Raw genomic sequence first — 57,069 nt, forward strand, 5'->3', positions numbered from 1 at the left:
GACCAGCCACATACGACATCCACATCGACAACGAATGGAACCCCAGCTTAGGCATAAGAAAAGGCTGGGCCGGACGCCCCTAAATCCACACGAAATGTCCCTTAGTGCGACACGCCGCAAATCCACACGAAATGTCCCTTAAGCCTTGAGCCCTACGTCTGGGCGTGAAAACAAAAATTCCCCCAGCCGCATGGGCTGAGGGATTTTGCGGAGGATGTGGGATTTGAACCCACGAGGGTCGTGAAACCCGCACGCGTTCCAGGCGTGTGACATAGGCCGCTAGTCGAATCCTCCAAGCGACTACCTGCTTGCGCAGTGTCGAGCTATCACTTTAGCGGATGGGCCGGAGGGGACAAAATTGGTGGTTGGGGTGGGCGTCGATAAGCGAAAAGGGTGATTTTTGAAGACGGTGAGAGGAACTACTACACTCGGGCGCAGGATCTCACGCGGTGCTTATCTTGTGAACTCCCCCAGGGCGGGAACGCAGCAAGGGTCAACGAGCTCTGGCAGGTGCGTGGGGTCCCCTTATTTTGCCCACAGGGGGTAGGGGTGTGGGCGTGGCGCATGTACTCTGGGCGGAGTAAATGAATCCACTCCAAAAGGAAGTGATCCCATGTCCTTGCTTGATTTGGATACCGCTGCGCGCGAAGAGCTCACCACGAAGGTACGGGAAGAGTATGAGGCGCTGAAGGCCCGCAACCTCAACCTTGATTTGACGCGCGGTAAGCCGTCGACGGAGCAGCTGGATCTGAGCGATGATCTGCTGGAACTGCCCGGTAAGGACACGTATGTGGACGCCACGGGCACAGACGTGCGTAATTACGGCAACCTGCAGGGCATTAAGGACATCCGTGAGATCTGGGGTGAGCTCATTGGTGTGCCGGCGGAGAACCTGTATGCGGGTGATGCTTCCTCGCTGAATATCATGTTTGACCTGATCAGCTGGTCTTACGCTTTTGGCAACAATGACTCGCAGCGCCCGTGGAGCGCAGAGGAGACCGTGAAGTGGATCTGCCCAGTGCCGGGGTATGACCGCCACTTTGCCATCACCGAGAAGTTCGGGTTTGAGATGATCACGGTGCCCATGCTCGAGGACGGCCCGGATGCGGATGCCGTCGCGGAGCTAGTCAAGGACCCGGCAGTCAAGGGCATGTGGGTTGTGCCGATGTTTGCTAATCCGACGGGTGCCACCGTGTCCGAGGAGGTTGTGCGCAAGCTCGCCTCGATGGAGACAGCAGCGCCAGACTTCCGCATCGTGTGGGATAACGCGTATGCCGTGCACACCTTCACAGAGGATTTCCCGCCGATTATCGACGTCCTTTCGGCCTCCGCCGATGCCGGCAACCCGAACCGCTTCTGGGTGATGAGCTCCACATCCAAGATCACCCACGCTGGTGCCGGTGTGGCTTTCTTCGCCGCCTCCAAGGAGGACCTGGACTGGTACGCCTCCGTCGCGGGTATTCGCGGCATTGGTCCGAACAAGATCAACCAGCTGGCACACGCGAAGTTCTTTGGCAGTGCGGATGGTGTGCGCGCTCTCATGCAGAAGCATGCGCAGATCCTTGCCCCCAAGTTTGAGGCAGTGCTCGAGATCCTCGAACGTCGCCTGGGCGAGTACAACGTCGCGCGATGGACCACCCCGACTGGCGGCTACTTCATCTCCCTCGACGTCATTGACGGCACCGCCACCCGCGTGTGGGAACTCGCCCGCGAAGCCGGCATCACGCTGACCAAGGCCGGCTCCGCCTTCCCGAAGGGGGAGGACCCGAATGATCGCAACATTCGCCTTGCGCCCTCGCTTCCGCCTATCGACGAAGTCCGCACCGCCATGGACGGCGTAGCCACCTGCGTCCTGCTCGCCGCACTGGAGAAGCTCGAAGCCTAATGGCACCCGAAGAAAGACTCGAGTGGCTCACCAGTGTGCTGGGCCCACTCGACGTGGCAGATGCCGGCGGTGGTTTCCTCATCGGCGTGTCTACCGATGTCCCCGCTGCCGTAAGCGTGGGCTTTAGCGATGTGGACAGTGGCCTGATAGTGGACGGGCCGGATGCTGATTCTGAGCACCCGACGGACGTGCGCTGCGAGATCATTTGTGCCGCGTCCGGCGCCAGCCCTGAACAGCGCGCCATCGCGGTAGCAAGAGCATGGCACGCACTAGTGGATACCAACACACCCGCCCAGCCGGAGACATTCCTGCCGGGGCTAGTAGATGACCCGGCACTGGCCATCCACCACGGCCTGTTGCGTGAACCGCAGATCTTCGACCGCGGCACGCCGATGGTGACTGAGCCCGGTCGTATGACGCTGCTCTTGGAACTGGTGCTGCTCACCGATGGGGAGTACTCCATCGCCGCTGAACAGGGCCTTGACGTGCTAGAGCGCCGCTTACGCCGCCGCAGCACGGACCTGGGGGACTGGAACCGCGATTAGGCCATCGACGCTACTAGCTGATCCCTCGTTCAGACAGGTACATGAGGATCGCGCGGACGCGGCGGTTCTCCTCATCCGGTGTGAGACCGAGTTTGGCGAAAATACTGGACACATGCTTGGCCACCGCGGCGCCAGAGAAATAGAGCTTCCCGGCGATCTCGGCATTGGACAGGCCTTCGGCCATGAGCTCGAGGACCTCGCGCTCGCGTGGGGTGAGCGTGGTCAGCCAACGTGAGCTGGCGGCCATGAGCTCACTGGCGACATCGGGGTCGATGACCACGCCACCGCTGGCGACGGTCTCGCATGCCTGGACGAAGTCTTTCACCTCGGCAACGCGGTCTTTGAGCAGGTAGCCGGTCCCGCCGTCGCCACCGGAGAACAATTCGCGCGCATAAGCAGGCGCGACATATTGGGATAAGACGAGCACATTGACAGGGCCCTGCTCGCGCAGCGCGAGGGCTGCTTGGAGCCCATCGTCGCGCATGGTGGGTGGCATGCGGACATCAGTGATGACCAAATCGGGGGAGTGCGCCGCCACGGCGTCCGGTAGAGCCGCGGCATCCCCAACCTGCTCAACGACCTCGTGGGCGCGCCGAGTCAGCAGACCCGCGACACCTTCGCGTAGCAGAGCGGAATCATCAGCGATCACGATCTTCATGGTGCAAGTCCACTTTCTCCTCGGTACAGCAGCAACGGTATCCGTGCGGTGATGGTGGTAGGTCCACCGTGGGGTGAATTCACCTCTACGGACCCGCCGAATGCAGCGATGCGTTCTCTCATGCCGTCGAGTCCGCCACCATGGACAATGCGAGCGCCACCGTCGCCGGAGTCAGTGACTGCCACATTCAACGTGTGATCGCAGGTGATCAGCACGCTGACGGACGCGCCAGGGGCATGCTTTGCGGCATTGGTCAGGGCCTCGGAAGTGAAGAAATAGGCGGCGGCGAGGACGGAGTCGTCGATAAGCGGAAGAGGGTGCGGAGCACGGACGGTGACGTGCGGGCCGTATTTGGCAGCGGCGGTTTCGACGGCTTCGATAAGTCCGCGGTCGGTGAGCTCGCGCGGGTGGATGCCGTGCACGGTGCGGCGCAGGGCATCGAGGCCGTTTTTGAGGTCGCGGGCGGCGGCGTCGAGAAGCGGGGAGTCGGTCTCAAGCTGTGCTTCGCCGAGCTTCATGGCAGCGGCCACGAAATATTGCTGCGCGCCATCGTGCAGGTCGCGCTCAATGCGCAGGCGCTCGATCTCGTACGCTTCCGCAATTTTGCGCCGGGACGCCGTGAGCTGGTGAATTGCTCGCGCCGCCTCGCGCTCGTGGTTCTTCTTCCGCCACATGCACACGAGGGTAGCGGGGTAGTGCTAGCACTACCCGTATTTGGGAGCCTGCGCCATGGTGGCGACGCGCAGCAGGCGGTGAAATGGAACCATGCTTGAACTGAACGACATCACTAAATCATTCACCCAGCAACGGGTCCTCCAAGGCATCAGCCTGAACATCGCGCCCGGCGAATCTGTCGCCATCATGGGCCCGTCCGGCTCCGGCAAGTCGACGCTGTTGCACTGCATGTCGGGGGTGCTCGTGCCCGACCACGGTGAGGTCCGCTTCACTGGACGCGATATCGCACAGCTTAACGACGCAGACCGGTCCCAACTCCGCCTCGACCACTTCGGCTTCATCTTCCAGGACGGGCAGCTCATGCCTGAGCTGACTGCGAAAGAGAATGTGGCGCTGCCGCAGATCATGCGTGGTGAATCCCGCGCGAAGGCTCACGCGGAGGCTACAGACATGCTCACCCGCCTGGGCTTGGGGGACTATGTGAATCGCTTCCCAGGCCAGCTCTCCGGCGGGCAGAGCCAGCGCGTCGCCATTGCGCGTGCCCTGGCTGGTCCGCCATCCGTGGTCTTTGCCGATGAGCCCACCGCCGCACTCGACCAGGCCACCGGCCACGAGGTGATGCAGCAGATCACCGCCGTTGCCCAGAAATTCGGAGTGACGCTCGTGCTGGTCACCCACGACCCGAAGATCGCCCAATGGTGCGACCGCCGGATCGAAATCCGCGATGGCCTCATCCACTCCGAAGGCGCCACAAAGGCGGTGCAGGCATGAGCGCAATGACACTGATGACCGCTGCGCAGTCCTCCTCCAGTGAGGGTCGCGCGCAACGCCAGACCGGTGAACGCTGGGTCCGCGCCTTGGCGCTCGTCGCATTTTCGGTGTCCACCTGGATCCTGTGTACCCTAGCTGCCGGAACATGGATGTTCGCGCAACGCATGTGGCACCCGCATGAAGCGGTGAAAGCCATCGAAGCAGACCTCGGCGGTCCAATTACATTGAGCTACGTCTTCCTCGCTCTCTTCGCATCACTACTGGTGGTACCAACCTTGCTCGGCCTGCTTACTCAGGCTGCGCGTGCGAATCTCGGCGGCCGCGAAGGGCAGTTGGCGATCCTGCGCCTGATCGGTGCGACCTCCGGCCAAGTGCGCGGAATGATGATTCTCGATGCGTTGCGCCAGGCACTCGTCGGCCTCGGCATTGGCACTGTGCTGTACCTGGTCAGCGTTCCGGCGTGGTCGCTGCTGACGTTCCAAGAAAAGCGCATCGGCACATGGGAGATGTTCACCTGGTGGGTTGTGCCTGTCGCCTGGATCGTCGTACTTGTGCTCGCCGCGGCTTCCGTGTGGCTCGCCCTGCGTCGCGTGGCTGTTACCCCCCTGGGTGTGACCAGGAAGATCCCGCCAAAGGGACAAAGCGTGATCACCCTCGTCATCTCTGTCGTGGCCATGATTGTCTTGTACCGTTACTTGAGCGCACTAACGCTCGCCCCGGGGGCCGATGCCGCCGAATTCATAATGGTGCTCGTCGTCGTTGCCGGCGTGTTGACGGTCAACGCTCTCATTGCCGTCGGTGTGATCCAGTTGATCGCCCGCTTCAGCTACCTGCTTCCTGGCTCCGCCAACTACGTGGCCACCCGGCGCGTCGGACGTGGTGCAAAGACGACGTGGAAACGTGTCGCGGCGCTGTACTTCCTTGCATTCACCGCTGGCTTTTGTAGCTGGATTTCTGCCCTTCCAGAAGTGGATGAGGATCCGGCCCTAAAGATGATTACAACCGATATTCCCGTAGGTGTGGCCCTCACTGCGATCTTCGGTGCCATTCTTCTCGCCGCCTCTACACTGCTTACTCAGGCGTTGGCAGTGGTGGAGCAGAAACATTTGACCAAGTCCCTGTACTTCATCGGTGCGCCCGCGAAGTACCACACCTCCGTGGCTATCCGGGAGATCGGCGTACCGATGGCCCTGGTCACCCTATTGGGTTTCGGCATGGGCAACCTGCTGGGCTCCGTCATGGTCGCCGTTTCCGTCGACGTGTTACCCCAGCTCACCCTCTTCGCAGCGCTGATCTTGCTTGTGCTCGCAGGCTGCATTGCCGCCGTCGCCGCCACGGGCAAGCTCCGCGAGCGGGTGCTGGCCGAGACCGGTCGCCTCAACGACTAGTGCCTCGCTGCTGTGTATGAACTGATCTGCATGAACTAGACCGCATGAACTGAGCGAATCTAGAGTGCTTTGGCCTTGAGCCAAGAGTCGGGCGAGTATTCCTATTCGAGGAGACGTGAATATTGTGGACGGGCTTTCATAGAGTGGATGAGCAGCTCGTCCCCGTCTTCTGCGACTACAACGACCGTCTCAAGGAGCCTGGCATGTGTGTCAAAGCCGAGTCTCAGTTCCCTCCATTGGGTCGTTTCATCGTCGAGTGGCTCGACCCATATGGGGTTCGAGGCCGCCTGAATGCCATCAGATTCTGTGATGCCATGTTTGGTGGCGGACTTCGCACATCTCATGCTGCGGTGAAAGCTTCGATTGCTTGGCGGATGAGCTCGGACCGGGTCAGGTTCTTCTTGGTGGCGAGATCATCGAGTGCTTTCAGCTCATCGTCAGTAAGGCGAACAGCAACGACCTGTGCTGGGGTCATTCCCCGTCCCGGGCGTCCGCGGCCGCGCTTCTTTAGAAGCTCTGGGTCGTAACCGATTTCGGCCTCCGCAACCCAAGCGTCGATTTGTTCTTGGCTGGCGTTCACAGGCATAGGAATACTGTATAACGAAAATATCTGCGTAGGCAATGCCCGTTTACGGACAGGACCACGTTGCGTGTCCTAGGTGCCTAGTAGGGTGAAACCGTGGCTTTGTACCGGAAGTATCGCCCAGCCTCGTTCGCCGAGATGATTGGGCAGGAGCAGGTGACCCGCCCGCTGTCCACAGCGCTGGACAATGGGCGCGTCAATCACGCTTATTTGTTCTCGGGGCCGAGGGGGACGGGTAAGACGTCGTCGGCACGCATTTTGGCGCGTTCATTGAACTGCGCGGAAGGGCCGACGTCAACGCCGTGCGGGGTGTGCCCTTCGTGCGTGTCGCTCGCGCCGGGTGGGCCGGGCAACCTTGATGTGACGGAGATGGACGCCGCCTCGAACGGTGGCGTGGATGAAATGCGTGAGCTGCGCGAACGCGCTTATTTCGCCCCGGCAGAGTCGCGCTACCGCGTGTTCATCATCGATGAGGCCCACATGATCACCGGCGCGGGCGCGAACGCCCTGCTCAAGATCGTGGAGGAGCCGCCAGAGCACCTCGTGTTCATTTTTGCGACGACGGAGCCGGAGAAAATCATCGGCACCATCCGTTCGCGCACCCACCATTACCCGTTCCGCCTGCTCACGCCGCAAGCGATGCGCCAACTCGTGGAGCGCACGGTCGCCGCGGAAGGCGTCACCGTCGACGAAAATGTCTACCCGCTGGTCATCCGCGCCGGTGGCGGGTCGCCGCGTGACACGCTGTCCATCCTCGACCAACTCCTCGCCGGAGCGGGCCCCGAGGGGCTCACGTATGAGCTCGCCTTACCGCTCCTTGGGGTCACTGACCTCTCGCTTATCGACGCCACCGTGGACGCCCTCGCCTCCCACAACGCCGCCGCCCTCTTCCAGACCGTCGACGATGTCATTGAGGCCGGCCACGAACCCCGCCGCTTCGCCATCGATCTGCTGGATCGCCTGCGTGACCTGATGATCATTCACGCCGTCCCGGACGCCTTTGGTCAGGGCCTCGTGGATGCACCCACCGACCGCGCCCAGATCCTCGCCGCCGAAGCCGACAAATTCCCCGGCAACCAGCTCGCCGCCCTGGCCACCGAGGTCAACGAGCGCATCACCTCCCTCCGCGGCGCCACCTCCCCGCGCCTGCTCCTAGAGATCATGATGGCGCACCTCCTCGGCGTCGCCGTCGGTACGCAAGCCCCAGCAGCAATCACCGGCCTGGAGGAAATCCGCGACGCCTCCGCCGCCGCCACCGGTGTGGGCGACCAGCCCCGCGGTGCCGCCGCTGCCTTGGCCGCCGCAGCCGCCGTCCAAGCCACCGTAAAGCCGGCATCCCAGTCCACCCCCGCCCCGCGCGAGGCGCCCAAACCGGCACCTGCGCGGACGCCTGAACCTGAGCCCGCGCCATCGCCTGAACCTGCGCCTGCGCCGTCGCCTGAGCCTGCACCTCAGTCGGCGCCCGTCTCCGCTCCAACTCCGGAGCCGACACCCGAGCCCACATCTGCACCCCAGGCAGAACCGTCCCAGCCTGAGGCCGATCCAGGTGAGGACTTGATGCAGCGCATCCACAAGGAATGGATCACCCTGCGACAGTTTGTGGGTGAGCGGAACAAGGTCGCTGAGATCATGCTTGCCGAAGCCAAGCCCTTAGGTCTGGACGGCACCACCTTGGTGGTGGGCCACAACACCGGCGCGTTGGCAGAACGCATTAACTCCGAGCACAACAACAAGGACATCGTCGCTGCGCTGAGCGAGAAGCTCGGCACCACTATCGCTGTGCGTTGTGTGGTGGGTACGGACCCAAAAGCAGAGGGCTTCAGTCCGGCAAAGGATGAGCCGGCGGCATGGAATCCGTTGGCTTCCCCGGCTGAAGCAGAAGTAGCGGAATCGCCTCAGAAGCAGGAGCCGGCACCCAGCCCAGTACCCGCTGAAACGGCTGCCGCGGCCGCCGCTGTGGCTGCAGCTGATGCCGCCAAATCCACACCGGCCGATCGATGGTCCCGCCCACCGCGCCCGATTGGTGGGGACGAGCTGACGCCAGCCCATTTCAGCGATGGTGCGCCGCTGCCCCCAGAGCCCACGGACCCGGATGAGCCGAGCGAGGCGCCGGAACCCGAGTACACCCGGGAAGACGAAGAGCGCGACATGGTGGACCAGTCGATGGAAGCCGGGGAGCTTGACCGGCGCAACCCGACCGAGGTTGCTATGGACTTGCTGGCGGAGGAACTCGGCGCGCGGCCACTGTAAAACAGCCGGTACACTAGTGCGCAGATCAAATAAAAGTTGCGAAGAAAGGTACACACTATGACGCAGCCAGAGCAGTCCGGAATGCCCGACATGCAGGAACTCATCCGCCAGGCGGCTGAGGTTCAGGCACAGATCCAGCGCGCACAGGAGGAGATCCTTGCTGCTGTGGTCCAGGGCACCGCGGGCGGCGGCCTTGTCAGTGTCACCATGACCGGTGGCGCCGAGATCACGGACCTGACCATTAGCCCGGAGGCAGTGGATCCCAACGATGTGGAGACCCTGCAGGACCTCATCCTCGCTGCTTACCGCGATGCACACACCAAGGCTGGCCAGCTCGCACAGGAGAAGATTGGTCCGCTGACCCAGCCACAGACCGATGGTGGCAATGACTTTGCCAAGATGTTCGGTGGCAACTAGTCCCAGTTAAAAGCTAGGGTGACGGGGCCTTAGGGCCCCGTTTTTCTGTGAGGAGGAACCATGTTTGAAGGCCCGCTCCAGGACCTTATCGACGAGTTTTCCCGCCTACCCGGCGTCGGCCCCAAAAGCGCACAGCGTATTGCGTTCCACCTCCTGAAGACAGATCCGGATGACATCGATAGATTGCGAGCAGCCCTGGCCGCCGTCCGTGACGGTGTTGCCTTCTGCCGGATCTGCAACAACGTCTCCCGCGAAGAGATCTGCCGCGTGTGTGCCGACAGTGGCCGAGATGCCGGCCTGATCTGCGTGGTGGAAGACGCAAAAGACATCCAAGTCATTGAGCGGACGGGGGAGTACACCGGCCGCTACCACGTGCTCGGTGGGGCACTGGACCCCTTGGCCAACGTGGGGCCGAAGGACCTGGCCATCTCCACCTTGCTACAGCGCATTGGTGGTGTCCTGCCGGACCGTGACGGTGTTGCCCCCGAGGATAACCCGGTGATCCATGAGGTCATCCTGGCTACCGACCCAGACACCGAGGGGGAGGCCACAGCCTCCTACCTGGCACGATTACTGAAGGACTTCCCCGACCTCACCGTCTCCCGCCTGGCCTCAGGTATGCCTTTGGGCGGGGATTTGGAGTTCGTGGACGAGCTCACCCTGTCGCGCGCCCTCACCGGTCGTCTGAAGCTGTAGCACCCGCGCGACCGGTAGCCCCCGCCCCCGCGCCCGCCCGGCTGCGCCAGCTTGCCCGCCCGCGCCTTCCCGCCCGCACCAGCTTGCCCGTACCCGCGGCACCAGTAGCGCGTTCCCAGCGCGAAGTTAGTCCCGTCCGCGAATCAAGTCTCTCCAGCCACATGGGCAACATCTGACCTGGGGTTTCAGGAAGCTGTTTCGGACGGGACTGACTTCCCCGAAGAATGGAGCGAAAAGGGGCGGGAAAGGGAAAGGGCAGTGGGGAAGGCTTAGTGCATGCGCTCGGCGCGGAGGCGGTCCACCTCGGGAAGCTCGAGGGGTTCGAGATCGGCGAGGGGGATGCCGAGGGCGCGGGCGAGGATCAGGTCAGCCAGCTCTGGGTTACGGGCCAAAGCGGGACCGTGCATGTAGGTAGCGATGACGCTGCCCTGCACGGCGCCTTCACCATTGGTGCCGCCGGCGGCATTGCCGTTACCAGTGCGGACGGCACCCAGGGGCTGGGCGTTGGGGCCGAGGACGGTGCCGCCGAGGTGGTTTTCAAAGCCGGTGAGGGGCTGCGACAACTCTTTGGTGATTCCGGCGTGGGTGGGGGTGGATACGACTTCGCCGATGGAGCGGGAGGGGAGGGGGGAGGTGGTGGCGTCGATAAGCGAGAGGCCGTCGACGAGCTGGCCGTGCGCACGGAAGGAAACGCCGAGAATCTGCAGGCCAGCGCACACGGCGAAGATGGGGCGCTGGTTGGCCGCGGCGCGGGCGAGGCCACCATCGGCGATGAGGTGCGAGGCCGCGAGGACCTGGGCGGAGTCTTCGCCGCCGCCGAGGGTGTAGGCGGAGAGGTCGTCGGGGACGGGCTCGCCGAGTTTGATGGGGATGATTTCGGCGTTGATGTCGCGCATACGGGCGCGGCCGCGGAGGACGAGGGCGTTGCCGTCATCGCCATAGGTGCCCAGGATGTCGGGCAGGATGAGGCCGATAGTCAGTTTCTCAGCCATGGGAAACCTCCTTGAGCAGCGCATTCTTCAGATTGAGTAGCGCGGTGTAGTTGGCCAGGACCTCGATCTTGCCCGGTGGGCAGGCTTGGATGGCCTTTAGTGGGTCGTGGATGAGTTCGTGTGCAATGCCGGCGTAGAGCAGGCGCACTGCGAGGTCAGTGCCGCGTTCACCGGAGGCTTTCACGGCGATGTCGTCGAATTCTTCGAACTTGACGTCCCAAAGCCAGGAGAGATCCTCACCATCGCCTTGCTGGCCGTTGACGGCGATGACTAGGCCGTCGGCATCCCGGTTCACCATGGACAGAGCCTCCTGCCAGCCGGCTGGGTTCTTGGCTAAGAGGAGGTGGATGTCGCGGCCGCCCCAGGTGATGGTGGTGTAGCGGCCGGCGACGTCGTCGACCCGCTCCGTTGCTGCGATTGCGGCGGCGGTGTCCACGCCGTGCACATCCACGGCGGCGGCCACGGCTTGGGCGGCGTTGCCACGGTTGGCGCGACCTGGTAGGGCCAGGTTGAGCGGGTGGTTGGTGCCGTCGGGGGAGGTCAGGCCCTCATCGGTCACGGTCCACTGCGGGGTGGGGCGGCGGAACTCACGGCCGTCCTTGAGGGGGGCGGTGGCGTACCAGTCCTCTTCCGTGCGCACGATGTGTCCGCTGCCACGGGGGTTGGATACGGAATCCCCCAACCAGCCGGCGCCGGCGGAGACCCAGACAACGCGTGGGGCGTCGTAGGCCACGGAGGTCATCAGCACATCATCGCAGTTGGCCACCACGGTCATGTTCGGGTGGAGCTCCACGGTTTTACGCAGGGCGCGTTCGATGGAGTTGATCTCCCCCACGCGGTCAAGCTGGTCGCGCGTGAGGTTGAGCAACACGAGGGCTTCCGGTTTGAGGCGGTGTGCGATGGCGGGGACGTGCAGCTCATCGACCTCCAGTACCACGTGGGATGCAGAGGTGTCGGCGAGTAGGGCAGAGATGATGCCCGCATCCATGTTGTCGCCGCCATCATTGGAGGCCACGCTGAACTTGGTGCGCAGGGCACCCACCAGCATGCGAGTGGTGGTGGATTTACCATTCGTGCCGGTGACCAGGATGGTGGGACGACCGGCGAGTTGGTCCAAGATGTTCGGGTCAATCGTGCCGGCGACCAGGCCGCCGATCATGCCGCCGGCACCGCGTCCAGTTGCGCGGGAGGCGGTGGTTGCAAGCTTCGCTGCGGTCACTGCGACTGTGGAACGCAAGCGTTGAAACGGCCCTGTTTTCCCAGTGTCGGGGGTGCTCGAACTCATGGGATAGAACTCTAGACGATCACGGGAAAGCACCGTGGGGGCGCGCTTATTGGTTGCGGAGGATGGTGAAAAATTCGTCGTCCGTAAGCAGTGGAATATTCTTGCGCTCCGCGTGCATTGCCTTGCCGCGCAGTTGGGAGGCTGGGCCGGTGATGTTGCTGATCACCAGCGATGTTTCACGCGAGAGCTTCTCCGTGTACACCATGCCCGCATCCAGGATGGCTTGCACGATCTCATCATGATCCGCGGCCACATCATCTGTGACCACCACTTCCATGCCGGGGCGCAAGCCAGATTTCGCGGTGTATACGCCCGGGTTACCCTTCGTTGGCTCGGCCTTCTCCGCCTGGATGCGAATGCGGGAGCGTTGCAGCCCAAAGCGGTCGTTGGTCAACTCATCGGGTGTGCGCTTGGCCACGTCGCCGGCCTCACGTTGGTGCAGGTAGAGCTGCATTAAAGCGAGGCTGCGTGCACGTGAGGTTGTCTCCTCGGGCTCCGCAGCACGCGCCACACTCGCCTCCGCAGACGGCAGGTCAATGCCGGCCTTCGCGGCCACAGCATCAAGGCGCGCATCCGTGCCTACGGTTCCCTGTTTCCGCGCAGTCGCAAGCGTATCGACGATCCCAATCGGCGTTGGCACATGCCCCACCCGCTGCCGCCGTCGGCCTTGCCTGCGGTTCCGGGAACGGTTTGCGCGCGCGGCCGCATTCATGGCGCGGCGGGATTCGGACACGATGAACCCCCACGCAAACGGCGCATCGTGGACGATGAGCGTGCGCCCATCGATGAAGCGATCCAGGGTGCGCAGGTGGCGGCCGAATTTCGGCGCTCGGTCAAACAAGCTGTAGTCGACGCCGTGCATATGGCGCGGTCCGGGATCCCCGCCAGTGTTGAAGATGGCGTGGAACTCATCGCCAACCTCACCCGCATCATTGAAGGCCACACCGTCAAGGGTGACTAGGCGTCCGGTGTTCGGGTGGATGTTCGAGGCCTGCGGATACAGGGCAACGTATGGGTAAAGCTCCGTGAGGTTCGGCTTAGCGACGGGGGCGTCGTTGTTGTTTACCACTGCAACTCCAAAATGGGTACGGGTGCAGGCGCATTCGGGTTCTGGCGCGGAGCAGGGGCTGGTGCTGGCGCCGGTGCAGGGGCTGGTGCTGGCGCCGGTGCAGGGGCTGGTGCCGGTTGAGCTGGTGGTGGCGGGGCTACGGGCGCCCGCGGAGGAGCAGGGGCAGGAATGTAGTTCTGCGGGGCAGGGGCCGGGTTCGGGTTCACCGGCGCAGGCTCCGGTGCAGGCGACTCAGTTTCGGGGGTCGTGGATTCCTCCGTGGACGTCGTCGGCTCTGACGAAGCAGCAGAACTCGTGGTGTGCGACGTGCTGGAGGTGTTGGAGTCGCTCACGTAGGCATTGATTTCCCGGGCGCGCTCATCAACACCGGTGGAATACGCGATCAACCCCACCACGCCCAACGCGATGGCAGCGCACAACACGGCTGCGGTCTGAATGTTGAGGAAGGCGGACAGGTCAATCCGGCGGCCAGCACCCCGCTGTGCAGTGCCCTCTGCATCCGCTTCCTGCGCTGCCTCTTCCGCCACCGCATCGGCGACGAAGGCTTCATTGTGGGGGAGAGGGGCAGGAGTGACTGGCTCCACCTCGGCGGGCAGATCCTCAGGGACGGGGCCGAGGGGGTTGGCGTGGATGGTGAGGACTGGGGTGTCGTCGATAAGCGAAAAAACGCCGTGCGCAAGCGCGATCAACCCGCGACTTTCCAGCATGCGCAAGGACGGGCTGAGCTCAATGCCTGCGGCCCCATCCAGCTCACCCACGATCGTGCCGTCCATCCGGGCGACAACCTCACCGGCGGCATCGAAACCGATTTCCACCGCGACGCGCGCCCCATCAGTCTGCACACCGGTGGCAGAAGCCCCAGCTTCATCGAGGTAAATCACGCGGGGAGTGCCCGTGGGCAACCACACACTTTGCGTGTGTGGGGACAGGTCAGCGCGACTACTACCTGCATTGGCAGCATCGTTGCTCATGTCCACCTCCCATCCGCGTGAAACAAACAGCTAAAGCTCTTGTGAAAGAGCCTAGTCGCGCCGAGGTTACTGGCCCAAAGGCTGCCTGATATTCAGGCTGCGGTTGGCTGCGGAAACCATGGCCTTGATGGACGCGCGAGTGGTGGAACCAGCAATGCCCACGCCCCACGCATCCGAACCGGCGACAGAGGAACGGATGAAGCACACCGCATCCGCATCCCGGCCAGCGGTGCGTGCCTGCTGGCTGTAGTCCGTCACCTCATAGTCCAAGCCAAGCCCACGCAGCGCGTCGGCGAAAGCGGCGATCGGCCCGTTGCCGGAACCCGTGATCGTGGTGGTCTCACCGTTGTAGATCACGCCGGCCTTCACGGTTGCCTCATCCTCATCCGTCTCAGCCGCATCGACGTGGAGGCTGACCAGCTCAAGCGGGGTCTCCACGTCCAGGTACTCGCCGGCGAAGACATCCCACATGTTCTTGGAATTGACCTCTCCACCCTCCGAGTCCGTGATGGCCTGCACAACGGAGGAGAACTCTGCCTGCATCGGCTTAGGCATATTGATGCCGTGGTCCGTCTTCATGATGTAGGCCACGCCACCCTTGCCGGACTGGGAGTTCACGCGAATCACTGCCTCGTAATCGCGGCCCACATCCTTCGGGTCGATGGGCAGGTACGGGACCTCCCACACGGTTTCGCGCAGCTCCTCCCACGCAACATCCGTGGAGGACGCATCCGGGCGGACCTTCTGTGCCAACGCGTCGAGGCCCTTGTTGATCGCGTCCTGGTGCGAACCGGAGAACGCCGTGAACACCAGATCGCCGCCGTACGGGTGGCGCTCGGGGACGCGCAGCTGGTTGCAGTACTCCACCGTCTCGCGGATGCCGGCGATGTCAGAGAAATCAATCTGCGGGTCAACGCCCTGGGTCAGCATATTCAGGCCCAAGGTGACCAAGTCGACGTTGCCGGTGCGCTCACCGTTGCCGAAGAGGCAGCCCTCAATGCGGTCCGCGCCAGCCAAGTAGCCCAGCTCTGCTGCTGCCACGCCCTCGCCGCGGTCATTGTGGGGGTGGAGCGACAAGATGATGGAATCGCGCTTCTTCAAATTGCGGTGCATCCACTCGATGGAGTCGGCGTACACATTCGGCGTGATCATTTCCACCGTGGCCGGCAGGTTGATGATCATGGGGTTCTCTGGCGTGGCCTCCATGACGTCCACCACTGCGTCGCACACCTCAGCGGCGAAGTCCAGCTCCGTGCCGGTGAAGGATTCCGGTGAGTACTCCCAACGCCAGTGAGTGTCCGGGTAGTCCTTCGCAATATTCTTGATCAGCTCGGCCGCATCCGTGGCCAACTGCTTGATCGCCGCGCGGTCCTTGCGGAACACCACTTCACGCTGCAGCTTCGACGTGGAGTTGTAGAAGTGGACGATCACACGCGGTGCACCGGCACACGCCTCGAAGGTGCGGCGGATGAGGTGCTCGCGCGCCTGGACGAGAACCTGAATGGTCACGTCCTCCGGGATCATGTCCTCTTCGATGATCTCGCGCACAAAGTTGAAGTCCGTCTGGGAAGCGGAGGGGAAACCGACCTCTATTTCCTTGTAGCCCATCTCCACAAGCAGCTTGAACATGCGGCGCTTGCGCTCCGGGCTCATCGGATCAATCAATGCCTGGTTGCCGTCGCGAAGATCCACCGCGCACCACTGAGGCGCTACGGTGATCTTCTTGTCCGGCCAGGTGCGGTCTGGCAGGGCGATGTCTTCTACTTCCTTGGCAAAAGGCAAGTAGCGCTCGAACGGCATTGAGGAGCCACGCTGGGTGTTCCACGCCGGCTGGCCGGGGTTACGTGGACCGTTAGGCTTGCGGGTTTCAGCGGGCGGTGCGATGTGGGAATCAGAAGGGGTCATGGCTAGATCCTTAAAAGCTAGGTCCTTGAAAATCAGGAGTGAAAAGTGGGGCACGGCCGGCATGACTTACTCCGCGACGGGGTGCCGGCCGTGAAGTGATGGCCTAGAACCCGCCGCGGCTTAGAAGTAGGGCAGCTCCTCGGTGGTGAGCCGCCACATGCGGTGCGGTAGCCGATGACATGGTTCACATCGTAGCCAAGAAGAGAGCGCGCGCAAGCATTACGTGAGTATTAGGTGTGCTTTACGTTCACGTTAGGGCACCCTACATCTTTTGAACGACGCCCTTTTGGCGGTTAGGGTGGGACTTGCATTTACAAGTTTGCCTTTTTATCACCAGCCGGTATGCCGGCTGGGAAGGAGTTTTCCATGAAGTCCCTGTTCCAATCCGCTGTTGTTTATTTGATCCTGGGCTTGTGTGCTGGCCTTTACTACCGTGAGTTCACCAAGATCCAGGACTTCCCGGCAGGGGAGTTCACCCAGCTCGGCGTGACCCACACGCACCTGCTCATGCTGGGCTTTTTCGCTTTCCTCATCTTCCTGGCGCTGGAGAAGGCCTTCGCCGTATCGCGCGCCGGGAAGCTGTTCACCACATTTTTCTGGACGTACAACCTCGGCGTCATTATCACCACCGGCATGATGGTCTGGCACGGCAGCCTCACGGTGCTGGGACAGGAGGGCAACGCGATGATCTCCGGTATCGCTGGTCTTGGCCACATCTTCCTCACCATTGGCTTGACCTGCTTCATGGTTGCCCTGGGTCGTGCGATCAAGGGCCCCGCTCCAGTTAAGGCCTAAACGCTAAACCGATTTCCGCGACAGGAAGTACGTCGCGGTGAACATCGCCACTACCGCCACTGCCATGAGGGCCCAGCCCGACATGGTGGTGACGGTAAATTTTTCGCCCAACAGCGCCATGCCAAGGGTGTAGGCCAGTAGTGGCTCAAAGATTTTCATCGCGGGCAGGGATTGTGACAGGTTGCCTGCCCCGAATGCGTATTGCTGCACGATCGTGCCCACAACAGCAGCCGCGAGCAGCGCGTACAAAGGCCAGGTCGTGGCCATTTCCGTCAGGCCGCCACGCACGAACGCATCGACGGTGGTCTTGGAAAAGACCGCCAGGTAGCCAAAGATCGCACCGCACACCGCGCCCAAAAGAAAGGCGCGAAAGACAGAGGTTTGTCGCTTTGCGACGATCACCGTGACCACCATCGCCACCACCCCCAACCCCACGGCCAGGAGCCATTCTTTCCCCGATGCCATGCGGGTACCCGGTGTTGGCCGGCCAAGGATGATCAGAACACCCACGGCAATGGTGAGCACCGTTGCCCAGAAGGATTCGTCCAGTTCCATCCGCCGTTTTTCTACTCGGGCGGACAGAATCAAGGTCATGAGCAGCGATAACACCAGTACTGGCTGCACCACCAGTAGTGCGCCGAAGCTCAACGCCACCGCCTGGAAGCCATAAGCCAGCCACGCTAAGGACAAAGAGAGCCACCAAACGGGGCGCTTCATGGCGCCGATTGCGCCAACCGAGTTTCCGTGTTCCGCGTTGTGGCGAAGAACAATTTGGTGGCGCCACACCGTTCCAATGGCGATCGTCAGCGCCGATAGAAGCGCGAAGACGACGGCGAGGGTGTTGTTATGCACGCACAGCATGGTAGTCAACCGGTCAGTGAATGTATGACAACAAAACTTGGGGCGCGTACCCGTAAAGTAGGTACCGCACATTGGTCGGGTGGATGGCCCGGGATAGAAGAAAGGCGAACTGTGGCACTGATCGTCCAAAAGTACGGCGGGTCCTCTCTCGAGAGTGCGGAGAGGATTCGTGCGGTGGCGAAACGGATCGTCGATACGCAAAAAGCGGGCAATGATGTTGTGGTTGTCTGTTCCGCGATGGGCGACACGACGGATGAGCTGCTTGATTTAGCGGCGCAGGTCAACCCCACGCCACCGCCGCGTGAGATGGACATGCTGTTGACTGCGGGTGAGCGCATCTCAAACTCCCTGGTGGCAATGGCCATCGCGTCCTACGGTGCGCCTGTGCAGTCCTTCACCGGTTCGCAGGCCGGCGTGATCACCACCGAGCGCCACGGCAATGCCCGCATCCTTGAGGTGACCCCGGGACGCGTGCAGGATGCTATCGACGAAGGCAAGATCGCCATCGTCGCCGGCTTCCAAGGCGTCAACCGTGACACCCGTGACGTGACCACCCTTGGCCGCGGCGGTTCAGACACAACAGCAGTGGCACTGGCAGCAGCGTTGGAAGCTGACGTGTGCGAGATCTACTCCGACGTCGACGGTGTGTACAGCGCTGACCCACGCATCGTGTCTGATGCGAAGAAGCTTGATCACATCTGCTTCGAGGAGATGCTCGAGCTTGCCGCGTCCGGCTCAAAAATTCTGGTTCTGCGCAGCGTCGAATACGCCCGCGCATTCAATGTTCCCATGCGAGTACGCTCGTCTTACAGCAACGACCCCGGCACGCTGGTGTCCGGAGCGATGGAGGATATCCCCGTGGAAGAAGCAGTTCTGGTTGGTGTGGCCACCGACGATTCTGAGGCAAAGATCACCGTCCTTGGTATCCCGGACGTGCCGGGTGAGGCCGCGAAGGTGTTCCGCGTGCTCGCTGATGCAGAGATCAACATTGACATGGTCCTGCAAAACACCTCATCGCTGCATGACAACACCACCGACATCACCTTCACCCTCCCCATCGCTGATGGCCCGCGCGGCATGAAGCTGCTCGAAGACCTGGTGCAGCGTGAGGGCTGGCAAAACGTCACCTACAACGATGAGATTGCCAAGGTCTCCCTCGTCGGCGCTGGCATGAAGTCCCACCCGGGCGTCACCGCTGATTTCACGGAGGCACTGCGCGACAAGGGCATCAACATCGGGATGCTCAACACCTCTGAAATCCGTATCACCGCCGTTGTTCGCCGCGCGGACATGGAGGATGCTGCGCGCGAGATCCACGAGAAGTTCGACCTCGGTGGCGACGAGCCAGCCGTGGTGTACGCAGGGACCGGGCGCTAAAGCCCATCCTTGAAACGCGAAAGCAGATTGGAGTAATTCATTGACTACGGTCGCAGTCGTCGGCGCAACTGGCCAGGTCGGCCAGGTCATGCGCGATATTTTGGCGCAGCGTAACTTCCCCGCGGACAAGGTCCGTTTCTTCGCGTCCCCGCGCTCAGCCGGTAAGGAGCTTGAGTTCCGCGGCGAGCAGATCGTGGTGGAGGACCTCACCCAGGTCACGCCCGAATCCGTGCAGGACGTGGACATTGCCCTGTTTTCTGCTGGTGGTTCAACCTCCAAGGAGTGGGCTCCGGTTTTCGCCGCGGCGGGTGCCACCGTGGTGGACAACTCCTCCGCATGGCGCAAGGATGATGAGGTCCCGCTCATCGTCTCCGAGGTCAACCCGGACGAGGTTACGGGCCTGAAGAAGGGGATCATTGCTAACCCCAACTGCACAACGATGGCTGTCATGCCCGTAGCCAAAGCGCTTCACGACGCAGCCGGGCTCACCACCATGCGCGTCGCCTCCTACCAGGCAGTCTCGGGTTCCGGCCTGGCCGGTGTGGAAACGCTGGCGAAGCAGGTTGCTGAGGTGGGCGACCACAACGTGGACCTCACCCACGACGGTTCAGTGTTGGTGCCAGCTGACTGCGGCCCCTACGTCGCGCCGATCGCCTTCAACGCACTGCCGATGGCCGGCAACTTTGTGGACGACGGCACCTTTGAAACCGACGAAGAGCAGAAGCTCCGCAACGAATCCCGCAAGATTCTCGGCCTGCCGGACCTGAAGGTCTCCGGCACCTGCGTGCGCATCCCGGTGTTCACCGGCCACACCATGGTCGTGCACGCTGAGTTCGAGCGTGAGATCACCCCGGAAGACGCCAAGCGCGTTCTCGAGGCTGCGCCGGGTGTCACCGTCGTTGATGTGCCTACCCCGCTCGAAGCGGCAGGCAAGGATGATTCCCTCGTCGGTCGCATCCGTCAGGATCAGGTCGTGGACGGTAACCGTGGTCTCATCTTCGTCGTCTCCGGCGACAACCTGCGCAAGGGTGCTGCGCTCAACACGGTTCAGATTGCTGAGCTGCTGGTTTAATCCCCCGCGCCCGCCACAAGATCCCGGCGGGCGCGGGCTACTCGTGAACGGATCGTGCCCACGCGCACGTTAGCGATCTTGGCTGCCTCCTCATACGTATAACCCAGCACCTGGGTGAGGATGAGGGCTTCGCGGCGTTCGGTGGGGAGATCGTCGAGAAGCGAACGTGCATCCAACACTTCGCTCCACGTATTCGAATTATCGGGGCTTGGCTGCTGTCCCGCGACATCGTCATACTCGACCGCAGCCTTACGCGGGCGCGCCATGTCGTGCCGCACCGAATCCACCCACGTGCGGCGAGCGAGGGAGAGCAACCACGTGCGCGCACTCGACCGTGCCGCAAACCGCGGCAGCGAACCCATCACACGCAGATACGTCTCCTGCGTCAGATCATCCGCGTGCTCCCGACCCGCCAGATGCGCGAGCAGCCGCCACACATCCTCCTGCGTTGCACGAATGAACTCAGACAACGCCTGCTTATCGCCACGGCCGGCGCGCAGCGCCAACTCCGTCACGTAGGCATCGTCCCTCTTTATCACGAGAATTGACGTTACCAGCAGGAAGCCCGCCGCTAACGTGGGTGCTTCGCAGCGGACATTCAGGTAGCGATCAGGGATAAGCCAGGACAATTTCTTAGAAGGCTCAGAATGCCTCCGTACCTTCGGGAACATCCTGATAACGCAATAACTCGGAGAACCAAGGAGGACTTCTCAATGGCTGACAACAAACCTGCAGAAGACATTGTGAAGAAGGGCGAGCGCCCCGCCGGTGACGGCAAGACCACCCGCCTGGGTGGCCAGCCCGTTGCATCGGAGAACATTTCCATCACCGCCGGCCCGCAGGGACCGAATCTGCTGGATGACATCCACCTCGTGGAAAAGCTTGCGCACTTCAACCGTGAGAACGTCCCTGAGCGCATCCCACACGCCAAGGGCCACGGCGCTTTTGGTGAGCTGCACATCACCGAGGACGTGTCCAAATACACCAAGGCCAAGCTGTTCCAGCCGGGCACCGTTACTCCGATGGCGGCTCGTTTTTCCACCGTCGCTGGTGAAGCCGGCTCCCCGGACACCTGGCGCGACGTCCACGGCTTCGCCCTGCGTTTCTGGACGGAGGACGGCAACTACGACATCGTGGGCAACAACACCCCGACCTTCTTCCTGCGCGACCCGGTTAAGTTCCCGGATTTCATCCACTCCCAGAAGCGCGAGCCAGCATCCGGCCTGCGTAACGACGAAATGCAGTGGGATTTCTGGACCCGCACCCCGGAATCCGCCCACCAGGTGACCTACCTCCTCGGTGACCGCGGTACCCCGAAGACCTCCCGCCACCAGGACGGCTTCGGCTCCCACACCTTCCAGTGGGTCAACGCCGAAGGCGACGCGGTGTGGATCAAGTACCACTTCAAGACCCGTCAGGGCTGGGAGTGCTTCACCGACGAAGAAGCCGCCAAGGTCGCCGGCGAGAACGCTGACTTCCACCGCCAGGACCTTTTCGAGGCCATCGAGCGTGGCGATTACCCGATCTGGGACGTCAAGGTCCAGATCATGCCGTTCGAGGACGCGGAGAACTACCGCTTCAACCCCTTCGACCTGACCAAGACCTGGTCGCAGAAGGACTACCCGCTTGTCGACGTCGGCTACTTCGTCCTCAACCGCAACCCCAAGAACTACCACGCTCAGATCGAGCAGCTGGCCCTTGACCCATCCAACATCGTGCCTGGTGTTGGCCTGTCCCCGGACCGCATGCTGCAGGGCCGCGTCTTCGCCTACGCTGACCAGCACCGCTACCGCATCGGGCCGAACTACAAGGACCTGCCGGTCAACCAGCCGATTGTGCCGGTGAACACCTACGCTGAGCGTGGCCCAATGGCATACTTCTTCAACAACGAGGGCGAGCCGAACTACTCCCCGAACCGCACCGACAAGGGTGCTGGCTACCTGGACAACGGTGAGGATTCCTCCTCCAACCACACCACTTACGGCCAGGCTGAGGACCTCTACGTCAACCCGGATCCGCACGGCACCGACCTGGTCCGCGCCGCCTACGTCAAACATGCCGAGGACGACGACTTCGGCCAGGCAGGCACCCTCTACCGCGAGGTCTTCGACGACGGTGAGCGCGAGCGCTTCATCCACAACGTGACCAACAAGATGTTGCCCATCAAGGACAAGGACGTTGAGGAGCGCACATTCGCCTACTGGGGCAACGTTGACGCTGACCTGGAGACCAAGCTCCGCGAGGTGCTGGCACAGAAGCGCGCCGAGCAGAGCTAGAAGGCTAGAAGGCTAGAAGGTCCTAGCGCCTTCTAAGGCACGCCCGCTGCCCAAGCCCATAGCGCAGAACCCGCTTTCTACAACCCGCTATAGCGGCCAAACATTGGTGATTAGCTGGTGCTAGAGAGCGGGTTTTCCTTTTGCGAAACTGGGGGCCGGTTTGACTATCGAGCTTTGCGCCGATCGGCGACCTGCGGTTATGCCGTGCGTGATTCGCCATAGTCAAACCAACCGATTTCGGGCACACCAAATGGCCGGACATGCCGGCTACTTGGTGGGTTACCGCCCGTAGAGCAGCGTCATTGCTCCAAAGGGGTGGACGGTATTCGGGACGAGGTGTCCGCGGGGTGATCTCCATATGGGTGCGCCCCGGATGTTCTCCACCCGGCCGTGGTAGCTGTGCTCGGGGTCATCGTCGTTGGTGCGGTTGTGATACCGGCACAACATCGCCAGGTTATCCATGTTGGTTAACCCACCCTTCGACCAGGCTTTGATGTGGTGGACCTGACAGTTATCCGCCGCATGCCGACAATCCGGTACCGGACACATTGGTGACAACGCTCTGGCTAGGTCGCGTTGTTTCTGGTTGGCAAACCGTTGCGTGTCATACAGGTTGACCGCACCAGCTTGTGGGTGGAATACCGCTACTTCGAGTACGTCCCCAAAATTTTGGGCCAAGTATTCCGCACCGGTCATGGTGGTGCCATCGGTCAGCCCCAGGATGATGTCATCGCCAACACCACGGATGATCTTGATGTGTTCTTCTAGTGGGATCAGGATCAAGGGGCGGGGAACAGCAGGAGCAATCCGAGCTGGAGTCTCGCCCACAGTGTCGGGGCGAAGACCCAGGATGGTCATGAATGCTTCGTACATCTGTGGCCCGGTCGGCCCATCACCAGTGACTTTTTGGCGTAGTGCGTACTCGATGGCTGCCATGTCGTGTTCTGGACCCATGACGTTCATAGGGCGGGATGCTTTACGCGAGCGACCAAACCGGATTGTTGACTCCGGGGCAGGCTTATCTACCTCCGGGACGATGTCTTTCGCCCGACGCTGCAACGTGGCGTAATCACCCTTAACGGAGAGCAACGCCAGGCGCAGCCGCCACTTCTCGTGGGGATTGTTGATCCCCACGAGGCGGGATTCGATGTAGGCAAGCTGATCCAAGGACTTCTTCGTCGAGCGTGCCACTGTAATCGCGTTGGCTTGTTTGCGGGTGAACTTTGTTTTCCCGTAGTAGACCTTGTGGACCTTGGTCCATTCGCGCACAAGGGCTGGTTTGCAGCCAGCGTCGAGGAGCACCTGGGCATCAAAGGATGCCAGGGACTCCATCGGGTTGGTTAAACCCGTAACTAGTGCTGCAAAAGTGTTCATGCCACGCACACTAAACCGAAAACCAAAAACGTGCAGATAGGGGCCAAAAAAGCCTGTGGATAACCCAAAAACTATCCACAGGGGGTGCGCGCGGTAGCGCGCACCGGAGAGTACGGAACATAGCCCTCACCAGGGGGAACAGGGCGAGTTCCCAAACCAGCAAAAAATTTCGTGGCACCCCTGACGGTTGACAGGTGAGTCGCGACATCGTTGACACCCAACAAGGCTTAAACGACAAAATCTCGGGACATAACCTTGAAGGATGTCTCGAGACTTCGCACTGCGACCCTGACGGGACTTGAACCCGCGACCTCCGCCGTGACAGGGCGGCGCGCTAACCAACTGCGCCACAGGGCCTTGGTACCCCCAACGGGATTCGAACCCGTGTTGCCGCCGTGAAAGGGCGGAGTCCTAGGCCTCTAGACGATGGGGGCGCTAGACAGCTCGCCTATCATAAGCCAGCTTTTCCCTCACAGCCAAATAGGCTGGTTATCCGGCGGAAAGGGAAGCGCTTAAAACGGAGACAACCATGGCAAAGATCATGGTGTTGAACACGTAGGCGAATGCTGTGTTCATGCGGATTTTGCGCCAGGCTTCGCGGTTAGTTGGTGTGGCGGGGAGGGTGGCGCCCATGACGGAGGTCATGAGGGCGAGGGTGATGTAGTCCTCAAACAAGGGTGTGCGCACGTGGTCGAATTGGTAAAGGGGCGCCCTGCCTTTTGCCCGGGCGGCGTAGTCGAATTCGAGGCATTCGGCGGCGTAGGCCAGCACCATGAAGGCCCAGGCGCCCACGACGGCGACGCCGGCGAGGATGAGCCAGCGCCAGTCTTCCCGGAAGTAGTCGATGCGGCTGAGCACGATGGCTACGCCCATGGCCACGAAGGCACCGATGCTGGCTAGGTTGGCGGCTCCTTTAATTCCGAACGCTTTGACCCAGCGTTTTTGCCCTGAGCGTCGTTCGGCAATGGCGTAGGACGAGAGTTCATCCGCGCCCCTCCCCGATAGGTGCGCGACGGTCCATCCACAGAAGATGAGTACGTAGAGCACCCAGTACAGGAGGTAGTAGACGACCAAACTGACGCCTTGACCTTCGGTGAAAACTCCACGCAGGAAAACACCCATGACCAGCACCGCGAGCACTGCGGCAGCGACGGTGGATGCGCCGTAGCGGGTGACCTCAGAATGCATCGCGGGAATCCACCACGGTTTTGCCGAAGGGGAAGCAGGTCACGGGGATGAGCTTCAGGTTGGCCCAGGCCAAAGGCAGTCCGATGATGGTGATAGCCTGCGCAGCTGCCGTCACAATGTGCCCCACAGCCAGCCACAGGCCAGCAACGATGAACCAGATGATGTTGCCAATCAAGCCTACACCCCCGCCTCGCCCGGTGTCTACGACTGAACGCCCAAAGGGCCACAGCACATAGCCAGCAATACGGAAGGAGGCCACCCCAAAGGGGATGGTCACGATGAGCAGGCAGGCGACCACACCCGCCAGGACGTACCCCAGGAAGAGCCAAAGCCCAGCGGTGACAACCCAGATGATGTTGAGTATGAGTCGGATAAGTTGCATACCGCAAGCATAGATGCGGGTCTACAGGTCGTGCTTGGCGGAAATCACGTTGAGCATGGCTTGTTGTGGCAGCACGCGCGATAGCGCGAAGGCCACGGGCGCCATGGATCCCACCGCGTAGTGCGGTCGGGGGCGCGCCGCGCGAATGGGCCGGAGCACCTCGCGCGCAACCCGCTCAGCGCTGATGCCACGTGCCTCGTTGCGGTTCAAACGCCGCAGCATCCGTCCGAATTCCGCAGCGTACGGCCCTGACTCGTCGATGTAGGTGGTGCGGCGGGTGGAGAGGCCGGTGGAGATGGAGCCGGGTTCGAGCGTCGTGAAGCAAATTCCGTATGGGGCGACCTCGCGGCGGGCGGCGGAGGCGAATCCTTTGATGGCGGCCTTCGATGCGACGTAGGAGGAGCGGTAGCCGAGCGGGAAGCTGCCCAGCATCGAGCCAACCATCACGATGCGCCCGCGTCCCGCCACGCGCATGGCTGGCAGGAGGCGTTGCGTGAGGTCCACGTGCCCGATCACGTTGACTTGAAAGAGTCGTTCGAGTGCGTCGCGCGGGAGCTCCTCGAAGGGCCCCGACTGCGATTCGCCCGCATTATTCACCAACACTGCGGGCGCACCCAGAGCCAAAATCTCGGCCGCGCAGGCCTCTATCGACGCCGGGTCCCCGAGGTCAAGGCCCACGTATGTCACCCCCTCAATTCGCTTATCGACGCCCCTCGGCCTCCTCGTCGTCCCCACCACCCGGAAGCCTTCCTCCGCAAGAAGGCGAGCCGTGGCCTCCCCGATGCCGGAAGTAGCCCCAGTAACCACGGCGAGGTCACCGGGACCGACGGGTGGAAGCTGCGGGGTAGTGAAGATTCGTGTGATTCCCATGCCCGAATCTTAGGCGAGCAAAACAAGACTCACGGCCATAACAGCCATTCCCCCAATGACGCCGTACACGGCCGCGTGGTGGCGGCCAGTGGCGATCGCGGTGGGGAGCAGTTTATCCAGGCTGACAAACACCATGATGCCGGCGATGGCGGCGAAAGTGATGCCTAGGGACGCGAGGCCAAGGAAGGGCTTTAGAAAAAGGTAACCGATGATGGCTCCGGCGGGCTCGGCCAGGCCGGACAGCGCGGCTCATCCGGCGGCGGACCATTTCTTGCCGGTTGCCTCGCGGATGGGCACGGCAACGGCAATACCTTCGGGAACATTGTGGATCGCAATAGCCACCGCCAGGGGCAACGCCAGCGACACGTCTTGCAGAGCCACAAAGAAGGTGGCAAATCCTTCAGGGAAGTTGTGGATGGCGATGGCCAGGGCCGTCATCACCCCCACCTTCCGCATGCGTGCACTGCCAGCCGCGCTGGGCTCCTCATGGGGTTGATATCCTCCGGCACGAAACGGTCGATCACCGCGATGAGCAACACGCCGGCGAAGAACGCCACCGGACCCCACGTTGCTGCCCCAGCAACCCCAGCCTCTTCGAGCCCATCCACGCAGGAAGCAGCTCCACCAGGGAGATGTACAGCATCACCCCCGCAGAGAAGCCGAGGGCAGCAGCCAAGAAACGTTCGCTGGGGTGGCGTTGGAGGGCGACGAAGAGGCCACCGAGGGCCGTCGATAAGCCTGCGAGGAGGCAGATGGCAAAGGCGACCATGCGTTAATTCTGCTCGAGCCGGGCGAGCAACGCGTCGCGCACCTCGCGGCGACGAATCTTGCCCAGCTGATCCGACGGGAGGCTTTCAAAGTGGTAGAACGTACGCGGCACCTTGTAACGGGTGAGGTTCTCGCGCGCGAAATCCTTCAGGCCATCCGGGTCGAGCTTGGTGCCCTCCCCGAGCACGACGCATGCGACAACATCCTCCGAGCCGTCCGGACGCGGACGACCAACCACGGCAACCTCCACGATGTCCGGGTGGCGGCGCAACGTCTCCTCCACCTCGGCGGGGTACACGTTGAAGCCACCCGTGATGATGAGCTCCTTGATGCGGCTGACCAACTTTACAAACCCGTCCTCCCCCATCACACCCATGTCACCGGTGCGGAACCACCCGTTGTGGAAAGCCTTCTCAGTGGCCTCGGGGTTGTTCAGATAGCCGCCGAAGACCTGTGGGCCTTTGGCCAAGATCTCGCCAGGCTCACCGTACGGCATGTCCTCATCGAGGTTCTCCGGGTTGGCAATGCGGATCTCCGTGTCCGGGAAAGGAATGCCAATGTAGCCCGGGCGGCGGTCGTCGCTGGCGGGGTTACCGATGAGGATCGGCGAAGTCTCCGTCAGGCCATACCCCTCCACGAGGCGACCTCCAGTGAGCTCCTCCCAGCGCTCAATGACCTCCGCCGGCAGGGACGCCGCACCGGAAAAACCAGTCTGAACGGCGGCCAGGTCCACCCCTTCTTCCTTGGCGGTCTCCACGATGCGCTCAAACACCGTGGGCACACCCGGCACGAAAGTGGGTGGGTTTTTCTGTTTCATCTCACGCATGATCAGCTCCATCTGCGGCGCCGGCAACAAAATGAGCTCCGAGCCGATGAGCAGCGTGAGCGTGAGTGAGAACGTCAGGCCATACGCATGGAAGAACGGCAGTGTAGCTAGCATGCGCTGCCCGGACTTCTGTAGGTCCTTGACCCACGCCACGCCCTGCTGCGGGTTAGCCAGCAGGTTGCGGTGTGTGAGCACAGCACCCTTCGGGGCTCCTGTCGTACCTGACGTGTACAGGATGAGAGCCGCGTCATCCGCACTGCTTGTCCGCGCCTCCAGTGCTTCCCCCGCACCCACCTCCACGAGGTTTTCCCACGGCAGTGTGCCGGTGGCGGGCCCGGTGAGAGCCGCGCGGGCGTCCTTCACTTTCTTGATGGGTAGGCGCAACGCGAGTCGCTTCAAGGCGGACATGGCCTTAGTCATGTCCACGCTAACGACGGTGCCCAGCGGAGTGTCCTTCTTGAGCTTTTGCACCGTGTCAGCGATCTTGTCCCACACGATGGCAACTTTGGCGCCATGGTCGATGAACTGGGGGCGCAACTCATTGGCCGTGTAGAGCGGATTGTGCTCCACCACGACGGCGCCGAGTTTCTGCACAGCGAAGAAGGCGACAACATGCTGCGGGCAGTTCGGCAGCAAGATAGCCACCCGATCCCCCTTGGACACCCCCAGCTTCTGCAGGCCGACGGCTGCCGCGCGCACCTGGGCGTCGAGCTCCCCGTAGGTCTGCCCCTTGCCAAAAAAGCGCGTGGCGGGCAGGCCGGAGTTCTTGGCCAGGTTGGCCTCATAAATATCGTCGAGAGTGTCATCCCCATAGTCGAGGGAATGAGCAGTCCACTCAGGGTAGAACTTCAGCCAGGGTTTCTCAGGGTTCGCAACCATATGCGCAACATTACGCGCATTCCCATTCTTTGCCCCACACAAGCAACAACACCCCACGCCGAGTGGCGTGGGGTGTCAGTGCGTGGGCCCTGCGGGGCTCGAACCCGCGACCTGCGGATTAAAAGTCCGTAGCTCTACCAACTGAGCTAAAGGCCCGTGCCCACTCATGCTAGACGTTGGTGGGCCCGGGCCGCTAATTGGGCTACTTCATGGAGCCCGTTTCCTCCATACGCAGGTGGAAGTCGAAGGCGTGACGCAGGTCGTGCGGGGTGGACTGGTACTTGCACTTCGCGGCGCGCTCGACGTACTCCTCCAGCAGCGGACGGTAGGTCGGGTGGGCGATGGAGATCATCTTGGCCACGCGGTCACGCGGTGCCAGGCCACGCAGGTCGGCCACACCGTACTCGGTGATGAAGACCATTGCGTCGTGCTCCGTGTGGTCCACGTGGGACACGAACGGCACGATGGCGGAGATGGCGCCATTCTTCGCTTCCGACGGGGAGATGAAGGAGGAGATGTAGGCGTTACGGGTGAAGTCGCCGGAGCCACCCAGGGCGTTCATCAGACGGGAGCCGTTGATGTGGGTGGAGTTAGCGTTGCCGTAGATGTCCGCTTCGATCATGCCGTTGGAGGCGATCAGACCCGTGCGGCGGATGACCTCTGGGTGGTTAGAGATGGACTGTGGACGCAGAACGATGGACTCGCGGTAGCGAGCTGCCTCGTTGTTCATCTTCTCCGCATACTCGGGGGACAGAGAGAAGGAGGTAGCGGAAGCGACAGTCATCTTGCCCGCATCGATCAGATCGACCATGCCGTCCTGGATGACCTCGGTGTAGGCCTGAATGTTCTCAAACTTGGAGTCCATGAGCCCAGCCATCACGGCGTTAGGGACGTTACCCACGCCGGACTGCATGACGTAGCCGTCATAGCTCAGGCGCCCTGCCTTCACTTCGTTTTCCAGGAAGTCAAGGAAGTTACCGGCGATCTGCTCGGAGACCTCATCCGGCGCCTTGAACGGTGCGTTGCGGTCCGGGGCGTCGGTCTTCACCACTGCGACGACCTTCTCCGGGTCAATCTCAATGTAGGTGGTACCAATACGGTCACCGCACTTGGTGATGGGGATGGGGATGCGGTTCGGCAGCGGCGGCACCAGCCAAATGTCGTGCATGCCTTCCAGGTCCTCGGACTGCCACTCATTGACCTCAATGATGATCTTCTTGGCGGCGTTGAGGAACTCCACGGAGTTACCCACCGAGGAGGACGGCACAATGTTGCCCTCAGCGGTGATACGCACGGCCTCGACGATGGCAAGGTCCACGTCGCCGAAGAAGCCCTCCTCCACCATCATGCCGGAGTGGGAGAGGTGGATGTCCTGGAACTTCATTTCGCCAGCGTTGATCTTGTTACGCATGGTCGGGTCGGACTGGTAAGGCATGCGGTAGCGCAGTGCGTTGGCCTCCGCCAGGACGCCGTCACACTCCGGAGCAGTGGACGCACCGGTGAACAGATCGATGCTGAAGTCCTGGCCCTTCGCGTGCGCTGCCTTCGCCTTTTCAGCAATCGCGCCCGGCAGGGCCTTCGGGTAGCCGGCGCCGGTGAAGCCGGAAATACCAACCTTGTCGCCGTGGCTGACAAACTGCACGGCCTCTTCCGCGGTCATGACCTTGTCGCGCAGTTGGGCGCTGTCGATGCGATCGCTCATCGTCTCTCCTTAAAAGTCTGGGGTATTCACAACGATTTCCTCCCATTGTGGCGCACGCGACACTTCCTCGCCACCACTTACCCCACCCAAAGCGGAAAAAAGTTTTGCGTGTGAACATTTTCCACGCGGTTTGTGTCCCCCACCTGCACAGGGAACAATGGCTGCCGTGACAATGACCCTTCCAGGCAACCGCCAAACACTGACCATCGGCGACCTTGACATCGCCTCCCCTGTCATCCTTGCTCCGATGGCAGGGGTCACCAACATGCCGTTTCGCGTGTTGTGCCGAGAGATTGAGCAAGAGCTCGTCGGTAGTGTGTCGGGCCTGTACGTGTGCGAGATGATTACGGCCCGCGCCCTGGTGGAAGGCAACGAGAAGACGCTACATATGACCACGTTCGCGCCGGAAGAATCGCCTCGCTCCATGCAGCTGTACACGGTGGATCCAAGGTATACGTATGAGGCGGTGCGGAGGATCGTCGATAAGCAGATGGCTGATCACGTGGACATGAACTTTGGCTGCCCGGTGCCGAAGGTGACGCGCAAGGGCGGCGGTTCGGCGATTCCGTATAAGCGCGAGCTGTACCGCAATATCGTCGCGGCGGCTGTGCGCGCGGCGGAGGGGTCTGGAATTCCGGTGACCGTGAAGTTCCGTGTGGGCATCGATGATGAGCACCATACGCATCTCGACGCCGGCCGCATCGCCGCCGAAGAAGGCGCCGCCGCCGTCACCCTGCACGCGCGCACCGCGGCGCAACGCTATTCCGGGCAGGCGGATTGGAATGAGATCGCCCGTCTCGTGGAGCACATGGACGGCCACGGCATTCCGGTGTTGGGCAACGGTGATATTTTCGCGCCCGGCGACGCGCAGGCGATGATGGATCAAACGGGATGCGACGGGGTCGTCGTTGGCCGCGGCTGCCTGGGTCGCCCGTGGCTGTTCGCACAGCTCGCTGCACAGCTTCGCGGGGAGCCTGTGCCGGAGGAGCCAACGCTGGGTGAGGTAGCACGCATTGTGTTGCGTCACGCGGAGCTGCTCGCCGCGCACGAAGGCGAAGAGCGTGGGTGCCGCGATATTCGCAAGCACATCGGCTGGTACTTCCGTGGATTCCCGGTCGGCGGGCAGTTCCGCAGTGAACTGGCACGCGTATCCACCCTCGATGAGCTCCGCGGAAAGCTCGCCACCATCGCCGACAACCCCGCGCGCGCTGAAGCTGCGGATGAAGCCCGTGGGCGCCAGGGATCCGCAGCTAAGGTCGCGCTTCCCGACGGCTGGCTCGACGACCCCAACGACCCCACCGTCCCCGCCGGTGCGGAGATTGAAAACAACGGAGGTTAGACAAGGTGAACGGAAAAGAAGCCCCCATGCGCACTGTGTACCGCGAACATTTGGATAACTTTGCCCATGACCTCCAGATCATGAGCGATACCGTCCGCGGCATCATGGCATCTGCCACAAAAGCCCTCTTCGAAGCATCACTGGAGGATGCAGAAGATGCACTCACCGCAGCAGACTCCCTGAAGGAGATCCGCGAGCGCTGTGAGCAGCGCAGTATGCAGCTGCTTGCCAGGGAGAACCCCGTGGCCACCGAACTCCGCCAGGTGTTTACTTCCATCTACATCGTGGAGGACTTCAGCCGGATGGGGGCGCTAGCCAAGCACGTGGCAAATACGGCGAGGCTGAGGTATCCGGAGGAGGTCGTGGATAAGCACTTGCAATCGACGGTCAAAGAGATGGCACGGATGGTGGACACAATGAGCGAGTTGATCCACGACCAGCTCATCAGTCCCGACGCGGACCTTGCGCTGGAGATGAATGAGATCGACGACAAGGTCGATGACCTCCACCGTTACCTTCTATCCACCGTGACCGGTAAGACCTGGGAGGGCACCAGTCGCGCGGCCGTGGATGCCGCCCTCATCGGCCGGTTCTACGAGCGCTACGCCGACCACTGTGTCAACGTGGCCGCGCGCATAGTCTACCTAGTCACCGGCCTGACCTCTGAGGTGTACGCACAAAGCCGCGATGACACCCCCACTTCGGAGATGGAAGAGCGCCTGCGCAACCTGGAGCAGTACTGGCGCAAGTAGGCGCTAGACGTTGAGGTGCTTGCGCAGCTGCTCAAGCACAGGGAACTGGCTGAATACTGCAACGCCGATCGCGGTAAGGGCCGCAAAGATACTGATTAGCGCCAGTGCCCAATCCGGTAGCCCCTTTTGCTCCTCCACAACTTCCACCGCTTCGACCTGCACCGGGTTGGTGGGCATGGTGAAGCTCAGTGCTTGTGTTTCCGGGTCCACCGTGTAGTCATTCACCCCGGTGACTGACCACTTCGCCTTGCCCTCAACCGGGGACTTCAGGGTGACCTCAGTGCCGGGTGCGATGTATTCGCCGTAGTCGTGCACGATTCCGTTCGCGTGGAGTCGCTGGCTCATTGGCTTATCGACGTCCCCCACCACAAACCGCGATGACACCCCAAAATCCGTAGTCACACGGTTACCGTTCACCCACCGGCTCGCGTTGACGGAAGCCTGGTAAACACCCGCATCACTGTCTTCGAACGTGTAGGAGCGCGCGTTGGGGTCGTTGGAGATGTCAAAGGTGCGGGTGGTCCGCCAGTGGGTGCAGTGCTCAACACAGTCGATTTGGACGCGCCATGCGGTTTCGGGGATGGTCTGGGAGTAGTCCCACCTCACGGTGATGTCGCGCTTATCGTTGACGTCGGCGCGGACACCGTAGGGAGTTTCCACCTTGTCCGCCCCAACCGCTGGGACCTTGAAGGTGATGCCACGGTCGAAGTAGCGCTCACTGAGCGCCAGACCGTGGGCAGCCATGAATCCAAGCGAGTAGGTCTGGCCCGGCTGGAGAGTGTTGGCCTTCACCGGCAGGCTCAAGTCGAGCTTGCCGCCGTTTTGCGTAAAGGCACCGGCTGGGATCCAGCGAGCAATGAGCGCGTCACCGTCACCCGTCATCGTGTTGCAGTGCCCGATACGCCACACGTTCGTGGGGGTGAGCACCACGTACACGCCGTTGGAAGCACCGGGGGTGGTGGCCGGGTTGATGCCGGTGCCCTTGAGGGTGAAGGTCATGTCCTTAGTCACATCAATCTCATCCGGACCAGTGATGTCCAAGTCAACGCCAATGTTGGGGTAGCGCGTGTCCAACTCGCCGGTGCAGCCGGGAGCGTCCGCGGCGTCGATGGTGGGCACGGCCTGCGCCACAGTATTGGTGGCTGCAGGGATACAAAGTGCGAGCACGGTGGCACCGATGACAAGACGGCGCCGGAAGGAAGCATTCAAAGCGAACCTCTCAATCAATAGTTGGACACAAAGTGAGGCTCATCTTAAGCACATGCATCTTTTGTATAGATATCGGGTACCCCCACACAAACAGCTACTCCCCCACCAGCTAGCTTTTCAGCCGCTGTGCAGGGGAGCAGTGTGAAAGAGAAGATCTAGCCGAAGCGGCCGGAGATGTAGTCCTCGGTCTCCTTGCGGCTCGGGTTTTCAAAGATCGTGGTCGTGTCGTTGAACTCAACCAGGTGGCCCGGCTTGCCGGTGGCCTCGAGTGAGAAGAACGCGGTCTTCTCAGACACACGCGCAGCCTGCTGCATGTTGTGGGTCACGATCACGATGGTGTACTCGTTCTTCAGCTCGTGGATCAAGTCCTCCACAGCGAGGGTAGAAATCGGGTCCAGAGCGGAGCACGGCTCATCCATGAGCAGTACCTCCGGCTGCACAGCAATCGCACGAGCGATGCACAGACGCTGCTGCTGACCACCGGAGAGGCCACCACCGGGCTTATCCAGGCGGTCCTTCACCTCATCCCAAAGGTTCGCACCGCGCAGGGAACGCTCCGCAACCTCCTTCAGCTTGGCCTTGTTCTTCTCACCGGACAGCTTCAGGCCGGCAACAACGTTGTCCTCGATGGACATGGTCGGGAACGGGTTCGCCTTCTGGAACACCATGCCGATGGTGTTGCGGACAGCTACGGGGTCGACGTTCTTGGCGTAGATATCGTGGCCGTCGAGAAGCACTTCGCCCTTGGTGTAGGCACCCGGAATGACCTCATGCATGCGGTTGAGTGTGCGCAACACCGTGGACTTACCGCAGCCGGACGGGCCGATGAATGCGGTGACGGACTGGGCCGGGATGTCCATGTTGACATTCTGCACAGCGTGGAAATCACCGTAGTAGATATTCAGGTCGTTGAGCTGGAGCTTGGTAGGCATTGTTTTCTCCTAGATGGGGATTGATTGGTGGAGGCGTTACTTCTTGACCGAGAACTTCGCGGCAATGAACCGCGCAAGCACGTTCAGGACAACGACGATGATGACCAGTGTGAGGGCTGCGCCCCACAGGCGGTTGAGAACCGGCTCCGCAGAACCAGACTTCCACATGTCCAACATGAACAGCGGCAGGGAGGACTGTGGCTGGTTGAACAAACCGAACCAGTTCGTCTGCGGAGTGGAGCCGACCAAGATCAGCACAGGTGCGGATTCACCCATGACGCGGGCGATGGCAAGCATGATGCCGGTAACAATGCCGGACAGCGCCGTCGGCAGAACGATGAGAGCAATAGTCTTCCACTTCGGCACACCGAGGGCGTAGGAGGCCTCGCGCAGGTCCATCGGGACAACACGGAGCATCTCCTCAGTGTTGCGCACCACCACGGGCACCATCAGCAGGATGAGCGACAGTGCCACGGCGAAGCCGGAACGCTGCTGGCCCAGAATAGTGATCCACAGAGCGTAGATGAACAGTGCGGACACGATCGACGGGACACCGGAAAGGATGTCCACCATGAAGGTGGTCAGCTTGCCCAGCTTGCTGCCGTTGGCGTATTCCACCAGGTAAATCGCGGTGAAAATGCCGATCGGGATGGAGAACAGGGAGGCGATCAAGGTTTGCATCAGCGTACCGGCGATCGCGTGGAGGGCACCGCCGCCTTCACGACGAGCACGGACACCCACCATGTCCTGCGTCCACCACTCCGGGCTAAGGATTGCCTCGTAGCCACGGGAGACCAGGGTGATCAGAAGCCAGCCCAGCGGGATGAGGGCCAGGATCATAGCTACCCACATCAGGCCGCCCATAAATGAGTTGGTGGTCTTACGGCCAGAAGAGATGTGCGTGAACGGGGTTTGCCCCACCGGAGCCATTTTCTCGCGCTTGGGTGCACGCAACTCGGTTGTGGTGGCACCCTCGGCAGCCTGCACGTTTTCAGGGTTAGTCATGTCTCACACACCTACTTCTTATTGACAATCGCGCGGGCGATCGAGTTGACGAGGAAGGTCAGGAGGAACAACACCAGGCCCGCAGCGATGTAGGCACCGGCGGAGGTGGGGTTGTTGAACTCGGCAGCGGCGTTGGCGATGGCGGTGGCGAAGGTTGTGCCGCCGTCGAAAAGCGATGCGCGGAACTCCGGGCCTGGAGAGACCACCATGTAGAGCGCCATCGTCTCACCCAGCGCGCGGCCGAGGCCGAGCATGGAGCCAGCGATGTAGCCGGACATACCGAACGGCAGGACCGTCATGCGGATGACTTCCCAGCGGGTTGCACCCAGCGCCAACGCGGACTCAATCTGTCCGGGAGGGGTCTGCACAAACACTTCACGTGTGGTGGCCGCGATGACCGGCAACACCATGATGGCCAGCACAATGCCACCTGTAAGGATGTTGCGGCCGGTGTCGAAGGACGGCGAGTTTGCGTAACGCTGGAACAGGAAGAAATCTCCGCCCCAGGAGTTGATCCACTCATAGAAACCGGAGAGCTTCGGGCCGAGCACCTGCGCGCCCCACAGGCCGTACACGATCGACGGCACCGCAGCGAGCATGTCCACGAGCCCAGCCAGCGGCTTCACTAGCTTCTTGGGTGCATAGTTGGACAGGAAGATCGCCACACCCAGTGCCACCGGCATGGCAATGATCAACGCGATGATGGACACCGTCACCGTGGAGAAGAACAGGTTCGGAATACCGAACTTCATGTTGTCCAGGTTGGAGGTCTGCCACTGCCCCTTGTAGGTAAGGAAGTTCTCAGTGTTGAGGCGCAGTGGTTCAAAAGCCTGCTTCAGCAGGAACAAGCCAACCGCAATGATGATAACGGTGATCAGTGCGGCGGAGACAGTGGACAGGGTTTCGAAGACACGGTCGCCCGGACGCTTAACGCCTGCGCCTGAAGCTGGTGGGCCAGCGGGGGCGTCCTTCTCCGCAACCGACAGTTCTTGGTCTGCCATGGTGACGTTTCCTTATGGTTCGTATTGTTCAGAGTGTGGCACTTCCACCGCATAAACATTCCCCCGGTTCACAGTGACACCGGGGGAAGTGGGTGGAGCTTTTCAGACTGTGAGCTGAAAAGTCTGCGGAGGTTTTCCGCTTAGGCGATTGCGTCGACTGCAGCCTTCAGCTTGTCGGCGAACTCACCGGAAACCGGGATGAAGCCAGCGTCCTCGAGCTCCTCATCCTGGGACTCCAGGACGACGTTGAGGAAGTCCTTGACCATGTTCTTGGTGGTCTCGTCGTAGCCCTTGGAGCAGACGATCTCGTAGGTGGTCAGAACCAGCGGGTATGCGCCCTCGTTGTTGGAGGCGAACAGGGAGGAGGAGTCAACGACCATGTCGTGGCCCTCGGTCTTGAACTGGACGTTAGCCAGAGCCTGGTTCACGGACTCGTTGTTCAGCTCAACAGCGCCGTTGCCGAAGTCGATGTTGGCAACACCGAGGTCGAGGTCGTGCGCGTAGCCAGCCTCAACATAGGTGACAGCACCGGAGGTTGCCTTGACCTGCTCTGCCACAGCGGTGGAGCCGTTAGCGCCAGCGCCGACGTTCTGCGGGAATGCCTTGCCTTCGCCTTCCCACTTGCCGTCAGAAGCAGCGGAGAGGAACTTCTGGAAGTTGTCGGAGGTGCCGGACTCGTCAGAGCGGTAGATGACGGAGATGTCCTGGTCCGGCAGCTCTGCACCCTCGTTGTTCTCGGCGATCTTCGGGTCGTTCCACTTGGTGATGGTGCCGTCGAAGATCTCCACCAGGTTGTCAACGGTGAGGTTCAGATCATCCACGCCGTCGAGATTGAAGGCGATAGCAACCGGGCCGATAACCATCGGCAGGTGCCATGCGTCGTTGCCACCACAACGCTCGCGTGCCTGCTCGACCTCGCCCTTGTCTTCCTTCAGCGGGGAGTCAGAGCCAGCGAAGACTGCCTGGTTACCGATGAAGTTCTTGATGCCGGAGCCAGAGCCGTTTGCGTTGTAGGCGAGGTTAGCGCCCGGGACAGCCTCGGCGTAACGGGAACCGAAGTAGTCCATTGCGTTGGCCTGGGAGGTAGCGCCCTCAGCAACGAGCTGGCCGGTCTCGCCGGACAGGCCCTCGATGTTGGTTGCATCCTGTGCCTCGGATGCGTTGCCGCCGTTAGCAGCGGTGTCGTTGGAGTCGCCGCATGCAACCAGGGAGACAGAAGCGATGGCTGCAACGCCGGCGATAGCGGCGGAGCGCTTGATGTTACGGATCACGGGGGGATACCTTTCCGGTGCGAATTCAGATTTTCTTCTGAGCATCGGTCTCACGCACCACAAATGGTGCCTGAGTGCTCACAACGAGCGAAGGTACGGACCGAGTGTTAATAGCAAAGGCCTAAATCGGTGAACAATGCGTTAACTTTGCGGATTTGTACACAACATGGCGTTCGACCACGGAAAACCCGAGTTGTTCATAGCGTTTCACGGCTGGTTCATTGTCAGCTTCGACATAAAGAATGACCTTTTGGGTACCCCCGGCCACGAGGTGTTCCACTCCTGTGCGCATAAGCGGGTCACCAAGTCCCCGCCCGCGGTATGCATCAGCCACGCCCACCACGTACACCTCCCCGAGGGTGTCCGAGTGGCGCTTTGTCCAGTGGAAACCCGCCAACGCGTCACCATCGAACAGGAAGCGCACGCCCTCCGGGTCGAACCACTCTGTGTTCATCACCTCGTGCAGTCGCGCCATGTCCCAGCCACCTTGCTCGGGGTGCCAGTGGAATGCCTCATTGTTCACTTGGAGCCATTGCTCATCCGCGGGCTCCCCGGCATAACTGCTCTCCCTGATCCCCTCCTGCTCGGTGAGCGCCTTCGCGGTGGAACCCGGCGCGCCAATAGCCGCAAGCTCCTCCCCTTCCACCGCCATGACCAGCAATTCCCGGGTCGGTTCCAGCCCCAAAGACTCCGCGAGAGCCCGCGCCGCAGGAAGGTTCCCATGCGCCCAGAAACCAGCATCAGGGCGGTGGGACAGGATGTGGGTGATGAGGACGGTGGCGTGGCGGTGACGTCGATAAGCAGGATCCACCGCAACCTCCGCGGACCCGTCAGAGGCGAGCCCGGCTAGAGCGATGAGCGCGTCCGCCTCGCGCACTGCGAAATGCTCGTGGCTACCGTCGAGGCCTTTCAGGAAAGCTTCGCTGAAAGCCGCCACCCCGTCGTGCTGTGCGACGCGGTCAAGGAGCTCGCGGGCTTCAGTGATGTGGAACTGTGGTTCATTCATGGTTCAAGGCTACGGGCAGACTACGGTGAGGGCATGAATGTGAAGGCCTATGTTGCCGCCGGGGTGATTGTGGCAGTGCCCGCTGTGGCTTTCGTGGTGGATGCTGCGACGGCAGCAAAAGTCGAACGGCACCTTGCGGTGCAAGCTCGGACGCAGGATGATCTGCCCGCAGATCCGGACACGTACGTAGGTGGTTTTCCCTTCGCACAGGTGCTGCGCAGCGACGAGGTGCCCCGCGTGAGTTTCCAGGCCCTCGATGTGGATGCCGCGGGGCTGACGGTGAATTCGCGCACCGATATTTATGAGATCACCATTCCTGCGGACAAAGCCTATGCAGGTGATTTTGTGGGCGCGGCCGCCAAACGCGTGGACCGCACGCTGTCCCTCGACGGGGTTGCTTTCGGTGAGCTGTTGAACATGACGGACCTGGACATCTCCAACCCCTACGACATCTCCCCCACCGGCGGATCCGCCAGCGAAGCCCAGCTCACCGGCACTGTTCCCGGCATGGAAGAAAAATCCACCGTGGTGGTCAACCTTCGCCTCAAAGGCCCGCAGTTCATCATGGAGCCCATTTCGCTTATCGACGTCTCCCCCACCCACGCCGACACCATCTCCCGCGCCTTCACCCTGACGTTGGACACCCGGGACCTGCCGATTGGTGGCCAAGCCGACAAAGTCGAAGTCGCTGGTGGCTCCATCCGTTTCTCCGCCGCGCAGCGCAATGTGACACTGACGTCTGCTGATCTATCGCCCGTCGCCCCGCCCGCGCGGTAAGAGGACTACGCTGGGCGGACATGGAAACGAATGAAAACAACACCCCAGAAACCGCTGATACCCCTGACACTCCAGACGCCCCCGAGCGCACCGCCCTGGATGGCAATGCCGCAGTAAACCTTGCCGCGGAGCAGTCGAAGAACACGGCGCACCGTAATATCCCGGCCCTGGGATTGGACGAGATCCCCCTGCCGGATGACACGGCTAACCTGCGCGAGGGACCCAACCTGCACGATGGCCTCTTGGGCCTTCTGCCCCTCGTGGGCGTGTGGCAGGGCACCGGCCAGGCCGTCGACTTGGCGGAGGACGGCAACCACACCGAGTACGCCTTTGGCCAGCAGCTGGTCATCTCCCACGATGGGGAGAACTACCTGCGTTTTGATTCGCGCATCTGGCGCATTGACTCCGATGGCAACGCCATTGGCGCTGACCAGCGCGAAACCGGCTTCTGGCGCATCTCGCTTAAGGACGAGATTGAGGTCACCCTGACAAACTCCCGTGGCCTCGTGGAGGTCCTCTACGGCGAACCCGTCAATGAGCGTGCGTGGCAGCTGACCTCTGCCTCCACCATCGCGACGGAAACGGGCCCGTCCACCCACGGCCCCGGCAAGCGCATTTATGGCCTCATGCCTAACAACAACCTCGGCTGGGTGGATGAGCGCGTAGCCCCTGGCTCCACGCAGGATGACATCGCCTTTGTCCCCTACATGTCCGGGGAGCTGAAGAGGATTGCGGGCTAGGGAGGCTACACGGTTGTCCGGGCCTCATCGATAAGCAAAGCAACTGTGGCCTCGTCCTTCTTGGACGGGGCCTTCGTTGCTGTGCCGTCGATCTCTGTGACGCGAACGCCACCGCGCACGGAGCTCACCAGCCAGACCTGGTCTGCGCCAAGCAGATCTTCCACCGTGAGGTCCTTTTCTTTACAGCGCCAACCGCGCTCTTCGGCGAGACCGAAAATGGCGGCCTGCGTTGTGCCTGGCAGCACGTCCCCACCGGTGACCGGCGTGCGCAATTTGTCGCCTTTGACCGTGATCACCGTGGACGTGGCACCTTCGAGCACGCGGCCGGTAGCGGGATCAACGAAGATGACGTCGTCGCAGCCCTGTTTCTTCGCCCAGCGCAGCGCCGCCATCGCCGCGGCATAGTTGAGCGATTTCGCGCCGACTGTCAGCCATGGTGTGTCATCCGTGGGGGTGAGCGTGTAGCCGCGCGATCCCGTGATCACCTTCACGCCCTTCTTGCGCTGCTTGAGCTGCTCCTTCGGAATCGGCCGCACAGACACCCACGCGGTGGGCACGCCCGTGGTTTCACGGCCGCGGGTGTAGGTCCACTGGCATTTCGCCTCCACGTCCTGCGGGTCAAGACCGGATTCCCGCACATACTCCCCCACGGCTTCCAGGGTGGCCGTGCGCCACGTCTCCGCCGCCGGTTCCGGCAAGTCCATCAGTGCTGCGGACCGCGTAAAGCGCGCTATGTGTGCGTCCAGGTTCACGGGCTTGCCACCGTGCACGAGGATCGTTTCAAAACATCCATCACCGCGTGTCACCGCCGCATCATCCCAAAACACGTGCGGCAGATTCACGTTCTGCCTGCGCATGGAACCCCCGAATGGTTCCACGAGATAAATAGCAGGCGCGTGAGCAGGTTGTACTGGAAGCATGCCCCCAATTATGCCCACGTATGATCGGTTGCGTGCATACGTACCGTTCACCGATGCTTGCTTTCCGTGGCGCGACCGAACTGCCGGACGCCGCCACCTCACCTTTCGACGCCGCCGGTGTGCCCTGGCACTACGGCGACCCCCTGCGGGAACAACGCCTCATCTCCCGCGGTGGGGCCGTGGTTGACCGCAGCCACCGCAGTGTCCTGCGCGTCACCGGGCCCGATGCCGCCACGTTTTTGAACAACCTGCTCAGCCAGAAACTCGATGATGTGGAGCCGGGTTTTTCCGCCGCCGCGCTCGATCTGGACATGCAGGGCCGCATCCTGCATCACGCAGATGTTTCGCTTATCAGCGCCACCCCAACCTTCTACCTCGACACCCCCTCCTACTCCCTCGACTCCTTCCGCGACTTTTTGACCAAGATGGTCTTCTGGTCCGACGTCACCGTCGAGGAGGCGGACCTGGGAATCCTCACCGTGTTAGGCGCGCCCTCAAGCTTCTCCCCCGCTGAATTCCTGGATGGTGCTGGCATCGAGGTCACCTTTGAACGCACCGTCCCCTGGTCTGTGGCTCGGCGTATCGACGTCGCCGTGCCCCGCCCCGACCTCGCCACGGCATACAAAGCCTTAACTTCCGCCGACGGCGCCGGTTTGGAGCGCGCTGGTCTTATGGCGTTTACCGCCGAGCGCATCAAGGCTCTCGAGCCGGAACTGCGCGCAGACTTGGATGATAAGTCGATTCCCCATGAAGCCCACACGCTTATCCGCCGCGGGGATAACCTCGGCGCGGTGCACCTAGAGAAAGGCTGCTACCGCGGCCAAGAAACCGTCGCGCGGGTGGAGAACCTGGGGCGCTCCCCGCGCCTACTCGTACTGCTGCACATCGACGGCTCCGCACCCCTGGAGCCCAAGCCGGGCGACCCCGTTGTCTTCGGTGGGCGCACCGTCGGCCACGTTGGGTCCATCGTCCACGACTGTGACTACGGCCCCATTGCCCTCGCCCTGGTGAAGCGTTCCGCACTCAACCAAGTACTCGAGCTGGATGAGCAGCTGGAGGTCATCGCAAGCGTCCGCGCCGAAGGCGCGGACGGTGACAACGAGGTCGTCCAGGAGATCAACGTCTCCGCCACCGTGGACCCGGATTCCATGCCGAAGGATGAGGGGGAACGGGCGGGAAGGGTAGCCGTCGATAAGCTGCGCGGACGTACTAACTGATCTCGCGCTTCACGCGTGCGGGCACACCGGCAACGAGGGAACCTGCGGGAACATCCTTCGTCACCACAGCCCCGGCGGCAACCACACAGTTATCGCCGATGGTGACACCAGGCATGACCATCGCGCCGGCCCCGAACCAACAGTTCTTGCCAATCGTGATCGGCTGAGCTCGCTCCCAGCCCTCCGCGCGCTTCGCTACGTCATCCACTGGGTGGCCCACCGTGATCAACTGACACGCAGGACCAAACATCGAGCCCGCGCCAATGGTGATCTCCGCAATGTCCAGAATCACGCAATTGAAGTTGACAAAGCAGCCTTCACCGAACGTGGTGTTCACCCCGAACTCAAGGTGCAGCGGGCCCCAAATCTCCGGGACAGCTGACTGAGGCGAGAACATCTCCCCCAGCAACTCCTGCGCGCGGGCGGGATCAGTGTTACCCAACGCGTTGAACTCGCGCGTCCGCGCCCACGTAATGCGATGCTGCTCCTGGGCCTCCTCAGAATCAGGGAGGTACCACTGACCGGAGCGCATGTCTGCCATGCTGCCTAATTTGTCCATGCTGCGGAGACTACACCCGTAGTGGAGCGAGGGTGGTTAACGCGCGTCGTCTTCGTCGTCCTCGGCGTCTTCGTCGTCCCAGTCCGCGTACTCCGCGTACTGGTCATCTACCTCATAGTCATCATTGTCATCCCACCGGGAGTTGGAGCTCTGCCCAGCGAGTTCACGCTGGAGAGATTCCAGGTCCATCTCGGGCGTGTTGTACTTGAGCTGGCGTGCAACCTTGGTCTGCTTTGCTTTGGCGCGTCCGCGGCCCATGGCAGTGACCCCCTTGAGGTGTCTAAAGGGCGGCCGAAAATTGTCGGCGGCCCCAAATAATATTCCTGAAATTTGTCCTGCAGCCACTATAGCGTGCAAGTCAAATTATGTGCGACATCGCCTGTGCCAGGGGGAATGCACAGGCGCGTCATCGTAGCTACACCGCGTGAGTGCCCACGAGGGTTGCACGCTGGCCAGCATCCTCTTCCGTTGCGCCACGCACAACACCAAGCTCCCAGCAGTCCACGTGGCGTGCGGTGAGCATAGCCAGTGCACGATCACGGTCCTCAGGGGCGACGATAGCCACCATGCCTACGCCGGCGTTGAAGGTCTTCTCCATCTCCTCCACCGGCACGTTGCCCACTTCCGCGATGGTGCGGAAGATCGGGGCCGGGGACCAGGTGGCGCGGTGCATCTCCGCAACCTTGCCTTCGGGGATGATGCGCTCCATGTTGCCCACCAGTCCGCCACCGGTGACGTGGCAGAAAGTGCGCACCTCGCACTCGTTGGCCAGGGCCAGGCAGTCGAGGGCGTAGATGCGGGTGGGCTCCAGAAGTTCCTCGCCGAGGGTGCGGCCGAGCTCCTCAATGTGGCCGTCAAGAGGCAAGCCAGCCTTCTCCAGCAACACGTGGCGCGCCAAGGAGTAGCCGTTGGAGTGCAGGCCGGAGGATGCCATACCGATGATCACATCGCCCTCGCGGACGCGGTCCGGGCCGAGCAGCTCATCAGCCTCGACGACGCCGACGGCGGTAGCGGAGACATCATAGTCATTTTCACCCATGACGCCGGGGTGCTCCGCGGTCTCACCTCCCAGCAGGGCGCAGCCAGCCTGGACGCAGCCTTCAGCGATGCCTTCGACGATCTGCGCGACTTTTTCCGGCACGACCTTGCCAATGGCGATGTAGTCCTGCAGGAACAGTGGCTCCGCACCGCACACCACGAGGTCGTCGACGCACATTGCCACCAAATCAATGCCGATGGTGTTGTGAATGTCCATGGCCTGCGCCACGGCGAGCTTGGTGCCCACACCATCCGAGCCAGCGGCCAGCAGCGGCTCTTTGTACTTACCCAGGGCAAACAGGCCAGCAAAACCGCCCAGGCCACCGCGGACCTCCGGGCGGGAGGCACGCTTGGCGTGGTCCTTGAACAGTTCGACGGCACGGTCACCAGCTTCAATGTCCACGCCAGCGGCGGCGTAGGAAACGGGGTTGGTGTTTTCCGGGGTGGTCATGGCTTAAAACATCCCTTCCTGAATACGCCGGACGGCGTCAGCGTTGACGTTGTTTTCCGGCAGTCCCAGCGGGTAGTGGCCGTCAAAGCAGGCGGCGCACAGGCTGTCGGCCGGGCGTTCGGTGGCAGCAATCATGTCATCAATAGACACAAACGCGAGTGTATCTGCGCCGATGACGCGGCAGATGTTCTCTGCCACAGCATCGTCATCACCGCCCGCGTTGTTGGCAATGAGCTCGCCGGGGCTAGCGAAGTCAATGCCGTAGAAGCACGGCCATTTCACTGGCGGGGAGGCGATACGCACATGAACTTCCCCGGCGCCAGCCTCGCGCAGCATGCGGATGAGTTTGCGCTGGGTGTTGCCTCGCACGATGGAATCATCCACCACCACTAGCGATTTGCCCTCAATGATCTCACGCACCGGGTTGAGCTTCAGACGCAAGCCCAGCTGACGCAGAGTGTCTGACGGCTGGATAAAAGTACGGCCCACGTAGGCGTTCTTCATCAGCCCCTGCGCGAAAGGAATGCCAGAGGCCTCCGCATAACCAATCGCCGCGGGTGTGCCGGATTCAGGCACTGGCATAACGACGTCCGCGTCCACCGGCGCCACCCTCGACAGACGGCGCCCAATCTCCAGACGGGCCGCGTTGACGGTCTTGCCTTCCACCACGGAATCCGGGCGAGCAATGTACACATACTCAAAGACGCAGGTCTTCGGCGCTGGCTTGGCGTAATTCTCAGTGTGGATGCCGGAGGCGCTAATAGCGATGAGCTCACCCGGCGCGATGTCACGCACAAAAGAAGCACCGGTGATGTCCAACGCGGCGGTTTCGCTGGCGATGACCCAGCCCTGCTCCAGACGGCCCAGGGACAAAGGGCGCACGCCATGCGGGTCACGCGCAGCGTAGAGCGTGTGGCCATCGGTGAAGACGAGGCAGAATGCGCCCTGCAGCTTCGGCAGCAGTTCACGAGCGGAGTCGAGGAGGGTGCGACCATCGCGGACGCCGTCCGCAAGTAATGCCGACACAACCGCCGTATCGGATGAGGAACCTTGGCCTTCCACGCCCTCAGCGGGAACGAGGCGCCGCTCAATCGCTTCAGCCTGCAACGTGGCGTAGTTGATCAGGTTGCCGTTATGACCCAAGGACACGTCCGTGCCATCGGGCGAGGTGCGGAACATCGGCTGCACGTTTTCCCAGTTCTGGGACCCCGCCGTGGAATAACGGGTGTGACCGATAGCCACGTCGCCTTGGAGTGCGCCCAAAATCGTCTCATCAAAAACTTGGGACACCAGACCGCTGTCCTTGAACACCACGATCCGGCCCTTGTCCCCCACCGCAATACCCGCGCCCTCCTGGCCACGGTGCTGCAGGGCGAACAAGCCAAAATAGGTCAGCTTAGATACGTCTTCTCCCGGCGCCCACACACCAAACACACCACACTCTTCGCGTGGCTCCTGCTCATCAGCTTCCAGAACATCCAGGTTCACGGGCACACCAGTAGGAGTACCGTTGTTCACGCTTTGCACGGCCTCAACCCTAGTTGATTAGCTGGCCGGGAGGGCAATCACCGGAAGACCCGCCGCAACCTCACCCGCACGGGAGCCGGATGCCTGAATTCGCCCATCGGCCACAGCATCCTCAAAATCAATCAGCCCCGTGGCCAACTGCAACCACACCTCAGGGGCCATTTCCACCACGTTGGGCGGCGTCCCACGGGTGTGCCGTGGCCCCTCGACACACTGCACCGCAACGAACGGGGGCACGCGCAGCTCCACGGTGTGGCCGGGGAGTTCGGCGGCGAGGGCGCGCACGGAACGTCGACAAGCATCTGCGAGCAACGTGCGAGAAGGCTTTTCCGCGCTTTCCGGATCCACAATCCACCCCGCAATCGCCACAATCGCCTCACGTGTCGCCAGCGGATCATTCTTAGCAGCCATACGCTCATCCTAAAAGGACACGACCAAGCGAGTAGTGTTGTGCCAATGACGCACAGCACTGGAACCGAAACACCTCGTGTGACCGTAGAAAAATCCCCCTCCATCACCCTGCGATTCATGGCCGCACCGACGGACGTGATCCTCGCCGGCGCCCAAGGTGTCTCCGGCGGGCGCGTACTGGAATGGATCGATAAAGCCGCCTACGCCTGCGCCGTTCAATGGTCCTCCACCTACTGCGTGACCGCGTACGTCGGCCACATCCACTTCACCCGCCCCATCCCATCGGGGCACATCGTGGAAGTACGCTCCCGCATCGCCATGACAGGGCGCTCCTCCATGCACATTGTCAACGAAGTGCTCTCCGCCGACCCACGCGAAGGCGTTTTCACCCGTGCCTGCGACTGCCTAGTCATCTTCGTGGCCAAGGACACCGAAACCGGCAAGTCCATGGCCGTACCCACGTTCATCCCCACCACCGAGGAGGAACGCCGCGCCGAGCACGCCGCAAAATCCCGCATCCAGCTGCGGTCCGAAATTGAATCGGAGATGCTCAAGCACACCTACGACGGTGAATCGCACGCACCCCGCATCATCCACCGCTTCATGGCTAAGCCGACGGACATCAACTGGGGCGGCAAAGTCCACGGTGGCACCGCCATGGAATGGATCGATACCGCCGGCACCTCCATCACCATGGAATGGGCAGGTGAGCGCACCGTCGCTGTCTACGCCGGCGGTATCCGCTTCTACAAACCCATCTCCATCGGTGACCTCATCGAGGTGGATTCACGCCTCACCCAAACCGGTAAGCGCAGCATGGCTGTAACCACCCACGTCCGCGCCGGCAACCCGCGCGGCGGCCGTGAAAACCTGGAAACAGCAATCCACGCCACCTTCACCTACGTGAGCACGGACCTTGACGGCAATCCTCTCCCTGCCCGCCAGTTCACCCCCGTGACCACCGAAGACAAGGCGCTGTGGGAGCACACCAGCACGCTGCGTAAGCTGCGCGAGAAGTACCAGCCGATGCCGCTCATTGAGCCGGTGCCGGCAACCCAGACCATCGACTAGGCGTCACCGCTCCCATTCGATATTTCTGACTACCGTTGGGTTTCCTACATCCGTTTCCCCAGGTCGCGATTTCTGGGGTGTCAAATAATGCGAATGGCCTCCGCTTAGACGCGGAGGCCACTGCTGTTTGCCAGTTAGACCGCGGCGTTCGGCGCGTCTGCGTGAGCGAAGTAGCCCGGCATGGTTGCGGACCATGCTTCGCGCAGCTCAGCGACCCCCACGGACTGGCCCGCAGCCGGGGTGCCGTCAGCGAAGGTGATCGTGCCACTGGTGTTGGTGGAACCAACGATGGCCACCGGGATGCCCAGTTCGGTCGCATCGGCCACGACGCGGTCAACGCGGTCCGGGCTGCACGCCACGAGGACGCGGGACGCGGACTCAGAGAACAGCGCAGTGAATGCATCAGCATCAACGCCGGACAGGTCCAGTTCCGCTCCCTTCTCGGTGTCCTTGATCATCTCGAAGACAGCCTGACCCAGGCCGCCCTCGGACAGGTCGTGGGCAGCGGTGAGGCCCTCGGCCTTGTCGCAGAAGAAATCTGCCAGGCGTGCCTCATTAGCCAGGTCCACCTGTGGAGGCAGACCGGACAGGCCAGCGCCGGAGATCTCCTGCCAGACGGAACCGCCGAACTCATCCTTCGTCTCACCGAGGATTACGAGCATGTCCTTGTCCTCGTTGTTCACCACGCGGTGAGTGACCGAGTTCGCCACATTCTCAATCACGCCGAGAACACCCACCACTGGGGTCGGCAGAATCGGGGTGTCACCGGTCTGGTTGTAGAAGGACACGTTGCCGCCCGACACCGGGATACCCAGCTCACGGGAACCATCCGCCAGACCATGCACGGCCTCACGGAACTGCCACATCACGTCCGGGTTCTCGGGGGAGCCGAAGTTCAGACAGTTGGTCACCGCCACCGGACGAGCACCCGTCACGGCCACGTTGCGGTACGCCTCCGCCAGAGCCAGGCGCGCGCCCATGTTCGGGTCCAGGTAGGTGTAGCGGCCGGATGCGTCGGCGGAGATGGCTACGCCGCGGCCGGTGGATTCGTCGATACGCAAGACGCCGGAGTTTGCGTGGCGAGCTTGCACCGTGTTGCCGCGCACGTAGCGGTCATACTGCTCCGTGATCCAATCGCGCGAGCACAGCGCGGGGGATGCCACGAGTTTCAGCCAGGCCTCACGCAGCTGCTCAGGCTTATCGACGTCTCCCCCTCCCTGCACCTCATCCTGCCACTCCGGCCGCGCCCACGGACGCTCATACACCGGTGCTTCATCCGCAATGGTGGACGGTGGTGCATCAAGCACGACCTCACCGTTGTGGGTGATAACAAGGCGATCGTCCTCGTCCGTAACCTCACCGATCTCAGCGCAGGTGACGTCCCACTTGGCGCAAATCTCCTTTAAGCGCTCCACGTTCTCCGGGGCGACAATCGCGCACATCCGCTCCTGGGACTCGGAGGCAAGGATCTCCGCGGCGGTCATGTTCTCGGCGCGCAGCGGGACGGCGTCGAGGTTGATACGCATGCCACCGTCGCCGGCAGCTGCGAGCTCGGAGGTGGCGCAAGACAGGCCACCGCCACCGAGGTCCTGGATGCCCACAACAACGTCAGCGGCATACAGCTCAAGGCAGCACTCGATGAGAACCTTCTCCGCGAACGGGTCGCCCACCTGCACTGCCGGCAGTTTGCGCTCCTCGCCCTCCTCGAAGGAAGCGGAACCCAGAACGGACACGCCACCAATGCCATCAAGGCCCGTGCGGGAACCAAAGAGAATCACCTTGTTGCCGGTGCCCGATGCGAACGCGAGGTGAAGGTCTTCCACCTTCAACGTGCCCACGCACAGTGCGTTAACAAGTGGGTTGCCGGCATAAGCAGCGTCAAAGACGGTCTCCCCGCCAATATTGGGCAGGCCTAGCGAGTTACCGTAGCCACCAATACCGGCGACAACACCCGGCAGTACGCGCTTGGTGTCTTCGGCGTCCATGTCACCGAAGCGCAGCTGATCCATCACAGCGATCGGGCGTGCACCCATGGCCATGATGTCGCGCACGATGCCACCAATACCGGTAGCGGCACCCTGGTACGGCTCTACGAAGGAGGGGTGGTTGTGGCTTTCCACACGGAAAGTCACCGCGTCACCACCACCGATGTCCACCACACCAGCGTTTTCACCGATACCGGCGAGGATCTTGGAAGCCATCTCTTCCGTCATCGTCTCGCCGAAGTAGCGCAGGTGCACCTTGGAAGACTTATAGGAGCAGTGCTCCGACCACATCACCGAGTACACGGTGAGCTCCGCATCCGTCGGACGGCGGCCCAAGATCTCACGGATGCGGGCGTATTCATCGTCCTTCAAGCCCAGCGCTTCGTACGGCTGCTCCAGTTTCGGAGTGCCCTTCGCCGCCTCGACGGTGTCATTTTTCACGTGCACGTGGATCACGCTCCGATCTTTGAAATGTCGTTGAGCACCGAATGAATCAGACCCAGGCCGTCCTCAGATGGGCCAGTCAACAGATCAATCGCATGCTCCGGGTGCGGCATGAGGCCAACAACACGACGGTTCTCACTCGTCACACCCGCAATGGAGTTCATGGAGCCGTTGAAGTTATCCGTGTAGCGGAACACCACACGCCCCTCAGCCTCCAGCGCATCAATGATGGCCTGGTCCGCCTGGAAGCGACCCTCCCCATGCTTCGCCGGGACAAGGATCTTCTGGCCGGACTCAAACTGGTTCGTCCACGAAGTCTCCGCATTAGCCACTTCCAAATACGTGTCCGTGCAATGGAAGTGCAGGCCCTTGTTCCGGGTCAAAGCACCCGGCAGCAGGCCCGCCTCCGTGAGAATCTGGAAACCGTTGCAGATACCCAGCACGGGCATACCCTTGCCCGCGGCCTCCACAACAGCCTTCATCATCGGGGCCATCGCCGCGATCGCGCCGGAACGCAGGTAGTCACCGTAGGAGAAACCACCGGGAACAATGACAGCGTCCACGCCCGACAGATCCTCGTCTGCGTGCCACAACTCCTTTGGGGTTGCTTCGCCAAGACGAACCGCGCGAACCGCATCCACATCGTCGAGAGTGCCGGGGAAGGTGATTACACCAATGGTCGCGCTCACTGGGCGTCCTCCCGCACGACAACAAAGTCCTCGATCACAGTGTTGGTCAGCAGCGTTTCCGCCAGGTGCTGCAGCTGCTCATCGGTCACGGAGTCCTCTACCTCAAGCTCAAAACGCTTACCTTGGCGGACATCCGTCACCCCGTTCACACCAATGCGCCCCAGCGCACGGTGCACAGCCTGTCCTTGCGGATCCAGAATTTCAGCCTTGGGCATGACATTAACAACGACTCGTGCCATGAGAATCCTTCACAGTCTTGGAGGTCTGAAGACGCGGTTTAGTATATCGGAAGCACCGGACACCCGACCTACAGCCAACAAAAGAGTTGAAAACAGTTTTCATTATTGGTTAAATCGCCCTATGCGAAACACGAAAACTCACCGCACCGCAGCCACACTCGCCGCGCTTGCCCTCGCCGGCGCCGGACTCACTGCCTGCTCCTCCGACTCCACCGACACAAAGCTTGTCGACGCCGCCCCCGCCGCCGACCCCACCCACATCATCGCCACCACCAGCGTGTGGGCCGATGTCGCCTCCGCCGTCACCGGCAAAGAAGTCCCCGCCATCATCTCTGGCCAGTCCATTGACCCGCACACCTACGAAGCTTCTGCAGCCGACCTAGCCAAGATCCGCGAGGCCGGCACCGTAGTAGCCAACGGCGGGCATTACGACGCCAACCTGTACCGCGTCGCTGAACAAGACCGCATCATCCACGCCATCCCGCTCTCCGACGACGAGCACGACCACGAGCACGAGCACGGCCATGCCCATGACGAGCACGACCACGAGCACGATCGTGAACATGCCCACGACGACCATGATCACGACCATGATCACGCCGGCCACGACCACGGCCATGATCACGGCCACAACTTCACCGAGATCCCCACGGACATCAACGACCTCGAGCACATCTGGTTGGCGCCGGGGAAGGTGAAGGAGGTGGCGGATGCCGTCGCTAAGCGAACTGGCGGTGATGCGAGCGAGGTTGACCGCCGCATGGACGCGATCACCGAGAAGCTCAACGCGATGCCGCACGTGCACCTGGCCATGACGGAGCCGATCGCCGCGCCGATGATCTGGGGCACTGAGCTGCACGATCTGACCCCGGAGAAGTACCTGCTGACCACCCTCAATGAGAGCGAGCCGTCTGCGGGTGAGGTCGCGGAATTCCTCGAGCTCATCGACAGCGGGATTCTGGACTTCCTCGTGGTCAACTCCCAGTCCACGAACAACGCCACGCAGCGCTTGAAGGAGGCGGCGGAGAAGAAGAACCTGCCGATCGTCGAGATCAATGAGACCCCGCCGACCGACATGGACTTCCTCGACTACTTCGAGCAGATCGTGGATAACGTGCAGAAGATCGTCGATGAGGCTGACCCGCGCACTGATGCGCAACTGGGCAACTTTGCCGGTTAGAATTTCACCGTGATTCTGCAGTTCAACGACGCCGCTGTTCAGCCGCTCTGGTCCGACCTCGACCTGGCGGTGAACGGCGGCGAAATCGTGTGCGTGCTCGGCCCCAACGGGGTGGGCAAATCGACGTTGCTGCGCACGATTTTGGGCACCCAAGCCCTCACACACGGCACTGTCGCAGTGAATGGTCGCGTGGGCTTCATCCCGCAGCAGTCCATGTTTCCGCAGGACCTGCCGGTGCGCCCGCGTGATTTAGTGTCGCTAGCGCTGGAGCATCGCGTGCTGCGTCGCGGGCCGAAGAAAGGGGACGTGGATAAGGCCCTCGATCGAGTGGGGGCACTCCCCTTCGCAGATCAACGCGTGGGCCTGTTGTCGGGCGGACAGCAGCAGCTCGTGCGCCACGCCCAGGCCCTAGTCAACAACCCCTCTTTATTGCTTGCCGACGAACCCCTCCTCTCCCTCGACATCGCCCGCGAACGCGACACCGTCACCCGCTTCCGCACACTCGCCGATGAAGGTGCCGCGGTGGTGTGCGTGACGCACTCCATCAACCCCTTCTTGGATGCCGTCGACCGCGTGCTCTACCTCGGCCCCCAAGGCCACGTCACTGGGCCAGTGCGCGACGTCATGCGCTCCGACGTACTCAGTGAGCTCTACGGCACCCACGTCGACGTCGTCGAAGCCAACGGACGGATGGTGGTCCTGTGAGCGAGGCAATCGCAACAACGCAATACCTGCTCGGCCTCGACTTCGTGCAGGCAACACTCGTGGCCAGCGCACTGCTGGGCATCCTGTCCGGCGTGATGGCACCTCTTATCGTGTTGCGCCAGATGTCCTTTTCCGTGCACGCCACGTCGGAGCTCGCGCTCATGGGAGCATCCGCTGCACTGCTGTTTGGACTCAACGTGGGATTGGGCGCTGTGGCCGGCGCGATCGTCGCCGCGCTCACCCTTGCCGTCTTAGGTTTCCGGGGACAGCAGGACTCCGCAGTCGGCGTGGTCATGAGCTTCGGCATGGGCCTGTCTGTCCTGTTCATCCACCTCTATCCCGGGAATTCGAACCGGGCGTTGGCGTTGTTGACGGGGCAGATAGTGGGGGTGTCGAGCTCAAGCGTATGGCTTCTGGCGGCGACAACCGTGGCTGTAGTGATCACCGTCGTGGTGCTGTGGCGACCACTAATTTTTGCTTCAGCGGACCCTGTTATGTCGGCTGCAACCGGCGTAAACGTGCGCGGCATGGCCATCGCGTTTGCGGTGCTCGTGGGCATTGCGTCCGCGCAATCCGTGCAGATCGTGGGCGCGCTACTGGTCATGTCGCTCATGATCACACCCGGTGCCGCGGCCGCACAGATCACCGCGAACCCGGCGCGCGCAGTGCTGTGGTCGGTGATCTTCGCCGAAATCTCCGCTGTGGGTGGCATGATCATCTCGCTCGCCCCCGGCATCCCGGTGAGCGTGTTCGTGGCGTTCATCTCCTTCGGCATCTACCTGCTGTGCCGCCTCATCGGGCGGGTGCAGCGCGCACGCAACTTCAGAGGTCTCGGTAGTTCACCGGCTTCAGACCCTCGCTAGCAGCGGCGACAGCGGCAGCGATGAAGTCGGTGCGCACCTTCTTCTTGCCCAGGTTGCGGCCGGAAACGGACAGGCGCACAGTGTTCCCACGTTCCGCATTGCGCACCGCGGCGTTGATAATGTTGCGGCGCCACCAGCCCGCAGCACCGAAACCCTCGCCCACGGAGAGATTGCGCGCCTGCTCAATTTCACCCGTGCGCAGAAAATGAATCCCTTTCGTCGACGCGGCCAGCCTGAAATCAAAATCCTGCAGCGCCACCAGCGTGCCTTCCGACATCCGCCAGCGGGGCGGCGCGAAAGCATCAAGGTCGAAGCCCAACTTCCGCATCTGCCGGGTCGCGCCCTTCAAGCGTAACGACGCCTCATGCACCTCCAACGCCGCAAACTCCGCCCGCCGGCCCTGCACAGCCTGGTCAAAGCCGTTAAGGATGAGGCCGCGTCCGCCCTCCATCTGCTCCTTGAGCCAGCCACGGGTCTTGTCGTCTTTGGCCAGACGCCACGACTTATCGATGTGCGGCGCCACCAACAATGACACCGGAATCCCCTCCCGGTCCAGGGTGGACACGAGCTTCTGGACGTCCTTGCAGGTCTCGTCGAAAATCGAGGAGACGGAAACAAGCAGGTGGCCGGGCATGGCGCTCATTCTACTGCGACGACGAAGCCCCCGCTGGACAAGCAAGCGGGGGCGAGATGTGAGGGCTTAGGACGTCGGTTTCGTGTACTGCGACAGATCCACCTGCGGCGTCGGCTGCAGGTGCGCCGTAGCGGGATTGTCCACTGTTGGGTTGCTCATGTCCACGTCGCTATCACCCTCGATGGCTACGTATGGGTCCTGGCCGGACAGCACGCGCTTGACCTGCTCGTGGTCGACGGTGTGCGTCCAAGTGCCTACGACGAGGGTGGCAATGGAGTTACCAGCAAAGTTGGTCAGGGCGCGCGCCTCAGACATGAAGCGGTCAATACCCACGATGATGCCCACGCCCGACAGCAGGTCCGGACGGAAAGCCTGCAGACCAGCGGCCAAGGTGGCCAGACCTGCGCCGGTGACGCCGGCAGCGCCCTTAGACGCGATGATCATGAAGACCAGGAGGGACACCTGCTCTGTCATGGTCATCGGCATGTTCATGGCGTCCGCGATGAAGATGGAGGCCATAGTCAGATAGATAGCAGTGCCGTCGAGGTTGAAGGAGTAGCCCGTGGGCACGACGATGCCCACCGTGGACTTGTCCACACCCAGGTGTTCCATCTTGCGCATGAGGTTCGGCAGTGCCGACTCCGACGACGAGGTAGCCAGGATGAGCAGGAACTCGCGCCCCAGGTACTTGAACAGGGACCACGGTGACACCTTCGCCACAACCCACAGCACCGTGCCAAGCACACCGAAAACGAAGAGGATACAGGTGGTGTAGAAAGCCACCATGAGCACCAGCATCTGCACCACGGCCTGGATACCGGTTTTGCCCACCACAGCTGCCATCGCACCGAACGCACCGATGGGGGCGAGCCAGAGGATCCAACTCAAGATCTTGAAGATCAGCTTCTGCAAGTGCGCCACAAAGCCGAGGATCGGCTCGCCATGCTTACCCATCGACTGCACCGCGAAGCCCACCAGTAGTCCGACGAACAGCACCTGCAGGATTGACCCCGAAATGAACGCGGAGAAGAACGTATCCGGAACAATGCTTTGGACAAAGCCAACGAGGCCACCGGATTCCGTGGCCTGCTCGGCGTACCTGGCACCGGCAGCAGCATCGCCGTGGAGGCCCAAGCCTTCACCTGGCTTGATCAAGTTACCCACCGCCAGGCCAATGGCCAGCGCGAAGGTGGACATGACGGTGAAATAGATGAGTGCCAGGCCACCGGTTTTACCTACGGTTGCAGCCGAACGCACCGAACCGATGCCCAGAACAATGGTGCAGAAGATCACCGGCCCCACGATCATCTTGATCAACGAGACGAAGGTGTCACCCAGTGGCTTCAGCTGAACAGCGACATCCGGCGCGACCAGGCCGAGGGTAATACCCGCGACCACGGCAATGATGACGCCTATGTAGAGCCAGTGAGTGTTGTCCTTACGCCTTTTCGGTTCCGCAATCTGCGGTCCGCTCGTGGGCGTGACAGTGGGCATCGGGTCCTCCCTTAGAAATGGAATCCTCTAAGGTCATTAATACTCCTGGGTATTGTCGCTTCGTACATCAGGCGGGCCATACGTGACTCATCTCACTGCGCCGGCGGTATGTAGCGTCCACGCGTACTCGAACGCTGTCTGCTTCCACTTGGCGTACCGCCCGGACACGCCGCCATGGCCGGCCGCCATTTCGGTCTTAAGCAGGAACTGGCCACCCGTCGCAGTTGCCCGTAGCTTTGCGATCCACTTCGCCGGCTCCACATACAACACACGCGTATCGTTAATACTGGTCACCGCCAGAATGTTCGGGTAGTTCTTGGCCTCCACGTTCTCGTACGGCGCATAGGTAGCCATGTAGTCGTAGACCTCCGGGTCGTGGTACGGGTCGCCCCATTCCTCCCACTCACCAACAGTTAGTGGCAATTCCGGCTTCAGAATCGACGTCAGTGGGTCCACGAACGGCACGATCGCCTGAATGCCGGCAAATTTCTCCGGCGCCAAGTTCGCCACGGCACCCATGAGCAGGCCACCAGCGGAGCCACCTTCGGCAACGAGCATGGAAGGGGCGGTCACGCCGGCGCTAATCAGCTCATCTGCGCAGGCCACGAAGTCCGTGAACGTGTTCTTCTTCGCCAACATCTTGCCGTTGTCGTACCACAGGCGACCCATCTCGCCACCGCCGCGCACGTGTGCGCAGACCCACACCATGCCACGATCCAACAGCGACAGCCGCGCGACGGAGAAGCCAGGATCGGTCGACGCCTCATAGGAGCCGTAGCCGTAGAGCAGCGTCGGGTTAGGCCGCGTCATGTCCAGGTCCGCGCGCCGCACGACAGACATGGGCACGCGCGTGCCGTCCGCGGCCGTCGCCCACATGCGGGTAGCCACGTAGTCCTCCGGGTTGTAGCCGCCGCGCACTTCTTGTTCCTTGAGCAGCGTGAACTCGCCGGTGTCCACGCGGTAGTTCAGCACCTGCGCGGGCTGCGTAAACGACGTGTAGACCACGCACACAACAGGTGCGTCCCACTCGGGATTGCCGCCCAAAGAGGCGGTGTACAGCTCCTCGTCGAAGTCCAGCTCCCGGAACTCACCGAAGCCGTTGCGTAGATCGGCGACCGCCAGCCGCCCGATGCCACCGCGTCGATAAGCA

At 61.9% G+C, this 57,069-nt stretch carries 54 protein-coding genes, 4 tRNA genes, 1 other RNA gene and 1 pseudogene (1 of these 60 only partly in view); 21 read left to right on the top strand and 39 right to left on the bottom strand.

All coding sequences use genetic code 11. The annotated features are described in order from the left end of the window. Positions 1-208: 208 nt before the first annotated feature. Positions 209-294: transfer RNA gene (locus QP994_RS02735), tRNA-Ser, on the bottom strand. Positions 295-433: 139 nt separating this feature from the next. On the opposite strand from QP994_RS02735, the gene ffs reads away from it, so the two are divergent. The 3 genes from ffs to QP994_RS02750 all read left to right on the top strand — a co-directional run bounded on the left by ffs (position 434) and on the right by QP994_RS02750 (position 2,430). Then, an RNA gene (gene ffs / locus QP994_RS02740) (signal recognition particle sRNA small type) lies at positions 434-532 on the top strand. 81 nt (positions 533-613) lie between these two features. After that, the gene (locus QP994_RS02745) at positions 614-1,885 is read left to right on the top strand and encodes an aspartate aminotransferase type Ic (RefSeq protein ID WP_284865301.1); all 1,272 of its coding nucleotides are present in this window, start codon (positions 614-616) and stop codon (positions 1,883-1,885) included. After that, positions 1,885-2,430, top strand: a complete 546-nt coding sequence (locus QP994_RS02750) for a suppressor of fused domain protein (RefSeq protein ID WP_284855714.1) — start codon at positions 1,885-1,887, stop codon at positions 2,428-2,430. The genes QP994_RS02745 and QP994_RS02750 overlap by 1 nt, the downstream gene beginning before the upstream one ends. A 13-nt stretch (positions 2,431-2,443) precedes the next feature. Here QP994_RS02750 and QP994_RS02755 read toward each other — a convergent pair whose 3' ends face one another. Both QP994_RS02755 and QP994_RS02760 read right to left on the bottom strand, forming a co-directional pair. Further along, positions 2,444-3,088 carry a response regulator transcription factor gene (locus tag QP994_RS02755; protein WP_284855715.1) on the bottom strand — a complete coding sequence of 215 codons (645 nt, stop codon included), beginning with the start codon at positions 3,086-3,088 and terminating at the stop codon, positions 2,444-2,446. Continuing rightward, positions 3,085-3,762 carry a sensor histidine kinase gene (locus QP994_RS02760; protein ID WP_284855716.1) on the bottom strand — a complete coding sequence of 226 codons (678 nt, stop codon included), beginning with the start codon at positions 3,760-3,762 and terminating at the stop codon, positions 3,085-3,087. Before QP994_RS02760 ends, QP994_RS02755 begins: the two co-directional genes overlap by 4 nt. A gap of 91 nt (positions 3,763-3,853) precedes the next feature. Between QP994_RS02760 and QP994_RS02765 the strand changes: the two genes are divergently transcribed. Continuing rightward, positions 3,854-4,534: an ABC transporter ATP-binding protein gene (locus QP994_RS02765; RefSeq protein WP_284855717.1), complete on the top strand. Its 681-nt coding sequence runs from the start codon at positions 3,854-3,856 to the stop codon at positions 4,532-4,534. Further along, positions 4,531-5,922: an FtsX-like permease family protein gene (locus QP994_RS02770; RefSeq protein WP_284865302.1), complete on the top strand. Its 1,392-nt coding sequence runs from the start codon at positions 4,531-4,533 to the stop codon at positions 5,920-5,922. Before QP994_RS02765 ends, QP994_RS02770 begins: the two co-directional genes overlap by 4 nt. Before the next feature lie 340 nt (positions 5,923-6,262). On the opposite strand, the gene QP994_RS02780 is transcribed toward QP994_RS02770, so the two are convergent. Further along, complete coding sequence (locus tag QP994_RS02780) at positions 6,263-6,508, bottom strand: ribbon-helix-helix domain-containing protein (RefSeq protein ID WP_034665859.1); 246 nt, start codon at positions 6,506-6,508, stop codon at positions 6,263-6,265. A 93-nt stretch (positions 6,509-6,601) separates the two neighbouring features. On the opposite strand from QP994_RS02780, the gene QP994_RS02785 reads away from it, so the two are divergent. The 3 genes from QP994_RS02785 to recR are packed head-to-tail and all read left to right on the top strand — an operon-like array spanning position 6,602 to position 9,868. Beyond that, positions 6,602-8,755 carry a DNA polymerase III subunit gamma and tau gene (locus QP994_RS02785; RefSeq protein WP_284865303.1) on the top strand — a complete coding sequence of 718 codons (2,154 nt, stop codon included), beginning with the start codon at positions 6,602-6,604 and terminating at the stop codon, positions 8,753-8,755. Positions 8,756-8,812: 57 nt separating this feature from the next. Further along, positions 8,813-9,172: a YbaB/EbfC family nucleoid-associated protein gene (locus tag QP994_RS02790; protein ID WP_284855721.1), complete on the top strand. Its 360-nt coding sequence runs from the start codon at positions 8,813-8,815 to the stop codon at positions 9,170-9,172. A 60-nt stretch (positions 9,173-9,232) separates the two neighbouring features. Continuing rightward, a complete protein-coding gene (gene recR / locus QP994_RS02795) occupies positions 9,233-9,868 on the top strand; it encodes a recombination mediator RecR (RefSeq protein ID WP_284855722.1) in 636 nt (211 codons plus the stop codon). 269 nt (positions 9,869-10,137) lie between these two features. On the opposite strand, the gene QP994_RS02800 is transcribed toward recR, so the two are convergent. The 5 genes from QP994_RS02800 to leuA all read right to left on the bottom strand — a co-directional run bounded on the left by QP994_RS02800 (position 10,138) and on the right by leuA (position 16,090). Continuing rightward, positions 10,138-10,860, bottom strand: coding sequence for a type 1 glutamine amidotransferase (locus QP994_RS02800; RefSeq protein ID WP_284855723.1), 723 nt, complete (start codon positions 10,858-10,860; stop codon positions 10,138-10,140). After that, positions 10,853-12,145 (bottom strand): Mur ligase family protein, encoded by a 1,293-nt coding sequence (locus QP994_RS02805; protein WP_284865304.1) that lies wholly within the window; start codon positions 12,143-12,145, stop codon positions 10,853-10,855. The genes QP994_RS02800 and QP994_RS02805 overlap by 8 nt, the downstream gene beginning before the upstream one ends. Positions 12,146-12,191: 46 nt before the next feature. Continuing rightward, positions 12,192-13,214 carry a DNA polymerase III subunit epsilon gene (locus QP994_RS02810; protein ID WP_284865305.1) on the bottom strand — a complete coding sequence of 341 codons (1,023 nt, stop codon included), beginning with the start codon at positions 13,212-13,214 and terminating at the stop codon, positions 12,192-12,194. Beyond that, positions 13,208-14,185, bottom strand: a complete 978-nt coding sequence (locus QP994_RS02815; protein WP_284865306.1) for a hypothetical protein — start codon at positions 14,183-14,185, stop codon at positions 13,208-13,210. The genes QP994_RS02810 and QP994_RS02815 overlap by 7 nt, the downstream gene beginning before the upstream one ends. A gap of 66 nt (positions 14,186-14,251) precedes the next feature. Then, positions 14,252-16,090 carry a 2-isopropylmalate synthase gene (leuA, locus tag QP994_RS02820; RefSeq protein WP_284865307.1) on the bottom strand — a complete coding sequence of 613 codons (1,839 nt, stop codon included), beginning with the start codon at positions 16,088-16,090 and terminating at the stop codon, positions 14,252-14,254. Positions 16,091-16,456: 366 nt separating this feature from the next. Between leuA and QP994_RS02825 the strand changes: the two genes are divergently transcribed. Then, entirely contained in the window at positions 16,457-16,885 is a 429-nt protein-coding gene (locus QP994_RS02825) for a DUF2871 domain-containing protein (RefSeq protein ID WP_284855728.1), read from the top strand. Between the two features lie 3 nt (positions 16,886-16,888). Here QP994_RS02825 and QP994_RS02830 read toward each other — a convergent pair whose 3' ends face one another. Further along, on the bottom strand, positions 16,889-17,746 hold the full coding sequence (locus QP994_RS02830; RefSeq protein WP_284865408.1) for a DMT family transporter: 858 nt from the start codon (positions 17,744-17,746) through the stop codon (positions 16,889-16,891). A 111-nt stretch (positions 17,747-17,857) separates the two neighbouring features. On the opposite strand from QP994_RS02830, the gene QP994_RS02835 reads away from it, so the two are divergent. Together QP994_RS02835 and QP994_RS02840 are read left to right on the top strand one after the other, a co-directional pair. Beyond that, positions 17,858-19,123 (top strand): aspartate kinase, encoded by a 1,266-nt coding sequence (locus QP994_RS02835; protein ID WP_284855729.1) that lies wholly within the window; start codon positions 17,858-17,860, stop codon positions 19,121-19,123. A gap of 40 nt (positions 19,124-19,163) precedes the next feature. Next, entirely contained in the window at positions 19,164-20,195 is a 1,032-nt protein-coding gene (locus QP994_RS02840) for an aspartate-semialdehyde dehydrogenase (protein WP_284865308.1), read from the top strand. Here the strand turns inward: QP994_RS02840 and QP994_RS02845 are convergent. After that, positions 20,192-20,734 carry an RNA polymerase sigma factor gene (locus QP994_RS02845; RefSeq protein WP_284855731.1) on the bottom strand — a complete coding sequence of 181 codons (543 nt, stop codon included), beginning with the start codon at positions 20,732-20,734 and terminating at the stop codon, positions 20,192-20,194. The genes QP994_RS02840 and QP994_RS02845 overlap by 4 nt on opposite strands. Positions 20,735-20,908: 174 nt before the next feature. On the opposite strand from QP994_RS02845, the gene QP994_RS02850 reads away from it, so the two are divergent. Then, on the top strand, positions 20,909-22,471 hold the full coding sequence (locus QP994_RS02850) for a catalase (RefSeq protein WP_284865309.1): 1,563 nt from the start codon (positions 20,909-20,911) through the stop codon (positions 22,469-22,471). Between the two features lie 279 nt (positions 22,472-22,750). On the opposite strand, the gene QP994_RS02855 is transcribed toward QP994_RS02850, so the two are convergent. The 10 genes and pseudogenes from QP994_RS02855 to scpC form a co-directional block, all read right to left on the bottom strand. Beyond that, positions 22,751-23,845: an HNH endonuclease signature motif containing protein gene (locus QP994_RS02855; RefSeq protein WP_284865310.1), complete on the bottom strand. Its 1,095-nt coding sequence runs from the start codon at positions 23,843-23,845 to the stop codon at positions 22,751-22,753. Positions 23,846-24,128: 283 nt separating this feature from the next. Then, positions 24,129-24,202, bottom strand: a tRNA-Asp gene (locus QP994_RS02860). 1 nt (position 24,203) lies between these two features. After that, a tRNA-Glu gene (locus QP994_RS02865) sits at positions 24,204-24,279 on the bottom strand. 55 nt (positions 24,280-24,334) lie between these two features. Next, positions 24,335-25,033, bottom strand: a complete 699-nt coding sequence (locus tag QP994_RS02870) for a DUF1345 domain-containing protein (protein WP_284865311.1) — start codon at positions 25,031-25,033, stop codon at positions 24,335-24,337. Then, the gene (locus QP994_RS02875) at positions 25,023-25,406 is read right to left on the bottom strand and encodes a YccF domain-containing protein (protein ID WP_284865409.1); all 384 of its coding nucleotides are present in this window, start codon (positions 25,404-25,406) and stop codon (positions 25,023-25,025) included. The genes QP994_RS02870 and QP994_RS02875 overlap by 11 nt, the downstream gene beginning before the upstream one ends. Before the next feature lie 30 nt (positions 25,407-25,436). Continuing rightward, positions 25,437-26,285, bottom strand: coding sequence for an SDR family oxidoreductase (locus QP994_RS02880; RefSeq protein WP_284865312.1), 849 nt, complete (start codon positions 26,283-26,285; stop codon positions 25,437-25,439). 9 nt (positions 26,286-26,294) lie between these two features. Further along, positions 26,295-27,054: pseudogene (gene zupT, locus QP994_RS02885) on the bottom strand (zinc transporter ZupT). A 3-nt stretch (positions 27,055-27,057) separates the two neighbouring features. After that, entirely contained in the window at positions 27,058-28,758 is a 1,701-nt protein-coding gene (locus QP994_RS02890) for a long-chain-fatty-acid--CoA ligase (protein WP_284865313.1), read from the bottom strand. Between the two features lie 83 nt (positions 28,759-28,841). Beyond that, a tRNA-Lys gene (locus QP994_RS02895) sits at positions 28,842-28,914 on the bottom strand. 46 nt (positions 28,915-28,960) lie between these two features. Continuing rightward, entirely contained in the window at positions 28,961-30,460 is a 1,500-nt protein-coding gene (gene scpC, locus QP994_RS02900; protein ID WP_284865314.1) for a succinyl-CoA:acetate CoA-transferase ScpC, read from the bottom strand. Between the two features lie 172 nt (positions 30,461-30,632). On the opposite strand from scpC, the gene dusB reads away from it, so the two are divergent. Both dusB and QP994_RS02910 read left to right on the top strand, forming a co-directional pair. Beyond that, positions 30,633-31,799: a tRNA dihydrouridine synthase DusB gene (gene dusB / locus QP994_RS02905; protein WP_284865410.1), complete on the top strand. Its 1,167-nt coding sequence runs from the start codon at positions 30,633-30,635 to the stop codon at positions 31,797-31,799. A gap of 26 nt (positions 31,800-31,825) precedes the next feature. After that, a complete protein-coding gene (locus QP994_RS02910; RefSeq protein ID WP_284865315.1) occupies positions 31,826-32,551 on the top strand; it encodes a phosphate signaling complex PhoU family protein in 726 nt (241 codons plus the stop codon). Between the two features lie 3 nt (positions 32,552-32,554). Here QP994_RS02910 and QP994_RS02915 read toward each other — a convergent pair whose 3' ends face one another. The 6 genes from QP994_RS02915 to mshD all read right to left on the bottom strand — a co-directional run bounded on the left by QP994_RS02915 (position 32,555) and on the right by mshD (position 38,975). Further along, on the bottom strand, positions 32,555-33,778 hold the full coding sequence (locus tag QP994_RS02915; protein WP_284865316.1) for a hypothetical protein: 1,224 nt from the start codon (positions 33,776-33,778) through the stop codon (positions 32,555-32,557). Positions 33,779-33,915: 137 nt separating this feature from the next. Further along, positions 33,916-34,692: a phosphate ABC transporter ATP-binding protein PstB gene (pstB, locus tag QP994_RS02920; RefSeq protein WP_284855121.1), complete on the bottom strand. Its 777-nt coding sequence runs from the start codon at positions 34,690-34,692 to the stop codon at positions 33,916-33,918. Positions 34,693-34,728: 36 nt separating this feature from the next. Then, positions 34,729-35,622: a phosphate ABC transporter permease PstA gene (pstA, locus tag QP994_RS02925; RefSeq protein WP_284855296.1), complete on the bottom strand. Its 894-nt coding sequence runs from the start codon at positions 35,620-35,622 to the stop codon at positions 34,729-34,731. An 86-nt stretch (positions 35,623-35,708) separates the two neighbouring features. After that, positions 35,709-36,698 (bottom strand): phosphate ABC transporter permease subunit PstC, encoded by a 990-nt coding sequence (pstC, locus tag QP994_RS02930; RefSeq protein WP_284855122.1) that lies wholly within the window; start codon positions 36,696-36,698, stop codon positions 35,709-35,711. 140 nt (positions 36,699-36,838) lie between these two features. Beyond that, entirely contained in the window at positions 36,839-38,014 is a 1,176-nt protein-coding gene (gene pstS, locus QP994_RS02935) for a phosphate ABC transporter substrate-binding protein PstS (protein ID WP_502869995.1), read from the bottom strand. A 76-nt stretch (positions 38,015-38,090) separates the two neighbouring features. Next, complete coding sequence (gene mshD, locus QP994_RS02940; protein ID WP_284865317.1) at positions 38,091-38,975, bottom strand: mycothiol synthase; 885 nt, start codon at positions 38,973-38,975, stop codon at positions 38,091-38,093. A 33-nt stretch (positions 38,976-39,008) separates the two neighbouring features. Between mshD and QP994_RS02945 the strand changes: the two genes are divergently transcribed. Together QP994_RS02945 and QP994_RS02950 are read left to right on the top strand one after the other, a co-directional pair. Further along, a complete protein-coding gene (locus QP994_RS02945; RefSeq protein WP_284865318.1) occupies positions 39,009-39,752 on the top strand; it encodes an LmeA family phospholipid-binding protein in 744 nt (247 codons plus the stop codon). Positions 39,753-39,772: 20 nt separating this feature from the next. After that, a complete protein-coding gene (locus QP994_RS02950; RefSeq protein WP_284865319.1) occupies positions 39,773-40,492 on the top strand; it encodes a heme-binding beta-barrel domain-containing protein in 720 nt (239 codons plus the stop codon). A 5-nt stretch (positions 40,493-40,497) separates the two neighbouring features. Here the strand turns inward: QP994_RS02950 and QP994_RS02955 are convergent, their stop codons facing one another. Next, positions 40,498-41,412, bottom strand: a complete 915-nt coding sequence (locus QP994_RS02955) for an aminodeoxychorismate lyase (RefSeq protein ID WP_284865320.1) — start codon at positions 41,410-41,412, stop codon at positions 40,498-40,500. Between the two features lie 20 nt (positions 41,413-41,432). Here QP994_RS02955 and ygfZ point away from each other — a divergent pair, with 20 nt between their 5' ends. Next, positions 41,433-42,629 carry a CAF17-like 4Fe-4S cluster assembly/insertion protein YgfZ gene (gene ygfZ, locus QP994_RS02960; RefSeq protein WP_502869996.1) on the top strand — a complete coding sequence of 399 codons (1,197 nt, stop codon included), beginning with the start codon at positions 41,433-41,435 and terminating at the stop codon, positions 42,627-42,629. Here ygfZ and QP994_RS02965 read toward each other — a convergent pair. From QP994_RS02965 to QP994_RS02985, 5 genes are all read right to left on the bottom strand, one after another. Beyond that, positions 42,622-43,170: a sugar O-acetyltransferase gene (locus QP994_RS02965; RefSeq protein WP_284855128.1), complete on the bottom strand. Its 549-nt coding sequence runs from the start codon at positions 43,168-43,170 to the stop codon at positions 42,622-42,624. The genes ygfZ and QP994_RS02965 overlap by 8 nt on opposite strands. Positions 43,171-43,224: 54 nt before the next feature. After that, entirely contained in the window at positions 43,225-43,446 is a 222-nt protein-coding gene (locus QP994_RS02970) for a DUF3073 domain-containing protein (RefSeq protein WP_284865321.1), read from the bottom strand. Between the two features lie 157 nt (positions 43,447-43,603). Further along, complete coding sequence (gene purM, locus QP994_RS02975; RefSeq protein WP_284865322.1) at positions 43,604-44,677, bottom strand: phosphoribosylformylglycinamidine cyclo-ligase; 1,074 nt, start codon at positions 44,675-44,677, stop codon at positions 43,604-43,606. 3 nt (positions 44,678-44,680) lie between these two features. Next, on the bottom strand, positions 44,681-46,195 hold the full coding sequence (gene purF / locus QP994_RS02980) for an amidophosphoribosyltransferase (protein WP_502869998.1): 1,515 nt from the start codon (positions 46,193-46,195) through the stop codon (positions 44,681-44,683). A gap of 27 nt (positions 46,196-46,222) precedes the next feature. Further along, entirely contained in the window at positions 46,223-46,615 is a 393-nt protein-coding gene (locus QP994_RS02985; RefSeq protein WP_284865323.1) for a sterol carrier family protein, read from the bottom strand. A gap of 45 nt (positions 46,616-46,660) precedes the next feature. Between QP994_RS02985 and QP994_RS02990 the strand changes: the two genes are divergently transcribed. Beyond that, complete coding sequence (locus tag QP994_RS02990; RefSeq protein ID WP_284855132.1) at positions 46,661-47,686, top strand: acyl-CoA thioesterase; 1,026 nt, start codon at positions 46,661-46,663, stop codon at positions 47,684-47,686. A gap of 134 nt (positions 47,687-47,820) precedes the next feature. Here the strand turns inward: QP994_RS02990 and purL are convergent, their stop codons facing one another. Genes purL through purS form a run of 3 tightly spaced genes read right to left on the bottom strand, consistent with a single transcriptional unit; the run spans position 47,821 to position 51,043 of the window. After that, positions 47,821-50,118 carry a phosphoribosylformylglycinamidine synthase subunit PurL gene (gene purL / locus QP994_RS02995; RefSeq protein WP_284865413.1) on the bottom strand — a complete coding sequence of 766 codons (2,298 nt, stop codon included), beginning with the start codon at positions 50,116-50,118 and terminating at the stop codon, positions 47,821-47,823. A 5-nt stretch (positions 50,119-50,123) separates the two neighbouring features. Next, on the bottom strand, positions 50,124-50,804 hold the full coding sequence (gene purQ, locus QP994_RS03000; RefSeq protein WP_284865324.1) for a phosphoribosylformylglycinamidine synthase subunit PurQ: 681 nt from the start codon (positions 50,802-50,804) through the stop codon (positions 50,124-50,126). Further along, on the bottom strand, positions 50,801-51,043 hold the full coding sequence (gene purS / locus QP994_RS03005) for a phosphoribosylformylglycinamidine synthase subunit PurS (RefSeq protein ID WP_034662264.1): 243 nt from the start codon (positions 51,041-51,043) through the stop codon (positions 50,801-50,803). The genes purQ and purS overlap by 4 nt, the downstream gene beginning before the upstream one ends. Positions 51,044-51,164: 121 nt before the next feature. Here purS and QP994_RS03010 point away from each other — a divergent pair, with 121 nt between their 5' ends. Genes QP994_RS03010 through QP994_RS03020 form a run of 3 tightly spaced genes read left to right on the top strand, consistent with a single transcriptional unit; the run spans position 51,165 to position 53,791 of the window. Next, a complete protein-coding gene (locus QP994_RS03010) occupies positions 51,165-52,223 on the top strand; it encodes a metal ABC transporter solute-binding protein, Zn/Mn family (RefSeq protein WP_284865325.1) in 1,059 nt (352 codons plus the stop codon). Positions 52,224-52,232: 9 nt separating this feature from the next. Further along, positions 52,233-52,928 carry a metal ABC transporter ATP-binding protein gene (locus QP994_RS03015; RefSeq protein ID WP_284855135.1) on the top strand — a complete coding sequence of 232 codons (696 nt, stop codon included), beginning with the start codon at positions 52,233-52,235 and terminating at the stop codon, positions 52,926-52,928. Continuing rightward, the gene (locus QP994_RS03020) at positions 52,925-53,791 is read left to right on the top strand and encodes a metal ABC transporter permease (protein ID WP_284865326.1); all 867 of its coding nucleotides are present in this window, start codon (positions 52,925-52,927) and stop codon (positions 53,789-53,791) included. Before QP994_RS03015 ends, QP994_RS03020 begins: the two co-directional genes overlap by 4 nt. Here the strand turns inward: QP994_RS03020 and QP994_RS03025 are convergent. From QP994_RS03025 to QP994_RS03035, 3 genes are all read right to left on the bottom strand, one after another. Next, positions 53,751-54,425, bottom strand: a complete 675-nt coding sequence (locus QP994_RS03025) for a DUF2334 domain-containing protein (protein ID WP_284855137.1) — start codon at positions 54,423-54,425, stop codon at positions 53,751-53,753. The genes QP994_RS03020 and QP994_RS03025 overlap by 41 nt on opposite strands. Positions 54,426-54,491: 66 nt before the next feature. Further along, positions 54,492-55,919 (bottom strand): cation:dicarboxylate symporter family transporter, encoded by a 1,428-nt coding sequence (locus QP994_RS03030; protein WP_284865327.1) that lies wholly within the window; start codon positions 55,917-55,919, stop codon positions 54,492-54,494. An 87-nt stretch (positions 55,920-56,006) separates the two neighbouring features. Continuing rightward, on the bottom strand, positions 56,007-57,069 hold the 3' portion of the coding sequence (locus tag QP994_RS03035) for a S9 family peptidase (RefSeq protein ID WP_284865328.1). The gene runs 1,055 nt beyond the window's last position; 1,063 of the gene's 2,118 nt are visible here — the last part of the coding sequence; its start codon lies off the right edge, out of view — the gene reads right to left on this strand; it ends in the stop codon at positions 56,007-56,009.

It is taken from the genome of Corynebacterium sp. MSK044, from assembly GCF_030232825.1.
Classification (GTDB): domain Bacteria; phylum Actinomycetota; class Actinomycetes; order Mycobacteriales; family Mycobacteriaceae; genus Corynebacterium.

Coding starts and splice junctions, on each gene's coding strand:
- QP994_RS02825 (WP_284855728.1), top strand. CDS start 16,457: ATGAAGTCCCTGTTCCAATCCGCTGTTGTTTATTTGATCCTGGGCTTG.
- ygfZ (WP_502869996.1), top strand. CDS start 41,433: ATGATCGGTTGCGTGCATACGTACCGTTCACCGATGCTTGCTTTCCGT.
- pstA (WP_284855296.1), bottom strand. CDS start 35,622: ATGGCTCCGGTGGGGCAAACCCCGTTCACGCACATCTCTTCTGGCCGT.
- QP994_RS02945 (WP_284865318.1), top strand. CDS start 39,009: ATGAATGTGAAGGCCTATGTTGCCGCCGGGGTGATTGTGGCAGTGCCC.
- QP994_RS02805 (WP_284865304.1), bottom strand. CDS start 12,145: ATGAGTTCGAGCACCCCCGACACTGGGAAAACAGGGCCGTTTCAACGC.
- QP994_RS02880 (WP_284865312.1), bottom strand. CDS start 26,285: ATGGGAATCACACGAATCTTCACTACCCCGCAGCTTCCACCCGTCGGT.
- QP994_RS03030 (WP_284865327.1), bottom strand. CDS start 55,919: ATGCCCACTGTCACGCCCACGAGCGGACCGCAGATTGCGGAACCGAAA.
- scpC (WP_284865314.1), bottom strand. CDS start 30,460: ATGAGCGATCGCATCGACAGCGCCCAACTGCGCGACAAGGTCATGACC.
- QP994_RS02970 (WP_284865321.1), bottom strand. CDS start 43,446: ATGGGCCGCGGACGCGCCAAAGCAAAGCAGACCAAGGTTGCACGCCAG.
- QP994_RS02910 (WP_284865315.1), top strand. CDS start 31,826: ATGCGCACTGTGTACCGCGAACATTTGGATAACTTTGCCCATGACCTC.
- QP994_RS02780 (WP_034665859.1), bottom strand. CDS start 6,508: ATGCCTGTGAACGCCAGCCAAGAACAAATCGACGCTTGGGTTGCGGAG.
- QP994_RS02800 (WP_284855723.1), bottom strand. CDS start 10,860: ATGGCTGAGAAACTGACTATCGGCCTCATCCTGCCCGACATCCTGGGC.
- leuA (WP_284865307.1), bottom strand. CDS start 16,090: ATGACCCCTTCTGATTCCCACATCGCACCGCCCGCTGAAACCCGCAAG.
- QP994_RS02760 (WP_284855716.1), bottom strand. CDS start 3,762: ATGTGGCGGAAGAAGAACCACGAGCGCGAGGCGGCGCGAGCAATTCAC.
- purS (WP_034662264.1), bottom strand. CDS start 51,043: ATGGCACGAGTCGTTGTTAATGTCATGCCCAAGGCTGAAATTCTGGAT.
- recR (WP_284855722.1), top strand. CDS start 9,233: ATGTTTGAAGGCCCGCTCCAGGACCTTATCGACGAGTTTTCCCGCCTA.
- dusB (WP_284865410.1), top strand. CDS start 30,633: ATGACCCTTCCAGGCAACCGCCAAACACTGACCATCGGCGACCTTGAC.
- QP994_RS02815 (WP_284865306.1), bottom strand. CDS start 14,185: ATGAGCAACGATGCTGCCAATGCAGGTAGTAGTCGCGCTGACCTGTCC.
- QP994_RS02790 (WP_284855721.1), top strand. CDS start 8,813: ATGACGCAGCCAGAGCAGTCCGGAATGCCCGACATGCAGGAACTCATC.
- pstS (WP_502869995.1), bottom strand. CDS start 38,014: ATGCTCAGAAGAAAATCTGAATTCGCACCGGAAAGGTATCCCCCCGTG.
- purM (WP_284865322.1), bottom strand. CDS start 44,677: ATGACCACCCCGGAAAACACCAACCCCGTTTCCTACGCCGCCGCTGGC.
- QP994_RS02870 (WP_284865311.1), bottom strand. CDS start 25,033: ATGCATTCTGAGGTCACCCGCTACGGCGCATCCACCGTCGCTGCCGCA.
- QP994_RS02755 (WP_284855715.1), bottom strand. CDS start 3,088: ATGAAGATCGTGATCGCTGATGATTCCGCTCTGCTACGCGAAGGTGTC.
- QP994_RS02830 (WP_284865408.1), bottom strand. CDS start 17,746: ATGCTGTGCGTGCATAACAACACCCTCGCCGTCGTCTTCGCGCTTCTA.
- pstB (WP_284855121.1), bottom strand. CDS start 34,692: ATGCCTACCAAGCTCCAGCTCAACGACCTGAATATCTACTACGGTGAT.
- QP994_RS02955 (WP_284865320.1), bottom strand. CDS start 41,412: ATGCTTCCAGTACAACCTGCTCACGCGCCTGCTATTTATCTCGTGGAA.
- QP994_RS02990 (WP_284855132.1), top strand. CDS start 46,661: ATGACGCACAGCACTGGAACCGAAACACCTCGTGTGACCGTAGAAAAA.
- QP994_RS02965 (WP_284855128.1), bottom strand. CDS start 43,170: ATGGCAGACATGCGCTCCGGTCAGTGGTACCTCCCTGATTCTGAGGAG.
- QP994_RS02770 (WP_284865302.1), top strand. CDS start 4,531: ATGAGCGCAATGACACTGATGACCGCTGCGCAGTCCTCCTCCAGTGAG.
- pstC (WP_284855122.1), bottom strand. CDS start 36,698: ATGGCAGACCAAGAACTGTCGGTTGCGGAGAAGGACGCCCCCGCTGGC.
- QP994_RS02950 (WP_284865319.1), top strand. CDS start 39,773: ATGGAAACGAATGAAAACAACACCCCAGAAACCGCTGATACCCCTGAC.
- QP994_RS02850 (WP_284865309.1), top strand. CDS start 20,909: ATGGCTGACAACAAACCTGCAGAAGACATTGTGAAGAAGGGCGAGCGC.
- QP994_RS02855 (WP_284865310.1), bottom strand. CDS start 23,845: ATGAACACTTTTGCAGCACTAGTTACGGGTTTAACCAACCCGATGGAG.
- mshD (WP_284865317.1), bottom strand. CDS start 38,975: ATGAATGAACCACAGTTCCACATCACTGAAGCCCGCGAGCTCCTTGAC.
- QP994_RS03010 (WP_284865325.1), top strand. CDS start 51,165: ATGCGAAACACGAAAACTCACCGCACCGCAGCCACACTCGCCGCGCTT.
- QP994_RS02750 (WP_284855714.1), top strand. CDS start 1,885: ATGGCACCCGAAGAAAGACTCGAGTGGCTCACCAGTGTGCTGGGCCCA.
- QP994_RS03025 (WP_284855137.1), bottom strand. CDS start 54,425: ATGCCCGGCCACCTGCTTGTTTCCGTCTCCTCGATTTTCGACGAGACC.
- QP994_RS02890 (WP_284865313.1), bottom strand. CDS start 28,758: ATGGTTGCGAACCCTGAGAAACCCTGGCTGAAGTTCTACCCTGAGTGG.
- QP994_RS02985 (WP_284865323.1), bottom strand. CDS start 46,615: ATGGCTGCTAAGAATGATCCGCTGGCGACACGTGAGGCGATTGTGGCG.
- QP994_RS02765 (WP_284855717.1), top strand. CDS start 3,854: ATGCTTGAACTGAACGACATCACTAAATCATTCACCCAGCAACGGGTC.
- QP994_RS02745 (WP_284865301.1), top strand. CDS start 614: ATGTCCTTGCTTGATTTGGATACCGCTGCGCGCGAAGAGCTCACCACG.